Raw genomic sequence first — 41,497 nt, 5'->3', positions numbered from 1 at the left:
ATGGCGGCCCTCGGCCAGAACGTGATGAACCAGTTCATTCCGCTGGTGCCCCGCGTCTGGCGCAGGCGCATGAGCAGCCCGCTCTTTTCCGCCCGCGGCCCGGCGCTGGGCATGGTGAGCATTTATGAGAGCCTGCATCTGGACAGAAACGCCCCGGCGCATCTCTTCCTGCCCGTGAGCGGCGACATTTCCGCTCAGGGCGTGCTGGAAGGCCGTGTGCCTGCGGTGCTCTATTTCCCCGGCTGCGGCGGCAGTCTCTTCTATCGCCGCATTGCGCTGGCCTCCATTGCGCTCATGATGTACGCGGGCGTGCCCGTGGTGCTTCCGGGCAGGCACCTTTGCTGCGGCTATCCGCTGCTTGCCGCAGGCGGGGCCGAAAAGTACGAGGAAAACCTCGAACGCAACCGGCAGGTCATCGCCGCCACGCTGCAGGCTGCGGCCGAAGCCGGTTTCGACGTGAACATGCTCATCACGGCCTGCGGCTCCTGCCGCGATTCGCTCATGCGCCACGGCCTCACCGGCCTGAACGGCGACGTGCTGGCCCACAACGACATCGTGCAGCTTCTGGTGGACCGCCTGCCCCACGGCGTGGAAGTGAGCGATGAGCGTATCATCTACCATTCCTCCTGCCATCCGGCCTGGTCCGGGGTGAAGGCCACCAAGGACGGCGGCAAGGTGGCAAGGGCCCTTGAGCGCATCACCGGCGCATCCATACTCATCAATCCCGGCTGCTGCGGCGAATCCGGCACGGGCGCCTACACCTGCCCGGACATCTACAACACCCTGCGCGAGCGCAAGCGCGAACGCCTGCAGAGCGCTCTTGCCGGCTACAAGGCCGACGCGCCCATTCTCGTGGGCTGCCCTTCCTGCAAAATAGGCATCGCCCGCACGCTCATGACCATGGACATGAGCCATCCTGCGCGCGGCAAGGACAAGCCGAGGGAGGACAAGCCCGTCATCGACACGCACCGCCCGGTGCTGCACAATGCCGAATGGCTGGCCGAAACCCTGCTCGGCAAGAACTGGCTTTCCACCTTCAAGGCGCAGGCTTCGCGCACGGAAGGACATCCCGGCGTGCGCGTGGTGTGCATGGAAGAGAAAAAGCGCTGACGCATCCCTTGCGGTAAAAAAGCCCCGGCAGGCCTTTCGCCTTCCGGGGCTTTTTTTGCTGTCTCGGCAGAAGACGGCTGCGCGGAAAACGGCGGAATGCGCGGCGGTACTCTCCGGCCGGAGCAGGGAGGAGCGCTCCTTTCCGGGAAAAACGGCCTGTTATTGTCATTGACCTCTCATGAGGCCTCTTCCAGCATGGAACAAAACTGTGAGGAGGATGGTATGAGAGCATCATGGAAAAGCGCGGTGCTTCTTCTGCTGCTGTTGCTGGGGACCGTTCCCGGCCGGGCGGAAGCGGCAGGCGCGGCGGAGCCTTCGGGCGTGGCTTCCCTGAACGGCTATGTGTGGGAACGTTCGGCCCCTCAGTCCCGGCTGGATTTTCTTCTCGGGGTGGAATGCGCCCTGGCCATGGAATCGGCGCTGGCACAGGCTGCGCAGAACAAGGGGGAGAGCGTCACGCTTTCCCTGTTTGCCGACGGCTGGCAGGCGGCTCTCGGCAGCGTTACAAGGCCGGAGCTGGTGCGCCGCATCGACGCATTCTATGAAAAGAACCCCGATCAGAAAAACCGCCATGTCTTTGATGTGATATGGACGGAAATGGTCGTCCCCGGGCTGAAGGCGCGGCCCTGAAGCGGATGCACGGGCCCTCAGGTGCGCAGAAAATGCGTCCTTTGCAGGATGTACGGAACACAGACGCCCGGAGAGGGCGGAAGAAGGAGTTGGCATGAAGCGATATATGGCTGCGGGGGCGGCGCTTTTTCTCTGCGCCTCCCTGGTTGTTACTTCCACGGCCTGCACGAACATGAACAGAACCCAGCAGGGCGCGCTTTCCGGCGCAGGCGTGGGCGCTCTGGCCGGGGCGGGCATTTCGGCCATAGCCGGGGGGAGCGGCACCATGGGTGCGCTCATCGGCGGCGGCATAGGAGCGCTGGCGGGCGGCATCTACGGGCACGAACGGAGCCGCTAGCGTTTGCCCTTTGTGGCGGTGAAGCCGCGGCAGAGCCCTCTTCTTGCCGGGCGCCCTGTTTTATGCAACATTCTGCCCATGGAATACGAAGTTGATTTTTCCTTCGGCGTCGAGGCGCTGAACGGAGCGCGCAGGTGCGTTCTGCGCCGCTTTTCCCCGGAGGCAAAGGCCGTGCTGCTGCAGAGCAGCGCGTGTGCGCAGGACTGCCTGCTTCTCGGCGACGTGCGCCTGATCGTTCCCGGTTTTTCTCCCGCTCTTTCGGAAGAGGAGCGCGCGGCTCTCGGCCGTGCGGAAGAAACGGGCGATGAGGGCATTGCCGTGTTCTGCCACATGACCGTGCCCGATGAGGATCCCCTCGGCGCGGGCTTTGATCTTGCGCGCCTTGTGCTTGTGGATACGCGTACCGGCAGGGGACTCTGCGTTTCGCGCCCGCCGCGGCCTCTTGTGGCGCTCAGGGACGGCGTGTAGGCGAGCCCCTCGCGGGCAGGTGTCCGAATATTCCGTCATGAACAGAGCGGGTAGGGCTTCCGGTCCTCCCCGCTTTTTTCGTGCGGCCCCCCTGTGCGGGCAAAAGCGCACTTTTTGTGGAAAGTACGCTATCTTAGGGAAATATATGATGATTAAATATTAAAACATGGGTCGGAATCTGGCACGGTCGTTCCGTATGCTCCTTTTGCATGAAAGGAGACGATATGAGAGGAAGAAAGAGCGGGCCGGTGACGCCGAAGTCTGAGAGTGATGCGGAACTCAACTATGCCCGGCAGAAGGTCGCATCATGGCTTATGCGTGCGCTGGACATGCGCGTGGCCATGGATGAGGAGTTTTTCCGCTGTCTGTTCTGGGTTCTGGGGGAAAGGAAATCCGTGCTGCAGGAAGAGCTGCGTGCCCTCGATGCCATGAAGAGCAGCGCGGCCGTGCCTGCCGTCCGTGCGGAATCCATGCTGAAGGATGTGCTGCGTGCTCTTGATGCCATGAAGAACAGCGCGGGCGTGCCTGCCGCCCGTGCGGCTCTGCGGGAAACGCTGGAGAACGGGCAGATGCAGCATCTTTCTTCCGAATGCGAGGAACTCGTCAGAAATCACCGCTGTCTGGAAGAGGTGTTTTCCTCCCGGGTGAGAAGCGCCTGCCGGAATATCCTGGCGGAAGAGGTGGACGGGAGCGTGTATGCACGGGCCTCCGCAGGGCTTGAGCGCGTGTTCGGCATCGGGGAGGAGGCGCGGGCCATCTGTGAGTTCGTCTTCATCCTTCAGCATTTTTCCCCTGTGGAAAACTATTTTGAAGACAGCCTCAGGGTGTTTCACTTCTGCCGGCGCCGGCTCTTTGCCCACATGATGGGCGTTTCCCATGCCCGGCTGCACGTTGTCATGGAGGAACTTGAGCAGTTCGGCATTCTGTATGCTCCCTACAACGGGAGCTTCAGGATCGGCGATTCGGTACTTGTCTTCTGGGAGGCCGGGGAGGCGGAGCAGGACGCCTTCTTTCACCATCCGCTGGAAGGGGAAGGTCTGCCGATTCAGGACTTCTGCATTCCTGAGGCGGATGCCCGCCATGCCCTGAATCTTCTGCGGCGCAGGAGCGGAGAGGCCGTGCATATTCTGCTCTACGGCGCTTCCGGCACGGGCAAGACCAGCTTTGCCCTGGCTCTGGCGCGGGCCTGCGGGGTGAAGGCCTGGGCGGTGACCAGCCGTGAAGATGACGACGACAGCAACCGGCGCGCCTCGCTCACGGCATGTCTGCACCTCTCCGCCGGCCATGAGGGTTCCTTCGTGGTGGTGGATGAAGCCGAAAGGATGCTGGATACCAATCTTATCTTCGGCCGTCAGACCAAGGACAAGGCCTGGCTCAACAGTGTTCTGGAAAGGCCGGGGCAGCGCGTCATCTGGATCAGCAATGAGGTGGAGCACATTGATCCCGCCGTGCGGCGGCGTTTTTCCTTCAGCATTCATTTTGAATGCCTCAGCCGCAAAGACCGTGTGAGGGTCTGGCGGCAGGTCATGAAAAGGCACGGCCTTTCCCGCAGGTGCGATCAGGCGCGCATCACGGAGCTTGCCGCAAGGTACCCGGTGGAAGCGGCGGTGATTCAGGAGGCCGTGTCCCAGGCGCAGAGCCTGTACCGGTATCCGCAGGACTTTCATGCCGCGCTGGAACGCATTCTTCAGGCGCAGCTTAAGCTTCAGGCAGGCGGGAATTTCCGTCCCGCGCCGTTTTTCCCCGAGGAAAAGGAATTCATGCCGGAGTGCGTGTGCATGGAAGGCGATGTCACGGCCTTTCTGGAGCGCTGCCGCCGCGTGGATGCCGCCATGCGCCGGGGGAAGGAACTGCGCGCGGGCTGCGGCACCATGCTCTTCTACGGACCTCCCGGCACGGGCAAGACGGCGCTGGCCCGGTACATGGCGGATCATCTCGGCCGCGAATGCCTGTGCCGCCGCGCAAGCGACCTTATGAACGCCTTTGTGGGGGAGACGGAAAAGAGCATTGCCGGAGCCTTCCGCGAGGCGGAGCATTCCGGGGCGGTGCTCATCATCGACGAGGTGGACAGCTTCCTGTTCTCCCGCACCATGGCCCGTCATTCCTGGGAGGGCGCCATGGTCAACGAGTTCCTCACCTCCCTTGAGCAGTGCCGCTGCTTCTGCATCTGCACCACCAACCGCCGGGACAGGCTGGACGCGGCGGCCATGCGGCGTTTCACGCTCAAGGTGGCCTTCGGCTATGCCGGGAGCGCTCAGGAGCACACGCTGTATGCGGGAATGCTCGCCCCGCTGTGCAGGGAGGCCCTGCCGGAGGAACTCGGCCGGAAGCTTCTGGCCATGAAGCGCCTGACTCCCGGGGATTTCCACGCCGTGCGCACGCGCTACGATCCGCTTTTCACGGAACCGGGGAGTGTTTCCCACAAGGAACTGATAGAGGCCCTTGCCCGGGAAGCGGCGCTCAGGACGGAATCTTCCAGACACTGCGTGGGCTTTCTCCGCTAGGGGCCGTGTGCGCTTCTTCCGCCGCCTTGTCCGCCTTCCGTTTTTTTTCTACCCTCATGCGGAAGGTACGCCTCCGGGCAGGGCATACCGGAACACGGGGGGATGATGCCATGGGCAGAAAATGGAATCAGGACATGACGCCTGCGGAAAGGCTGCTTTCCGTGTACACGCTGCTTCTTTTCAGCGGCAGGGAAGTCAGTCTCTCGGAACTGGCCCGCAGGCTGGACTGTTCCAAGCAGACGGTGCGGAGAGTCATGGATCAGATGGAGGCCGCGCGCTTCGGCACGCTTCTGCGCGAGATGCACGGCCGCGAGGTGGCGTATCGTCTGGACAGGCCCCGGCATCTTCCCGGAGTCAGCCTTTCCCCGGAAGGGCTGCGTCAGCTTGCCCTGTGCCGGGCCTTCATGCTGCACCTTCTGCCGGAAAACATGCGCGACATGGTGGATGTCACGCTGCAGCATGCCGCGGCCTATCTGCCCGAAGGCGCATCATCGTGCGCCATGGAGGAGATGGGGCAGGCTCAGACCAAGGGCGTCATCGACTATTCTCCCTTTCAGGAAATCCTGCAGACGCTCATGGACGCCATACGCCTGAAGCAGGTATGCGAGGTGCGGTACCGTCCCAGCCTGAACGGCGAGGTGAAACGGCATTTTTTCGCTCCCATGAAGATTGTGGCCTATCATGAGGCCCTTTATGCGCGCGGCAGGCTGGTTTCGGAAAAGGGGCGGGCCGAGGCGCTTTTTCCCTCCTCCACCAGTCTTGCCGTGCACCGCATGACCGAAGTCCGCATGACGCGGAGAAGTTCCGCCCATATTCCCGATGCGCCGGACGAAGGGGAAGGCTGTTTCGGCCTGATGGGCGATGAGCCCTTCACCGTGCGCGTGCGCTTTGCTCCTTCGGCCGCCACCTATGCCGCCGAACGCAGCTGGAGCCGCGACCAGAGGCTGACATGGCACAGGGACGGCGGCGTCACCCTGACCATGACGGCCCGGAGCGCGGCGGAAGTCATTGCCTGGGTGATGAGCTTTGCGGAAACGGCGGAAATTCTCTCCCCCGCATGGCTCAGGGAGGAAGTGGCCGCGCGGGTGCGCGCCATGAGCGGGATGTACGAGCGCACTCCGAAGACGGCACGGAAAAAGCGGGAAGAGAAGGCGTAGGCCTCTTCCGGGAAAGCCGGTCTGCCCTCAGGGTACGGAAGCAGAGGACCTTCGGGGCGCTTTCAGCGGGACGCGGCCTTTTCTGCGTCCGCCGCCAGTTTTTCGTCAAGGGTGCGCAGCAGGGCGGCGAAGCACAGCGCATCGTTCTGCCGCTCCACGGGCTGAATGTCGCTCTGCACCTTGCCTTCAATGTTGAGGGGAACGGGATGTCCCTCTTCGTCGAGCTGCGTCATGTACGCAAGATCGTGAAGAAAGAGCTGGGTGGGGCCGTTTGTCCTGTTGCCGATGGACAGATTGCCGCCGTTGATGTCCCGGTGAACGAGCCTCCGTGCCCGGAGATGCTCCATGAGGTTCTCAAGCTGTCCGCGAAGCCACGTCGGGGCGGGTTCCTCGGCGGCCATGACCTCGCTCAGGGGGCGCAGATGGTGCAGAAAGGGCGTGATCAGCACTTCGCAGGGCAGACACTGAATGTAATAGAGCGGCCGGAGAACATACGGGCACTCCTGGGAAAGCAGCAGCCCTTTTTCATATTCGTTCTGCATGGCGCCGCCTTTTCCCGAATCCGTCTGCACGCGGGTCAGCGTGACCTTGATGAACACATCCTCGCCGTCCAGCTTTCCCCGGAGATAGAGATCTCCGCTGCATCCCACGGTGGAGATGCGCTCCAGAGAGGTCAGTGTTTTTCTTGTTCTTTCGGGAATGAGCTGATGAATGAAGGATTCCGTCAGAGTGTCAAGCATAAGACGCTCTCTGCGCACCTGCTGGGCAACATAAAAATAGTTGAATTTTGATGAGTATTTAATCTGGAATGTTTTTCCGAACAGGGTCAGAAAGCATTTACAGCAGTCCAGTGAGTTTTCATTTCTGATATGAAACAGAGTTCTGTTGTTCCTGTCATCTCCAACATAGCTTATGCTGAACATGGTTTACCCTGCATGTCTGTGTATATGGTTATGACGCTGAAGAGAATCAGGATTATTTTTTTTAAATACTGTTTTGTCAATATGTCTTCATGAAAAAGAGTCATGTATTTTTATTTATGTTGTTTGTATGAAATATATTGATACTATCGCAGGAATAGTAATCAACATAAATATGATATTAATTGCAGTATTAATCATGAAAAACGGATAGGTGATGCATGGATCATATATATTGAGAAAAAACGGCTGCACAAGCACTGTTGTGCACGGATGCATGTCATGTATGAGAATTTTTATGCACGGAATACATGTATTATGGGCATGGAACGTGATTTCCGCACAAGGGGAAGGCCATGCGTTTTTTCCGGGAAATCCTGCTTTTTCTCAGGTGCCGAAGTTCTTCTGAACTTCAGAATGTTTTAACATTTTATTAATATTTTTTTATTATTTTTATATCATATTTCAAAGGCGCGCGCATGTCGCAGCACAGGGAAAAAGAGCGTGTGCGCGGCCGGAAACAGCATGGATTTTTTGCGGGTACCGGCTGTTTTTTCAGAAGAAGTTGAGAAAAAGGGCGGAGGTACGGAACAGGTTCCGTTCATCCGCCCTGAAGGGGGGCGCGCAGGGGCGCGGAATGGGGCAGGGCACGGCGTTTCCCCAGAGGCCTGTCTCCCGGAAAAAGGGGGCAGGGGAAAGGGCCTGCCGCGCCCGGCAGGGAGGGGCGCTAATACAGCGGCACATGAAAATGCAGAAGTTCGGGCCTCTTGGCTATCCAGAACACCAGCACGCACATGATGAGTATGGCGTATTCCCCGAAGCTTCCGGTGCTGCATATTTTCAGGGAAAAGCGTTTTTTGCCGAAGGGCAGCAGGGGAACGCCGTGCGAGGTGCACATGTCGAGGAACACATGGGTGAGCGCGCCGAAGCCGAAGCCCCCCACCAGGGCGTCGGGCAGGGGACCGAGCTGTCCGGTGAGCGCCCATGCCCACAGCGCCAGCCACCAGCCGAACCAGTGCGAGGAGCGGCGGTGCACCTGATTGAATTTTCTCTGCTTGAAGCAGGCGCGGCTTGCGGCCCGCTGGTCGAGCATGTCGGGCACCACGGAACCGGCCCATGCGGCGGCAATGCCCGCAAGGGGGAAACCGGCGGAAAAGGCGGCCATGAGCGCCACGCTCTGATGGGTGATCCATTTCATGGGTTTCTTCTCCTGTCCAGATCTTCGGCGGCACGGCGGCGGTGCGCCTCTGCGGCGGTGTCGCAGGGCACCACGGTTTTTCCTATGGGAAAGAGGGCGAGCTGCGCGAGCTTGAGGTGCTGCCAGGCAAAGGGAATGCCCACGATGGAAAGGGCGAGTCCTGCGGCCGTGAGCACATGGCCGAGGGCTATCCACCACCCGGCAAGGAGAAACCAGAGCGTGTTGCCGATGATGCCCGGAGCCCCGGTGCCCATGTCGCCCCTGCCGTAGAGCACCTCGCGGGAGATGGCTTCGTAGCCGAAGGGCATGAAGGCAAAGCCCGCCATGACGAAGCAGGCCCGGCCGAAGGGCAGGCCTATGATGCTTATGCAGGCGAGCACCCCGCCCAGAAGCCAGAGCAGGGCCGTGAGCCATCCGCCGAAGATGACCCAGAGAATGTTTCCGATAACGCTCATGTTTTCCTCATATTTTCTTGCGCGCTCCGTCAGGGGCCGGAGCGGAAGGGGAGTATAGCGGCAGCTTCCTTCTCCCGCAAGCCCCGGCCGTGGGCGGGGAGGGCGGTCGGCGCGTTTTTTTTGCCTCCGGCGCCCGGCGCGGGTGCAGGAGGCGCGTTTTTCCGGGAGGGGCGGCGGTTGCAGAGCGTGCCTCTATGGCGTATGCTTGCACCCCGTCAGGATGCGGGGCGTTTCTGCGGCCCTTTTCGTTTTCCGGAACGTGCGTCCCTTTTTGAAAGGCACGTTTTTCCGGCGGCGCGGCCCTCCGCTCTGCATGTTCAACGTCAACCGCCATGCCTTCTCTGGAGAGATATTTCATGCAGCGTACCAGCATCAGCGAAGCTCTGGCTTCTGCCGGACCGCGCGCCGGCATCACCGTATGCGGCTGGGTGAGAACCCGCCGCGATTCCAAGGGATTTGCCTTTCTTGAACTCAACGACGGTTCCTGCCTGAAGAATCTTCAGTGCATCATCGACGAGGGCACGCAGGCCTGGAGCGCCCTTGAGGGCGTGAACACGGGCGCGGCGGTGAGCGTTCGCGGCGACCTTGTGGAATCTCCCGGCAAGGGGCAGAAGTGGGAGGTGCACGCGCAGGAAATGACGGTGTTCGGCCTGGCCGACCCGGCCGTGTTCCCCCTCCAGAAGAAGCGCCATTCCGACGAATTTCTGCGTACCATCGCGCACCTTCGCGCCCGCACCAACAAGTACGGCGCGGCCTTCCGCATCCGTTCCGAGGCGGCGCTTGCGGTGCACGACTATTTCCGTTCTCTCGGCTACTACTATGTGCACGCCCCCATCCTCACCGGTTCCGACTGCGAGGGCGCGGGCGAGATGTTCCGCGTGACCACGCTTCCGGTGGACGGCGGCCCGAAGCCGGAATCGGGCAACGTGTTTGAAAACGACTTCTTCGGCAAGCAGGCCAGCCTTACCGTGTCGGGCCAGCTTGAGGCCGAGGCCCTGGCCTGCGCGCTGGGCAAGGTGTACAACTTCGGCCCCACCTTCCGCGCCGAACATTCCTACACCCCGCGCCATGCCGCCGAGTTCTGGATGGTGGAACCCGAGGCCGCGTTCAACGACCTGTGGGACAACATGGAACTGGCCGAAGGGCTGATCCGCCATGTGGTGCGCCATACCGTGGAACACTGCGCCGACGACGTGGCCCTGTTCGACAAGTTCGTTTCTCCCGGCCTGCTGGACGGCCTGAAGGACATGATGGAAAAGAAGTACGCCCGCGTGAGCTACCGCGACGCGGTGAAGCTTCTGCAGGAAAGCGGAAAGAAGTTTGAATACCCCGTGTCCTTCGGCACCGATCTGCAGACGGAGCATGAACGCTTCCTTGCCGAGGAGTATTTCCGCGCTCCCGTGACGGTGTACGACTACCCCAAGGACATCAAGGCCTTCTACATGCGCATGAACGACGACGGCGAAACCGTGGCCGCCATGGATCTTCTCGTGCCCCGCATCGGCGAGCTGGTGGGCGGCAGTCAGAGAGAGGAGCGGCTCGACCGCCTTGTGGGCCGCATCCATGAACTGGGCCAGAAGGAAGAGGATTACTGGTGGTACCTCGACCTGCGCCGCTTCGGCAGCGTGCCCCATTCCGGCTTCGGCATGGGCTTTGAACGCATGATCATGCTGCTCACGGGTATTTCCAATATCCGCGACGTGCTTCCCTTCCCCCGCACCACGGGTTCTCTGGAGTTCTGATGCGCGCCATGACCGAACGCCGCAGGGCGAAGATAGAAAGGGTGCTTTCCCATCGTCAGAAGGGCCTGACCCTCGTCATGGACAACGTGTGGGACCCGCACAACGTGTCGGCCATATACCGCAGCTGCGACGCCTTCGGGGTGCCGGAGGTGCATCTGTATTATTCGCGCTGCGCCTTCCCGCAGCTGAGCCGCAAAACCTCGGCTTCGGCCTTCAAGTGGGTGGACACCGTGCGCCATGCCAGCAAGGAAGAGCTCATGGAATGCCTGCGCGGCCAGAACATGCAGATACTTGCCACCAGCTGTTCCCCCGCGTCGAAGCCCCTCACCGAGTACGATTTCACGCGGCCCACGGCCATCATCATGGGCAACGAGCACTCCGGGGTTTCCCCGGAACTGGTGCCCATGGTGGACGGGGAGGTGTACATCCCCATGTACGGCATGGTGCAGAGCTTCAACGTGTCCGTGGCTTCCGCGCTCATGCTGGCCGAAGCCTCGCGCCAGCGTTCCCTTGCGGGCATGTATGAGCGCAGGCTCTGGAGCGACGAGGAATACGGGCAGCGCCTGAACGCATGGCTGGACAAGGCCTGAGCCGTCGGGCCGGAGTGCGGAAAAGGCCGCGTTTTTTCGCGACGGCCGGTGCTCCGGGCCGGAACGGACGACCTTGAGACGCTTCGGGTGCCGTATCTTGTTCAAAAGGCCCCCGTTTCGTGAGAAACGGGGGTTTTTTTGTTCCGGCGCAAGGTTTTTCGCCTCTTTCCCCGCACAAGGCCATTGCCAAGAATGCCTGTGCAGGCTACACTATGTTCGTTTTGTGACGAATGCCTCTGCGGAGTTTTCATGTTGTTCGACGATCTGCGCGCCCTGCTCGGCCGCGCAAGGAATATCGCCATCGTAGGCGCCAAGGACAAGCCCGGTTCTCCTGTGGACCATGTGGGGCGCTACCTTCTCAATGCCGGTTTCAACGTCATGCCCGTACACCCCGTACGCAGGCAGGCATGGGGCATTCCCACGGTGCACAACATCAGGGAACTCCCCGAAAGAGGCTTTCAGCCCGACATCATCTGTCTTTTCCGGGCGGCGCAGTACTGCCCCGAACACGCTCGCGAAACCCTTTCCCTGCCGCGCCTTCCCCTCATCTTCTGGATGCAGGAGGGCATACGCAGCCCCGAGGCGGGCATGCTCATGGCGCAGGCCGGGGTGAAGGTGGTGGAAGACCGCTGCCTTCAGACGGTGCACGCCGCGCTTTTCGACGAATCCTCCCCCGCTTTTTCCTGCCGCATGTGCGGCAAGTGCTGTGAAGGCCGCGGCGGCATTGTGGTCGGCCCCCGCGACCTGCCCCGCCTGTGCGCCCATTTCGGCCTTCCGGCCGAAGAGGTGCTCGCGCGCTATACCGAAAATCTGGGCGGCAAGCCCACGCTCAAATGCGGCGACGACGGCTTCTGCCTCTTTTTCCGGGCGGGCAGGGGCTGCGCCATCCATCCCGCACGGCCTGCGGTATGCCGCGCATGGCCGTTTTTCCGGGGCAATCTGGTGGATGAGGTGAGCTTTGCCATGGCAAGGGAAGACTGCCCCGGCATTCTGCGCGAGGTCTCCCATGCCGATTTCGCCCGCGAGGGCTACCGCTATCTGAAGGACTACAGGCTTCTGGCCGACGATATTCTGCACGAAGGCCGCGCCCTTGTGGTGAAGGAAGAGGAACTGCCCCGGAACGGGGGCTGATATTTCCCTCCCGCACGGTGGGAGGGGCCGCTACGGCGGCAGACTGGGGTAGGCCGCGCCTGGCGCGGCATGAGGTTGTTAACCATGGGAGCGGGCGTCGCTGTGATGCCTGCGCTCCGCGTGTATGCCGGGAGCATCCACGCAGGAAGCCCGCCGGGAAGGAACCCCGGGGGCGTTCACGCGCGAAAGCGCCAGAGGATTCTGATGAATATTCTGATTTTTGGCCCCAACGGCAGCGGCAAGGGTACCCAGGGTGCTCTTCTCATGGAAAAGTACGGCATTCAGCACATCGAATCCGGCGCCGTTTTCCGTCAGCACATTGGAAATGGCACGGAACTGGGCAAAAAGGCCAAAGCCTACATTGATAAGGGCGAGCTTGTTCCCGATGACATCACCATCCCCATGGTGCTGGACATTCTGGAGGCGCAGGGCGACAAGGGCTGGCTGCTGGACGGTTTCCCCCGCAACATGGAGCAGGCCCGCAAGCTGGAAGACGCGCTGGAAAAGGAAGGACTCAAGCTCGACTATGTGGTGGAAATCCTTCTGCCCCGCAACATCGCCCGTGACCGCATCATGGGCCGCCGCCTCTGCGTGAACAACAACAATCATCCCAACAACATCTACATCGACGCCATCAAGCCCAACGGCAATGTCTGCCGCGTGTGCGGCGGCGCGCTGAAGACCCGTCCCGACGATCAGGACGAGGCCGCCATCAACAAGCGCCACGACATCTACTACGACGACAAGAACGGCACCCTGGCCGCGGCCTACTATTTCAAGGATCTGGCCGCCAAGGGCGTGACCCGCTACATCGAGCTGGACGGCCGCGGCACCATCGACGCCATCCGCGAAGATCTGCTCTCCAAGCTGAAGTAAGCGTTTCCTTTCAGGGAAGCCATAAGGCCCCGGTTCCGCCGAAAGCGGTTCCGGGGCCTTTTCGTATGCAGGAGAGAGGGCATTGCGCATGCCGGAGGCGCCGGCGAAGAGACGGGCGGGCGGCCTGCGGCTCCCGTCATTTCCGGTGGAGAGGCTTCCTGGTCAGACCCGGGGCTTTACTTTTCCCGGCCGTCCAGACGGGCTATGGAGCTGCAGTCGTCCCTGTCGTAGGCCGAGGCCTGACGGTAGAGATCATAGGCCAGGCGGGAAAGGGGCAGGGAAAGTTCCGGATGCTTCCGGGCGCTCTGCAGGGCAATGCCCATGTCCTTGCGCAGCAGGGCCAGGGTGAAGGTGGGCGTGTAGTTTTCCTCCACCATCTTGAAGAAGTTCCTGTCGAACTGGGTGGAGCCGCCCGCGCTCTTCTTCACCACTTCCGCAAGTTCTTCCATGTTCAGGCCCATGGCCGAGGCGAAGCGGTAGAATTCGCCCACGGCGGCGAGGTTCACCGCGCCGAGAAGGTTGGTCATGGCCTTGATGAGCTTGCCGTTGCCCACGTTGCCGAGCTGGAACACCTTTTCGGCCATGGCGGCGAACACCGGTTCCGCACGCTGAAAATATTCCGCCTTTCCTGCGCCCATGATGGTCAGGGTGCCGTCGATGGCCTTGGGCAGCGCGCCGGTGATGGGCGCGTCGATGACGCCCACGTTTCTGTCGGCATAGAAGGCTTCCACCTCCTGCACCACTTCCGGCGAGCAGGAGGTCATTTCTATGATGATGCTGCCGGGACGGACGGCGTTCTTCATGGCTTCGTTGAGGTAGATGTCGCGCACGGAATCATCGTCGGGCACGACGCTGATGATGAATTCCGCCTTTTCCATCATGCCTTCCAGCGTGTGGTGAATGACGCCGCCGTGCCGCTCCACTTCCCGGGGGCCTTCCATGATGCCGTTGAAGGGCATGACGTGGAGCGTGTGCCCTGCTTTGAGCAGGTTGAGGGCCATGGGAAGGCCCATGGTGCCGAGGCCGAAGAATGCGATGTCCGCCATAGATGCTTTCTCCCTGAGTCATGCGGAATGTCAGATCATTTCCGCCACCAGCAATATTCGTGCCAGAGAATGGGCTTGATTTTATTACACAAAAAAATCTGCCATGTATCATAAGAAAACATGGGAAAAAGATACATGTTTCTTTTGCATACACAAGCTTTTTGCGGAAGGCACGAAAAAGGCCCCTCCTTGAAGGGGCCTTTTTCGTTCAGATCAGGGCCTTTCGGGCGATCAGCGGGCAGCCTGCGCGCTCAGGGGCGCATGGCGTTCGGATCTGCAGAAATGCAGGAACAGGGCAAGGCAGGCGAGGGAAACGACCATGCCCGCGATGGTGGAGGTTTCCATGGAAAGGCTGAAGCCTATGGGGGCATAGCAGATGTAGGCCGTGCACACCGTGGTCATGAACAGCGCAGGAACGGTGGTGATCCAGTGCAGACGGCCGTGACGGGCGAGCCACACGGAGAAGGCCCACAGGCTCACGCAGGACATGGTCTGGTTGGCCCAGCCGAAATAACGCCAGATGATGGGGAAATCGAGCAGGGTGAGGGCCACGCCTCCGGCAAAGAGCGGAAGAGCGGTGAGCACGCGCCGGTACACGTTTTTCTGGTCGATGTGGAAGCGGTCGGCCAGCATGGAGCGTGCGGCGCGGAAGGCCGTGTCGCCGGTGCTTATGGGCAGAAGCACCACGCCGAGCAGGGCGAAGAGACCGCCCACCGGGCCGAGCAGGGTGGTGGCTATCTGTTCCACCACCAGCGTGGGCGCGCCCTTGGGACCCATGGCCGCGGAAAGGGAGGCCGCGTCGGGGTAGAAGGAAAGGGCCAGCGTCGCCCAGATGAGGCCGAGCACGCCTTCGGTGATCATGGCGCCGTAGAACACGCGGCGGCCCTGCTTTTCACTGGTCATGCAGCGGGCGCGCAGAGGCGACTGCGTGGCATGGAAGCCGCTGATGGCGCCGCAGGCGATGGTGATGAACAGGAGCGGCCACACCGGGAGCTTGCCGGGATGCACGTTGGTGAAGAAGTCGGTGTTCGGCAGTATCTCGTAGCCCTGGGTGAAGAGGGCGATGATCAGGCCGAAGGCCATGAATATGAGCAGCACGCCCACCACCGGATAAAAGCGGCTGACGATGCGGTCAAAGGGAATGATGGTGGCAACGAAATAATAGGCAAAGATGATGACGCTCCAGGCCAGCGTGGGCGCGGAGGGGAACAGGTCGGTAAGGAAATGGGGGAAGATGCCGGCAAGCAGGGCCGCAGGAGCCAGCACGAAGGTGGCACCCACCATCACCATGAAAAGAATGGTGAAGCATTCCATGAAGGCGCGGGCGCCCCGGCCAAGGTTGCGGCCGATGATCTCGGGGTAGCTTATGCCGTCTTCTCTGATGGAAATCATACCGGCGATGTAATCGTGCACCGCTCCGGCGAAAATGGAGCCGAAGACCACCCAAAGCAGGGCTACGGGGCCGTAGAGCGCACCCAGAATGGTGCCGATCACGGGGCCGAGGCCGGCAATGTTGATCATCTGGCTCATATAGAGCTTCCAGAGGGGCATGGGTTCAAAGTCCACACCGTCCCTTCTGGTCATGACGGGAGTTTCGCGGGAGCCGTCTGCTCCGAAGACATGTTCCACAAAAGCGCCGTACAGCGCATAACCGGCCACAAGCAGCGCGCAGCAGCCGAAGAAATAAAGGGTGCCAAACATAACAGATCCGGCCGTAGCCGGCCCTCCATGCCCTCTCCAATAAGGGCGGTTTTCGCGATCGGGCGGGTGAAGATTGCCCCTTCCGGGGCAGCGGGCTCGTATTCTGCGAGGCCGCTTCTACCTGAGAGCGGAACGCCGGTGAAATGCCCTTCCCTCGTTGTTGCTGCCGCGCGGCCTGGAAGATGGCATGTTCTGTATGGCGTGCTTCGCCCTCGTGTCCGTGCGAGTGGAGTTTTCATCTGCTCCGCTCTGGTCCTGATATGTGGAGTTTTCCTCTGCTCCACGTCTGTCCTGCATTCCGGAACCGCAATTCTCCTCGGCGGGACAGGGAATGCACATTGCTCCTGCCCGGGGGGATTTGTCAACACTTTATTTTGATACTTTTTTGTGCCGGAATCAGCATGATGCTGCATGGCCGCCCCTTCCGGGGGCGGAAAGAAGCGTTCTTCGCCCATGAAGGGCGGAAGATGCTGCGGTGTTTTTTTGTGCCGGAAGGCGGAGGCGGAGAGCCTCTGCAGCGCGTTTGCAAAGAACGTGCAGCGTGCCCCGGAAGGCGGGCGGAAAAAAGCTGCGGCCGCGGGCTGCCTTTTTCATCTTATTGAGATGATTTATCTTTTTTTATGCTTTTCCGAAGGGGGGAGAAGGTGAGGCCTCACGCATCTTCTGCCGGGAGATGCAGGCCGGGAGCGCCCCTTTTTCCGCAGCGGGCGGGCAGGATACGGCGGCGGGAGAAAGGGGCGCGGCAGAGCCTTGTGCCGCAGCTTTCTCCGGGCCGGAAGGGCGGAAAAAGCATTGACAGAAGGCCTGAGTAATGAGATTCTTTTCACATGCGCCCTTCTTTCAGGGGGCGATTTTCCGCCCTCGGCGAAGCGCTGAGGAGGCGGACAATTCCGGATTCAAGGAGAACATCATGAAATACGATCTGGTCATCCATGTGAACGCCAATAACGCCGAAATCTTCAAGCTGGCCTTCAGCCAGGCCGCCAACTACAAGAAGGAAGCCATGCTCAAGCGCCACAAGATTTCCGCCCTGGATATCGCGACCAAGGCCGGTTTCACGGCCCTGAGCGAGGTGGAAACCTTCAAGCTCATCATGGTGGTCAACGGCCCTGCCGTGCAGCAGCTCGTCAAGGAAAATACGGAGCTTCTGGGCAAGGCTCAGGAAGCCGTGGCCAACGGCCTGAAGATCCATGTGGGCCAGTGCGCCATGGATTCCTATAAGCTCGACAAGAGCATGATCTGGTCCTGCGTGGAAGTGGTGCCTTCCGCCACGCTGGATCTGGTGCAGCTGCAGAATTCGGGCTTTGCCTACATGAAGGTGTAGTTCTCACGCATTGAACTGAGGGCGGAAGGGCTGCGGCCCCTCCGCCCTTTTTTTGTGCCTTATGCGAAAAAAACGCCTCCTCCGGGGAAGCGGCGTTTTTTCTACGGTGTGAATCAGGCTCAGGCGATGGAGGAGCCGCCGGGAGCGTCGGCGGTGAGCAGGGAGAGCCCGCCCTCGAATTCAGCGGTGAGGATCATGCCCTGGGATTCCACGCCGCGCAGCTTGCGGGGCGGGAGGTTGGCCACAACCACCACATTTCTGCCCACCAGCTCTTCAGGCTTGAAGTGGGCGGCGATGCCGGACACGATCTGCCGGGGCTTTTCTTCGCCGAGGTCCACCTCGAAGCAGAGCAGCTTGTCGGCATTGGGGTGCTGACGGGCGGACAGAATGTGGCCCACGCGCAGATCGAGCTTCTGGAAGTCGGCAAATTCAATGGGGGCCTTGGCTTCGGCCTTGGGCTCTTCCTTCGGGGCTTCCTTGGGCGCAGCCTTCTTTTCCTTCCTGGGCTTGGCCGGAGCTTCTTTCTTTTCCATTTCCAGGCGGGGGAAGAGGTTGGAGGAGGAGGCGATTTCCATGCCGGTGCGCAGGTGCATGCGGTAGCGCAGAACGTCGTTCAACGCGTCTTCGGAAAGGGGCGGCTGCGGGCGTCCGAGCTGGGCCTGCATGGCGGTGGAGGCGCCGGGCATGACGGGCCAGAGCAGGTAGGCCACCTTGTACATGTTCTCCAGCAGCGTGCGGATGACGGTGCCGAGGCGTTCGGTTTCGCCGTTTTTGGCCAGCGTCCAGGGGGCCTGCTCGTCCACATACTTGTTCATGGCGCGGATGGGGGCCCAGAGCGCGTCCAGAGCCTGGGAGAAGCGCAGTTCGCCGAAGAGCTGCACATAGTTTGCCGCGCCGTTGTCCGTGGCTTCGGAAAGCACGTCGTCGGCCTCAAGCTGTTCCCCGAGGGCCGGGATTTTGCCGCCGAAGTATTTGGCGTTCATGGAAAGCACGCGGCTGAACAGGTTGCCGAGGTCGTTGGCGAGGTCGGCGTTGACGCGGGTGATGATGGCTTCCGGGGAATAGGAGGCGTCGGAACCGAAGTTCATCTCACGCAGCAGGAAATAGCGGAAGGCGTCCAGGCCGAAGTGTTCGGCGGCCTTGAGCGGATCCACCACGTTGCCCAGGGACTTGGACATCTTGGTGTCCTTCACCAGCCAGTAGCCGTGCACGTTGAGGTGCCTGTAGAGCGGAAGACCCGCGGCCATGAGCATGGTGGGCCAGAAGATGCCGTGGGGCTTCAGAATATCCTTGGCCACCAGGTGTTCGCCGGGCCAGAAGGTTCTGTAGGCGCCGGATTCGTCGTTTTCGTTTTCCGGCCAGCCGAGGGCCGTGATGTAGTTGGCCAGGGCGTCGAACCACACATAGCTCACATAGTCCTTGTCGAAGGGCAGTTCGATGCCCCAGGTGAGGCGGGACTTGGGGCGGGAGATGCACAGATCTTCCAGCACGCCGCCTTCGAGCATGGCGAGGGCTTCGTTGCGGTAGCGTTCGGGACGGATGAAGTCGGGGTGATCGAGGATGTACTGCCTGAGGGCATCCTGATACTTGGACATCTTGAAGAAGTAGTTCTTCTCGCTGATGTATTCCGGCTTGGTCTGATGCTGGGGGCAGAGGCCGTTTTCCAGTTCCTTTTCCGTATAGAAGCGTTCGCAGCCGTAGCAGTAGTGACCGCCGTATTCGCCGAAGTAGATGTCGCCCTTGTCGTACAGGCGCTGCAGAAGCACCTGCACGGCCTTCTTGTGGTCCGGATCGGTGGTGCGGATGAAGCCGTCGTTCTCAATGCCGAGCTTGGGCCACAGGTTGCGGAAAATGCTGGAAATGTCGTCCACGAAGGCCTGGGGAGACACGCCGGCGGCGGTGGCCGCCTTCACGATTTTGTCGCCGTGTTCGTCGGTGCCGGTCTGCATGCGGGCGTTTTCCCCGAGCATGCGGTGGAAGCGCTTGAGCGTGTCGGCCACAATGGTGGAATACGCATGCCCCAGATGGGGACGCGCGTTGACATAGTAAATGGGCGTGGTGATGTAGTAGCTTTTCACGGGAACTCCTGTTTACCTGGCGTCGGCGTCCTGATCCCGGGCGGCTTCGGGAGCGGGGTGCTCCTTCTGTTCGCGCGCGGGGCGGGGGCGGCCTTTTCTTTCGTGGTTTTCCTGGTGGTGATGCGGGCGTTTGCGGCGGTGCGTCGCTTCTTCGGAATTCATCATGCTGGGTTCGTTGGACACGGCCGGGGCGGGGGCATCCCCCACCTCAAGGTCGGCAAGGTCGTCGTCCAGCGTGTCGGGTGCGGTGGAAAAGACCATCATGCCCGCGGAAGGCTGGCTTTTTTGTTCCTTGCCCGCAGGGGAGGATGGGCCTTCGCTGCGGCTGGGCTTGAGGGCCTGCCACTCGTCGAGGCTCATTTCCGTTTCCTGGCCGCCGTCGGGCAGAACCACCACGGAATTGCGGAACATGTTGCTGCGAAGAACGCGCATGGGGCCTTCCGTGGTCTGATAGCGCTTGCCGAGTCTGGGGCAGCTGCGGTGGAAGGCGTCGTAATTTTCCTGTTCATAGCTCAGGCAGCACAGAAGGCGGCCGCAGATGCCGGAAATTTTCGCCGGATTGAGGAACAGGTTCTGTTCCTTGGCCATTTTGATGGTCACGGGCGCGAATTTGTGCAGGTAGCGGCGGCAGCAGCACACCATGCCGCAGTTGCCGAGAGCGCCGAGCATCTGCGTTTCGTGGCGCACGCCTATCTGCCGCAGTTCGATGCGGGTGCGGTACTGCCGCACCAGATCCTTCACCAGGTCGCGGAAGTCGATGCGCGTGGGCGCGGTGAAGAAGAACACCATCTTGCTGCGGTCGAAGAGAATTTCCACGTCCACAAGCTTCATGTCGAGCCTGCGTTCCGCAATGCAGCGGCGGCAGAACTGATAGGCTTCCCGGGAAAGCAGGGCGTTGTCCTGCGCGGCGAGCCTTTCTTCCTCGCTGGCGCGGCGGGCCGAGGGCATGGGAGTCTGGGCGGCGTCTTCGCCTCCCTCTTCCGTTTCCGTGTTGCCGTTCATGTTCTGCACGGCGGCGTTGGCGGCCTTGAGCGCCTGTTCCATTTCTTCCTGCCAGGGCCTCTGCCAGACCACCTGGCCGCAGTTCAGGCCGCGTTCCGTCATGACCATGGCGCTTTCGCCCACGGTGAGGGGGGTGTCGCCTTCGGCGTCGTACAGGCAGGCGAGCACCTGCCCGTAGCGGCTGAAGCGTATGCCTATCGTTTGTTTCATAAGTATGAGGGAAGTTTTATATGGTTCCATCACGGCCGATGCCGCGTCCGGCCCGCGGCCGTGCGGGGCATGTGCGGAAAGGCGGAAGTCCTGTTCCCGGCCCTGCCGGCGGGGTGATGCCGTATTTCCCGGAAGGGGAGTTCACGTCGTGAAACATGGCAAAAAAGGCGGGTTCTGCCCGCGAAGCATAACCTTCGGACGATATCCCCCCCGGAAAACTCTTGTCAATGCCCAAGGCCGCCCCCGGGCCGCTCCGCACGGGGAAAGGCGGCCGCAGAAGAGAAGGCGCGGGGCGTTCGCCCGGCGCTTTTGCGCGCCGGGCAGATCTTTAGGGCATTACTGCCCGCGCTGCAGCTCGTTCTTCCGGTCCGGCTCCGTCACCGTCACTTCATAGACGATGCGGGAGCTTTCCTTTGCCGGAACATCCAGCATCCAGACGCAGCGGGAGCCTTCATGCTCGTACACGGCCTCGGGGGAACCTGTGACTGTCACGCGGGCGGAGGTGTCGCGCACGATGGGGGCCGAAGCCTCCACGCGCACGGCCACTTCCCTGTCGTGCCCGTTCACTATGGTCATGCTCCGCCGCCACTGCTGCGTCCTGCGGCCCGCGCCGGCGTCGCTTCCCGCCTTGGCGGGCAGATCCTGCACCCTGGCGGCCATAAGGGCGTCCACACCGAAGAAGATTTCCTCCTGCCCCGGGCCGAAGCGGAAGACGCCGCGGGCGTTTTCCACGCCGTCCACGGAGAAGACGGCCTGACCGGAAGGCAGATACGGCATGGTCTTGTCGTCGATGTCGGCGGAGAGCCACACCCTTTCATCCTCCGCCGGGCGGGCGAGGCGCATGAAGGAGGCGGAACATTCATGAGAGGCCACGGACCGCGTCACCGTGCCTTCGGCGGGAAGGTTCATGGCGCCGAGCTTCCATACCGTGCCCGTGGCGGAATGCTGCGTCGCGGCCGCGCTTTCGTCCGCAGGGTCCTTGGCGGCCATGATGTTCATGGAGCGCAGGGCCGCCGGGCGTGCTTCGCCGATGATCCAGTCCGGCAGGGAGGGCGGATTCACGCTCCGGAAATTCTCGCCGGAAGAGAGGGTGACGTCCACGTCCTTCCAGTCCGTGCCGCTTGTCTGATGCAGTTCGGCATCCATGAACACGCGCACCCTGCCTGCGTTCTCATCCGCAAGCACGCGGTAGCGGGGCCGCCAGGCGGCGTCGGGCAGATAGTAGCTCCAGCGCACGGTGACGGGGCCTTCGTCCTTGAGCACAAGCACGCACATCTGCACGGTGTCGTTGTTTTCCCCGAGGGCTTCCATGCGTTTTTCCAGCGCCCGGAGGTCGCGTTCCAGCGCTCTCTGGCGTGCGTCGAGCTCCACTTCCCTGCGGGCCAGGGCATCAAGGCGGCTCTGTGTGTCCTTTGCCAGCTTCTCCAGCGCCTTACTGTCTCCGGAAGCCGGGTTCAGGGGCGGATCGGCCCAGAAAAGGCGCTCGTAGGCGATGCTTTCGCGCTCTGCCGCCACGCCGGAAAGGGCGTTCTGCAGCGTTTCCCTCTCGTTCTGCAGCGCGGCCGCGGCAGGGGAGGGGCTGTGCCGGGTGCTGAGATGCGATTCCAGCACGGAACCTGCGGACAGGGAGAAGGAAAGGCTGCCCGCGTCCGCCCCTGCGGGCAGAACAAGGGTGACGCGGCCCTGTTCGGGGCGGAAGGTCTCTTCTTCCGTGACCATGGCTCCCGAGGGGCTGAGGGTGGCGGCAACGGGCCTTGCCTGCACATGTGCGGGCAGAACAAGGGCAAGGAGCGCCAGAAGGGGAAGGGCGTGCTTCATGCGTCGTTCTCCTTGAGAATGCGGGTGAGAAAATCGCGCCGTTTGTTTTTTTCCTCCACAAGGAAGGCGCCGGTGATGGAGGCGGGATTCTTCATGATTTCCTCGGGCGTGCCGGAAGCGATGATGGTGCCGCCGTTTTCGCCCCCGCCGGGCCCGAGATCCAGAATATGGTCGGCGGACATGATGACGTCGGTGTTGTGTTCGATGACCACCACCGTGGCTCCGCGATCCACCAGACGGTGCAGAACGCCGATGAGCTTGCCCACTTCGTGCATGTGCAGGCCGGTGGTGGGTTCGTCGAGAATGTAGAGGGTGCGCGGCAGGGATTTCTTGCCGAGTTCCCGCGAAATCTTGATGCGCTGCGCTTCGCCGCCGGAAAGGGTGGTGGCCGCCTGGCCGAGGCGTATGTAGCCTAGCCCCACATCCTCCAGCACGCCGAGCCTGCGTTCCAGCGCGGGATAGCTGGAAAAGAATTCCCGCGCCTCGTGCACGGTGAGGTCGAGCACTTCGGAGATGTTCAGGTCCTTGTAGCGCACTTCCAGGGTTTCGCGGTTGAAGCGGCGGCCCTTGCACACGTCGCAGGTGACGAAGATGTCGGGCAGAAAGTGCATTTCCACGCGGATCTGCCCGTCGCCCTTGCAGGTTTCGCACCTGCCGCCGGAAACGTTGAAGCTGAAGCGGCTTGCGGTGTAGCCGCGCTTTCTCGCATCCGGCGTCATGGCAAAGATCTTGCGGATGTCGTCGAACACCTTGGTGTAGGTGGCGGGGTTGGAACGGGGCGTGCGGCCTATGGGCGTCTGGTCGATGGAAACGATGCGTTCTATCTGCTCAAGGCCCTCCACGCCCTTCATGGGGCCGGGCTGTTCCGTGCGCAGGCCGCAGTGACGCGCCACGCGGCGGTAGAGCGTGTCGATGACGAGGGAGCTCTTGCCCGAACCGGAAACGCCGGTGACGCAGGTGAGAACCCCGAGAGGGATGGCGCAGTCGATGTTCTTCAGGTTGTTGGTGGTCACGCCGCGCAGGGTGAGGAACTTTTCGGAGCTGCGGCGCTGTTCCGGCACGGGGATGGAAAGGTCGCCGCGAAGGTAGCGCGCGGTGAGGGAATCGGAGTTTCTGACAAGGTCCTTCACCGTGCCGGCAAACACGAGTTCCCCGCCCTGGGAGCCGGAGCCGGGCCCCATTTCCAGCACGGTGTCCGCCTCGCAGATGGTGGCTTCGTCGTGTTCCACCACAAGCACGGTGTTGCCGCGCTTCTGAAGGCTGCGGAGGGTGCGGATGAGCCGTTCGTTGTCGCGCGGGTGCAGGCCTATGGACGGTTCGTCCAGCACATACGTCACGCCCACAAGGCCGGAACCGAGCTGGGAGGCAAGGCGTATGCGCTGGGCCTCGCCGCCGGAGAGCGTGGCCATGGAGCGGCCGAGGGTGAGGTATTCCAGGCCCACGTTGACCATGAAGCCCAGGCGGAAGGAAAGTTCCTTGATGAGCGGTTCGGCAATGAGGGCGTGGCGTCCCGTGAAGGAGAGGCCCTTCACCCACGAAAGGGCGCGTTCTATGGAAAGATTGCAGAATTCCTCGATGTTGAGGTCGTTCACGCGCACGGAAAGCGCTTCCTTCCTGAGCCTCGTGCCGTGGCAGGTGGGGCATTCCACCTCGTAGCTGTAGCGGCTCAGAATGTCGCTCCAGGCATCGCCGCGCTTCATGCGCTGTTCCAGCAGGTACATGACCCCCGGCCAGTGCGCGGTGGAAAGCGCTTCCCCGCCTTCGTCATGGTTCAGGCTCGTGCCGCCCATGAAGTTGCGGCGCAGGCTCCCCGTGCGGGTGATGCCGCCCGATTCGCCGTTGAACAGGGCCTTTCTCGCCTTGTCGGAAAAATCTCTGAGGGGCGTGTCCATGGTAAAGCCCTGCCTCTCGCCGAGAGCCTCCAGCGCCTTGCCGATTTTGGCCATGAAATAGGGGCTGGAGAAGGGGGCGAGGGCGCCCTTGCGGAGGGAAAGGCTTTCGTCGGGCGCAATGAGGGATTCGTCGAAGGCCACCACCGTGCCTATGCCGAGGCACTGGGGGCACGCGCCCTGGGGGCTGTTGAAGGAAAAAAGCTGCGGCGAGGGAATGGGCGCGCTCACATGGCAGGCGGGGCATACCGATTCGGTGGAATGCACGATGTCGGCCTTGCCCGGCACGCTCACGATGACGCGGCCCTTGCCGTAGCGCAGGGCCAGTTCCACGGAGTCGGCAAGGCGGGTGCGCATGTCGTCCTTGATGACGAGCCTGTCCACCACAAGGTCGATGCTGTGCTTTTTGTTCTTGTCGAGGGCCGGAACCTCATCGAGGTTGTAGATTGCTGCCTCTTCCCCCAGCGTGGCCACGCGCACGCGCACGAAGCCTTCGGCCTTCAGCTTCTTGAAGCGGTCGGCATGGGTGCCTTTCTGCAGTTCCACAAGGGGAGCCATGAGCATGATGCGCTCGCCTTCGGGCATGGCCATGATGTCCGCAATGATTTCATCGGAGGCGCGGGCCTCGATGGGCGCGCCGCAGTGGGGGCAGTACACCTTGCCGAGCCGGGCGAAGAACACGCGCAGAAAGTCGTACACCTCCGTCACCGTGCCCACGGTGGAACGGGGGTTGTGCGCCGTGGTCTGCTGTTCCAGCGATATGGCGGGGGAAAGCCCCTCGATTTTGTCCACCAGGGGCTTGTCCATCTTGGGCAGGAACATGCGCGCGTAGGTGGAGAGCGATTCCACATAGCGGCGCTGCCCCTCGGCGTACACGATGTCGAAGGCCAGGGTGGACTTGCCCGAGCCGGAAGGCCCGCATACCACCACGAGTTCGTCGCGGGGAATGTCCACGTCGACGTTTTTAAGATTATGCTGCCGGGCGCCCTCGATATGGATGCAGGGCCCCGTGATTTTTCTGGGCAGGTTCATGCTGTTCCTTGTTGCTTGGGCGGCAGACGCCGCCGGAAAAAGAATCAGCGCCGTCCGTTCTTCAGCAACGTGACGCGGCGCACCACTTTTTCATAATAAGGATCGTTCTCGTTTATGGCAACGGAGCGGGCGCGGCGGTTCTGCACGCGCATGAGGATGACGTCGAGCTTCTGCATCTGGCGCAGTTTTTCCGCGCCGTCCTCGCAGTGTTCGAGCAGGTCGAGGAGGGTGTTGATTTCCTTGCGGTCGGCAAGTTCCGGCGGAAGATAGCCCGCGTTTCTGAGTACCTTGCAGGCCATGCGGAGTTCTGCGGGCACGGCGGAATCGTCTTCCAGAACAAGCTCCTTGCCCTCTCCGGGAAGATGATCGAAGGCGCCTTCCTTCTGTGCTTCCTGAATGCGCCTTTCCGCCCGGTTTGCCAGAAAATGCAGAAAATTCTCCGCCATGGACACGCTCCCTTGCAATGCCCCTTCTATACGCCGTGCCGGGAGCTTTTTCAATGCGGAAGGCGTCCCCGCCCCGGCGGGGAAAAAGCCGGGGCGGGGACGCGGGGAACAGACGGCAGGAGCGCAGGGGAGCGCCCCTGCCGCGGAGGGAGGAGGGAAATTCAGCGCGCAAGAAAGCGCCGGTAGTCGATGCCGTATTTCTTCATTTTATAATAGAAAATGCGGTAGGTGATGCCGATGTTGCGCGCGGCCTGATGGATGTTTCCGCCGGAAAGGGTGAGGGCCTCTTCCAGCCGTGTCTTTTCCAGAAGGCCCACCTCTTCGTGAAAGCCGAGGTTTCTGCCGCCGGGTGCGGCACGGCCTTCGGAGGCGCGCAGACAGGGGGGAAGGTGGCAGGGGTGCACGGTGTCGCCTTCGCAGAGCAGCACCGCGCGTTCCATGGCGTTCTGCAGTTCGCGCACGTTGCCCGGCCAGCGCCAGGCAACCAGGGCATCCGCCGCCTGGGGAGAGAGGCATTTCGCGCTCCGGCCGTGCCTGCGGGCGAAAAGGTGCAGAAAATGCTCCGCCAGGGGCAGGATGTCGTCCGCTCTTTCGCGCAGGGGCGGCAGAAAGAGGGGAAAGACGTTGATGCGGTAATAGAGGTCTTCGCGGAAAAGGCCCTGTTCCACCAGCTTTTCCAGGGGCTGATGGGTGGCGCAGATAAGGCGCACGTCCACCTTCACGACCTTTTCGCTGCCGAGGCGCACGATTTCGCCTTCCTGCACGGCACGCAGCACCTTGGCCTGCGCCGCAAGGGAAAGATCGCCTATTTCGTCGAGAAAGAGCGTGCCGGAGGAGGCCTGTTCAAACACGCCGCGCCTCTGCTGCTGCGCCCCGGTGAAGGCCCCCTTCTGCCAGCCGAAGAGTTCGCCCTCCACAAGATCGGCGGGCAGGGCCGCGCAGTTGAGCTTGATGAAGGGCCTGTTCGCCCTGCTGCTGCACTGATGGATGGCCGAGGCCATGAGTTCCTTGCCGGAACCGGATTCCCCGCGCAGCAGCACGGTGGTGTTGCCCGGAGCCACCTGCGCCACATGGTGGAGCACATGATTCATGCTCTGGGAAAGCACCACGATGGAGGGCATGCTCTGCAGCGCGGAGGGCAGGGGCCTGTCGTCCTGCCTTGTGTAATGGGCGCTTTCGCGCAGCATGTCTTCCTGCAGGCAGGCCACCTGATGCCCCACCAGCGAGGCCACCACCTCAAGAAAGCGGCAGAGCCGGCGCAGCACCGCCGCATCGGCCCGGGGCGTGTCCGCGCTCAGCGTGCCCACGACGCTTTTTCCGGCCTCTTCCTCTCCCTTCCGGCTTTTCTGCAGGATCACGGGAACGCAGAGAAAGGCCAGATGGCGCATTTCCTCCTCGTTGCGCTCGAAAAGCCGGTTCTGGAAGTCGGGGTGATTCTTCATGCATTCCACAATGATGGGCTTTCCGGTGGCGAACACCTGCCCGGTGATGCCCCGGCCCGGGGCATAGGTGAGGTGGGGCACGCAGGCCTTTCCCTCGGTCATGGAAAGGTGAAGACTGCCGTTTTCCGGGTGCTGCACCATGATATGGGCCCGGGTGAAGGGCATGTCGCGGGAAATGGAGTCAAGCACGCGCAGGAGCGCTTCCCGGAAGGGAAGTCCCGGGCTGAGGCATTGCACCACATGGCAGAGGCCTTCAAGGTAGGGTTCCGGCAGGGAGAGGGTGGACTCGGGCATGGAAGTGGTCCGCAGGGCGGGGATGCCCGCCGGGTGGAAGTTGAGGCGCCCCGCTTTGGCAGGGCGCGGGAAGGGCCGTTACAGTGCTTTTTCCAGCCTTTCGAGGGCCTTTTTCGTGTTTTCGGGAGAATTGAAGGCCGTAAAGCGCGCGTAGCCTTCGCCGCTTGCGCCGAAGCCCGCGCCCGGGGTGCAGACCACGGCGGCCTTTTCCAGCATGAGGTCGAAGAAGTCCCATGAGGGCATGGCGTCCGGCGTCTGAAGCCAGATGTAGGGCGAATGCACGCCGCCGAAGGCCGAAAGGCCCATGCGGCGGAAGGAGGCAAGCATGAGGTCGGCGTTGTTGCGGTACACGGCGAGACCGGCGGCCAGTTCCTTTTCCGCCCCGGGCTGGAACACGGCCTCGGCCGCGCGCTGCACGATGTAGGGGCAGCCGTTGTACTTGGTGCACTGGCGGCGCAGCCACATGTCGTGCAGCGAAAGGGTGCGGCCGTCCTTCGTGCGGGCGGTGAGCTTCTTCGGCACCACGGCATAGCCGCAGCGGAGCCCGGTGAAGCCCGCCGTCTTGGAAAGACTGCGGAATTCCACGGCCACCTCGTCCGCTCCGGGGATTTCGTAGATGCTGCGGGGCAGGGAATCGTCGCGGATGAAGGCCTCGTAGGCCGCATCGAAGAGGATGAGGCTTCCGTGTTCCCGGGCATGGTTCACCCAGGCGGTGAGGGAGGCGCGGTCGAGCACGGTGCCTGTGGGGTTGTTGGGGCTGCACAGGTAGACGACATCCACGGCCGTGTCGGGCAGGTCGGGCTGAAAGGCGTTGGCCCGGGTGCAGGGCAGGTACACGATGCGGCTCCAGCGGCCGTTTTCCCTGACGCCCGCGCGGCCCGCCATGGCGTTGGAATCCTCGTACACGGGGTAGACCGGGTCGGTGATGGCCACGACGGCATCGTCGCCGAACAGTTCCTGAAAATTGCCGATATCGCTCTTGGCTCCGTCGCTGATGAAGATTTCATCCGCGTCGAGCTTCACCCCGCGGGGCAGAAAATCGTGCCTGCGTATGGCCTCGCGCAGAAAGGCGTAGCCCTGTTCCGGGCCGTAGCCCCGGAAGGTGTCGGCGCAGGCCATTTCGTCCACGGCCTTGTGCAGGGCGCGGATGACGGAGGGGATGAGGGGCAGGGACACGTCGCCTATGCCCAGGCTGATGACTTCCGTTTCCGGGTTCCGCGCTCTGAAGGCCGAAACCCTGCGCGCCACTTCACTGAAGAGATAATTGCCGGAAAGGCCCGCGTAGGCGTTGTTGATGCTTGTCATGGAGAAGCTCCGGATGCGTTCTCCGGCCGTGCCGGAGGAAAGAGTTATGCCACCGTGCGCCCTGCGGGGAAGAGCATGGGGTCGTTGTTTCTCATGGTCCATACGCCGCAGGGGCACACGCCCGCGCAGATGCCGCAGCCTGTGCAGCGTTCCGGGTCGGAAACGTAGGCAAAGCCTTCTTCCGTTTCCACGCGGGAAACAGCGCCTTCCGGGCAGGAATGCAGGCACATGCCGCAGTCGCGGCAGCTGCCGCAGCTGATGCAGCGCGCATGGTCGCCTGCCGGGGCGGGCATGTCCGCCTTGTGCACGCGGCTGAAATATTCCAGGCTGAGGCGGGCGGAGGCCATGGGCCGGGCCTTTTCCTTTTCAGGACGGCGGCCTTCCAGAAAGGCGCAGGCCGCCCTTGCCGCCTGTGCGCCGGAACCGATGGCTGCGGCAAGAAGCCCGGGCCGTATCACGTCGCCTGCGGCGAACACGCCGGGCAGAACGCTTCCGTCTTCCCCGGGCACGAGCCAGTGTTCCCTGAAGGTGGGCGCGCCTTCGGGCAGGAAGGAAATGTCCGGTTCCTCGCCTGTGGCCACGATGACCATGTCGCCGGCAATGAGGCGGCCCTGATCGTCGATGATGCCCTTATCCGTGATTTCGCGCGTCACGACGGGCCAGAGTATGGTGCCGCCCAGATTCTCGATATGGGCGATTTCCTTGTCGAAGGCGGCGGGCTTCTGCACGTCGATGCAGGTGACGTGCTCCGCTCCCTCGGCATAGGCCCCGGCCGCCACGTCCATGCCCGCGTTGCCGCAGCCGATGACGATGACGTGCCTGCCCGTGGCGGGGTGTTCGCCGCGGTTCACGGCCTTCAGGTACTCGATGCCGGGCACCACGCGCTCTCTGCCCTTCCACGGGAACATGCGGGCCTTCGTGCCGCCTGCGGCCACGATGACGGCATCGTTTTCCCTGCGCAGGGCGTCGAATCTTTCCCTGTCCACCGGGCAGGAGGTCACGAATTTCACGCCCATGGAGGCAATGCGGGCGATTTCCGCCTGCAGCACGGCATGATCGAGCCTTTCACGGGGAATGACCTGTTCCATCTTGCCGCCGATGACATGGTCGGCCTCGTATACGGTGACGTCGTGCCCCTTGCGGGCAAGCTGCCATGCCGCGGACAGTCCGGCCGCGCCGGAACCGATGACGGCAACCTTCTTCCCGCTGGACTGCGCCTTTTGTTCCACGGTCAGAGCGGCGGATTCCCGGCCGAGGGCGCCTATCTGCATGGGCAGGTCGATGCGTCTGCCGCGGGTGCAGGCGTCCATGCAGGGGTTCGGGCACACATGGCCGCATACGGAACCGGGGAAGGGGGAATAATCGAGCACAAGGCGCAGGGCCTCTTCCGTGCGGCCCTGGCGCAGCAGGTTGAAGCGCCTCTGGGTGGGAATGTGCGCGGGGCAGGCGTATTCGCAGGGCGCGGCCGTGGCGGCGTTGTCCCACGAGGGCACGCGCAGGCGGAATCTGCCGCGCGCCACAAGGCCGTTCACGGAAAAATTGTCGCTGACCACGTCGCTGAATATGCCGCCCTTCACCCACTTTTCCCTGCGGTATTCGCGCATGGACAGAGGATGCCTTATGTGTTCGCCGCTCTGCAGGGGCAGAAGCTTTCTCCATTCGCTCCAGCGGGAGAGGCGCTCCTGTGCGTCTGTTCTGTCCACGGCATGGAGAAAGGCGCTCATGCCGCCGGAAAGGAAGGCGATGTCCTCTTCATCAAGTTCATGCACGGCCACGTCGTTTTCCGCATAGGAGCCGGGATTGCCCCGGAAGTAGACCACGCCGCCCACCATGCCCACGCAGGCGCGTTCGCCGAGAACGGAAGGCATGTCTTCGGCATCGAGGCCGCATACCACCATTCTGCCGCCGCCCATGAATTCGCACGGGAAGGAGCCGGTGTACTTCAGAATCCACAGCTCAGGCTCGGGGTAGAGCGGGTCGTGCTTCATGAGGGAGCCGGAGCGCGTGCCGGCCCTGCCGCCGATGTAGATGACGCCCGAGGCCGCACAGTGCCCGGCCGTGTCGCCCGCATCGCCCTTCACGGTGATGCGCGCGCCGGAATTGAGCCAGCCCACGTCGGCCGGGGCCGGGCCGTCCACCACGATGTCGGTGTTGTCGAGGCCCATGCAGCCCACCCTCTGGCCGGGGTTGGTCACATGAAAGTGCAGGGGACGGCCTTCCCTGTTCCACAGGGGGCCGCCTATGTCGTGCTGACCGGAGGCGTGGATGAGAAATTCCGTTTCCCCCCGGTTCACGGCTTCGGAAATGGCGAGCAGCAGGCTCTGCGTGGACATGCGTTCGTGCCGGATGAGCGTATCTATGGAAAACATGGTATTGCCTTTGAAGGAAGAGGTTCCGTTGCGGAAAGGCCTTTCGGCTTTTCCGGGATCAGCAGGCGTAGGCGATGCCGAGCTTGTCGGCCACGGCGCGGTCGGTGGCCACGAGGGCGTCGGAGCGGCCCACGGGCAGGGAGCTGTTGCCGATGGGGGCCATGAGCTTTCGCATTTCGCTGTCGAAGGCCAGAACGTAGTCCACGATGGCCTGCGCCCCTCTGTCCACGTCGAGCCGCGCCACAAGGCGCGGATCCTGCGAACAGATGCCGTTGGGGCACAGGCCTGTGGAACAGTTGTTGCAGCGGCCGTTCTCGTTGCCCACGCATCCCAGAAGCTGGATGAGGAGCTTGCCGATGAACACGCCGTTGGCGCCGAGGCATATCATCTTGAAGGCGTCGGCCGCGGCATTGCCGGTAAGGCCCACGCCGCCGCCCGCCCACAGGGGAATCTGGCCCTGAAGGCCCTGTCCCACGGCGGCGAGGTAGCAGTCGCGCAGTTTGGAGACCACGGGGTGGCCGGTATGGTCGAGGGAAACCTCGTTGGCCGCGCCGGTGCCGCCCTGTATGCCGTCGATGAAAAAGCCGCCGCAGATGCGGTAGGGATCGCGCAGAAGGTTGTTGTACACGGAAACCGACGTGGCCGAGGCCGCGCACTTGATGGCCACGGGCACGCGGAAGCCGAAGGCCGCGTTGAGGGAAAGGTGCATCTTCTGCACCGATTCCTCGATGGAATACAGGCCCTGATGGTTGGGCGGGGAATGCAGGGTGGACTTCGGCACGCCGCGTATGGCCTGAATGTGCGGGGCCACCTTGGAGGCGGGCAGAAGGCCGCCGTCGCCGGGCTTGGCGCCCTGACCGATCTTGATGAGCACGCCCGCCGGGTCGGTCTTCATGCGGGGCAGGGCCTTGACGATGCGGTCCCAGCCGAAGTGGCCGGAGGCTATCTGTATGATGAAGTAGCGGAGCTTATCCGATTCCAGAAGCTTCACGGGCATGCCGCCTTCGCCCGAACTCATGCGCACGGGCAGGGAACATTCCTCGTTGAGATAGGCCACGGCCATGGCTATGGCCTCCCATGCGCGGGTGGAGAGGGCGCCTATGGACATATCGCTGAAAAGGAGCGGATAGATCCAGTTCACCGGCGGGATGCGGTCGGTTCTGACCAGCCGTCCGTCCCTCACCTCAAGGGGCATGGCGTTGGTGGGCAGCACGCGGCCCAGGGGAGCGCGCATGTCGAAGGTGTGGCGTTCGGAATCAAGGGCGGGGTCGGTCATCTGGCTGATGCGGCCCACCACGATGGCGTCGAGGGTGCGCTGCGTGTTCAGATTGGTGCGCCCGCCGCGCCGTATGGGGCCGTGGGCGCGGCCGATGAGGGGAAAGCGCTGATCCGGGTTGCGTTCGGGATGAATGGCCCCGTTGGGGCATACCCTGGCGCAGAAGCCGCAGCCCACGCACAGGTGGGCAAGGTCGGTCTTCTGGCGGATGACGGGCCGCGCAAGGTGCCTTTTTTCCGGTTCCGGCACGGGCTTTTCGGAAACGGTGACGTCGCAGCGCAGCATGACCGCCTCAATGGCGTTCTGCGCGCACTGGGCCACGCAGCTGCCGCACATGGTGCAGCGGGAAGGATCGTGCCGGATGACCCAGCGCAGGTCTTCGGAACAGATGTCGAGAGCGTTTACTGCCTGCATATGCGTACCCTGAGATCATTGTCGATGATGATGGTTTCCCGTTCGCCGGGGTAGATGTCGAGGGCGGGGTCGCGTTCCGGCATGACGGCGTTCAGGCCGCAGACTTCGGAGGAAACGGCCAGCATGCCGTCGGTTCTGCCCACCACCACGGGGCGGAGCTTCTTGGAATCGCAGCAGCAGATCATGCGGCTGTCGGGAAGCATGCCTATGATGGCGTTGGGCCCGTTGATTTCCAGATGCGCCAGCGTTTCGCGGATGATGCGCAGAACGTCGGCGTCTTCCCTGCCGTCGATTTCCGCAAAGGGCAGGGGGGTGATGACGTGCTTGAAGTATTCCGGCGGCCATCTGAGTTCGTGCAGCACATAGTGCAGGCTGTAGAGCAGGCACTGGGAATCGGATTCAAAGCCGGTGTAGCCCCGGTGCAGGGACTTCTGAAATTCCTTGTTCTTGGTGTAGAAGGTGTTTTCGCCGTTGACGCACACCGTATAGCCCTGAAGGAAGAAGGGGTGGGCGGCGTAGCGCACGATGTCGTAGTTGGTGTTCTGGCGGCACTGGGTCACGATGTTCCGGGCCAGCAGCGGGCAGGTGTCGTCCCAGAGGCGGAAGTAGGCGGCGATGTCGCGCGGGTCGCCTATTTCCTTGAGGGTGAGCACGTCGGGCCAGAAGGAATAGACAAAGCCGCCGTTTCTTTCCTCCAGCATGGCGCGCAGGGCAAGGCGCGTGTCGAGCAGAAGGTCGGCCTTCTCCTCTTCGCTGCTGTAGCGGTAATGGGGCGGGTAGTCGTAGACGCGGAAGAGGTAGCGTTCCATGGGCCGTATGTTCAGCCCGGGCCTTGCGTCGTACTTGGGCGTCCAGCTGAAGAGCAGGGTGAAGTGGTGTTCGGCCATGTAGTCGTCCACGGCGCGCATGCCTTCGCGCGTGCACGCGGCGGAAAGAAGGGGCTTGTCCTTCCATTCACCGAACACCCCGGCCATGTCCTGCATGACCATGGCGTATCCGGAATTGTCGTGTCCTTCCTGCTGGGGAAGCATGAGGGTGAGGGCCGCCTTCGGCCCCACGGGCGTGATGCTTTTTATGGACCCTATTCTGCACATGGTGTTTTCCTTGAAATGGTGTCACGGCTCGTGGAGCGCGTGCGCGCGGTGGAACAGGAGAGGTCCGCGATGCGTATTTGTACCGGGCCTTCCGACGGAAGGGCGGGCCGACGGCCCGCCCTCCGGCAGGGTTCAGGTTCCGGCCGGGCAGGCCCGGCCGGTGATGCTCAGTGCGTCCACATGAGGGCGGCGTAACCGGGCATGGGGTAGTCTGAGGAGGACATCATGGCTTCCAGGCTGTCGGCCAGGAAGCGACATTCGTTCATGGCAGGAAGCACCGCGTCGCGGGCGAAGCGGGCGCAGGCGTCCGCGCCTTCGGTTCCGGCAAGGGTCATGCGCTTTTCATCGAGGCTGCGCAGGGCCAGCAGGAGCTTTCCGGTAAGGGTGGAAAGCTGAGCGAGGAAGCTTTCCTCCGCTTCGGGCACGCTGCCGAGGGCGGACAGGGTGCGGTTCACCATGTCGGCGGCGGCGCTCTGGGCCTTCATGGCCGCGGGAGCAATGAGGGTGCGGCCTATGCGGCTTGCGGTGGCGGCCTCTATGCCTATGGTCTTGGCATAGTTCTCCAGCAGGATTTCCTGACGGGAGAGGCATTCGCGCTCGGAGAGTATGCCCTGCCGGGAGAAGGTGGCGAGCACGTCCGGGTCGCTGTAGTGCTCAAGGGCTTCCACCGTGCCTGCGTAGTTGGGCAGGCCGCGGCGCGCGGCCTCGCGGGGCCATTCCTCGGTGTAGCCGTTGCCGTTGAACACGATGGGCGCGTGTTCGGTGAAAAGGTCGGTGAGCAGGCGCTGCACGGCGTCGTTGAGGGGCGTGCCAGCGGCGGTGTCCGCTTCCAGGCGGTCGGCAATGTCTTCCAGCGCGCAGGCCACGGCCGCGTTGATGGCGATGTTGGCCGGAGCGATGGACTGGGAGGAACCCACGGCCCGGAATTCAAACTTGTTGCCCGTGAAGGCGAAGGGGCTTGTGCGGTTGCGGTCGGAATAGTCGCAGGGCAGGGGCGGCAGAACGTCCACGCCGATGTTCAGGGTGGGCCTTGTCTTGCGGGAGCAGGAGCCGTTGCCCGTGAAGGAATCGACCACTTCCGCGAGCTGATCGCCGAGATACACGGAAATGATGGCCGGCGGGGCCTCGTTGGCGCCGAGGCGGTGATCGTTGCCCGCGCCCGTGGTGCCGAGGCGCAGCACGGCGGCATGCTTGTGCACGGCGCGCAGCACGGCGGCGAGAAAGACCAGGAACTGGGCGTTGTCCTGCGGCGTGTCGCCGGGCCTGAGCAGGTTGTTGCCTTCGGAATCGGCCAGGGACCAGTTGTTGTGCTTGCCCGAACCGTTCACCCCTTCAAAGGGCTTTTCGTGCAGAAGGCACATGAAGCCGTGGCGGGGCGCGATGTGACGCATGAGGTTCATGACCAGCATGTTGTGGTCGGTGGCGATGTTCACCTGTTCATACATGGGCGCAAGCTCGAACTGCGCCGGAGCCACTTCGTTGTGCCTGGTCTGCGCCGGAATGCCCAGACGGAACAGCGTGTGCTCCAGATCTTCCATGAAGGCCATGACCCGGGCGGGAATGGCGCCGAAATAATGGTCCTCCATTTCCTGCCCCTTGGGGGTGGTGGCGCCGTACAGGGTGCGGCCGGTCATGAGAAGGTCGGGCCTTTTTTCCGCAAGGGCCTTGTCCACCAGAAAGTATTCCTGCTCGGGCCCGGCCTGCGCCGTCACATAGCGCGCCGTATCGTTGCCGAAAAGGCGCAGAATGCGCAGCGCCTGCCGCGACACGGCGGAAACGGAACGCAGAAGGGGAACCTTCCTGTCCAGCGCTTCGCCGGTGTAGGAATAGAACATGGTGGGAATATGCAGGGTGCGGCCGATGAGAAAGACCGGGGAGGTGGGATCCCATGCGGTGTAGCCGCGGGCCTCGAATGTGGAGCGCAGGCCGCCGGAAGGGAAGCTCGAAGCGTCCGGTTCGCCGGAAAGCAGCGTCTTTCCCGAGAAGGAGGAAATCATCCTGCCGTCCACGCACTGCAGAAAGGCGTCGTGCTTTTCCGCGGTGAGGCCGGTGAGCGGGTGAAACCAGTGGGTGTAGTGCGTGGCCCCGCGGGATACGGCCCAGTCCTTCATGGCGTTGGCCACGGTGCCGGCAATGGCCGGATCGAGGCGGGTGCCGTTCAGCACCGTCTGTTCCAGGTTGGCGTACACGTCGTGGGGCAGATGCTGACGCATGGTGTCCAGGGTGAAGACGTCGCAGCCGAAATATTCGTCGTCATGCCTTGTCGCTTCAGGATTTGACATGTTTGTTAACTCCTTTGGGAGAAGGTTCCCGCGTTTTCATGCCGGAAGAAAAGCAAGAACCGTGCCAGAAGAAGCGTATGAAGTATAATATATGGAAATAACAGGAATAAAAAATTTCCTATGCTCAGAGGCGGGATAAGAATGTTCTTCTTTTCTACCAAAAGGTAGAAAATAATCTGTATCTACATCATACAAAAATGTAACAAAAAGGAGAAAAAGCGGAAAATAAGGAAGAGATACCGGGGACTTGGCGCACAGGAAGGTAAAATCTACCGGAATGTGGATTTCGGGCTTTCCGGAAGGCAGGCCCGGCCGCACAACGGCAGAAGGCGCTTATTTTTTGGGAAAAGGGCGCCGGGGAGCGCCGTGCCGGGGGCATGACGGGCCGCCCGGGGGCTGCACCTTGCGCCGCAGGGGGCAGAACCTGCGGAAAACACGGGCCTTTTTTGTGCTGCTTCGGGCAATACCGGGAAAGGATGTTCCGGCAGGCGGAAAAAAGGAGCCTTGCGCTTCCGCACGCAGCGCAGAGACCGGAGGGGAGCGCCCGGCACGGGAGAGGCGCGTTTTTTTTCCTGCCCGGGCCGCCGCTTCCGGGAAAAACGGCCTTTTTCTCCCTTCGGGGGCCGTGCGATGGCCTGCGCGCAGAGGTGATTTTCTACATAAAGGTAGAAAATATTCAGAAAGGGGATGCCGGGGGCTTTTTTGCGCCAGCGGCCGGGATGTCGGGCGGTGATATCAGGCGGGAATATCGGGAAAAGGGCCGGGATGTCGGGGAAAAAGGCGGGGGACATGCCGTCAGGCGGACCTTTCCGCCGGGGAGGGTATTCTTTTTAAAGCAAAGAAGCCGCATGGTTGCCCATGCGGCTCTTTGAGTTCATAACGACACGTCGATATGAATGACGTGCATCACTTCACGCCCATGGCCTCCTTGTAGAGCTGTCCGTACACGCGGCTGAAGAAGTGGCCGGTGGAACGGCAGGCAGCGCCGATGACGAGGTCGATGTGCTTGCCCTTGGCGCGTCCGGCGAGGTTCTCGGTCTTGGTCCTGGCGTTTTCCACATGCCAGGCTTCCACGGTGTCGCCGTTCATCTTGTCGATCACGATGCTGAAATAGCCTTCAGGACCCTTGAAGGTGTTGTTTTTGGCATCAAGAACGATGGGTTCCTTGTTTTCCAGCACGATTTCGTGGATGAAGGAGCATTCCGCGCAGATTTCGGGGCGGGTGACGAAGCGCTTGTCGGCCGCCCATTCGCCGCCGTTGGTCACGGTGATGACATCGCTGTGAGCCATGAGGGCGACCTTGCCGTTCACGAAGATGCCGCCTTCATTGCGGGGATTGAGGTTTACAAGTTCCCTGCCGCTTTTGGACTGGGCGTACATGGCCTTGCACACCACGCGGGAGGCGGGGAAGAGCTTGAGGGATTCCTTGTCGCCCTTGAGCGTCCTGGTCACGGTGCCGGAGGCGTCGGTGATCTTCACGGTGGCGGTGTCGGCGGTGATGTCGGTCACTTCCACGGTGGCCTTGCCGACTTTGAGGGTGTCGCCCTTGCCGTACAGGCCCATGATGGGAGCGTTCGGGGAGATGAGCGCCCTGGAGGTGCTCACCGTGACGAATTCCTTGATCTTCGCTTCATTGGGACCGATGGAATCCACATAGATCACGGAACGGGAGTTGGTGGAGATGTTGTTGCCCACGAGGTAGGGGCGGATGTCGGGCTGTTCCATGCAGGAAGTGGTGCCTTCCTTGAGGCCGGAGCCGCTCTTGAGCAGGGAACCGTCGGAAGCGGAGGGCTTCACATTTTTGCCGCCCACCACGATGAAGGGGTTGCCGTAGTAGTTGCCCGTGGTCTTGATGAGCCAGAAGTAGGCCATGTGGCCGCCTTCAATGCCGAAGGGGTCGGGGTCGATGGCCTTGAGTTCCCAGCCTCTGGTCTTTTCTTCATTGCCGAAGATGATGTCGCCGGGCTTCATGGTGACGTTCTTCACCACGTCCTGCTGATATTCGTCCGTGATGAAGTGATACATCTTGCCGGCAATGGTAAAGGTATGGTCGTTGAACGACCACCAGTTGCTGCAGCGGGAAGTGGTGAACAGACCGGCGGCGGGAATGACCACCTTGCCGTCCTTCACATAGCTCTGACGGATGACCACGCCGTCGTCGATGGTCTTGCGCTTGCCGTCAAGCAGCTTGATCTTCACGTTGTTGGTGAAGCCGAGCATTTTGAGCACATAGGCGCCGTCGGTGGCGGGGGATTTCATGGCCGCGCTTTCCGAGGCGACGGCGGTGCCGCTCAGGGCGAGCAGGCAGACCAGCGCCAGGGCGCTTTTGGCGAAACGGAATGAAGGCATACATACTCCTGAAAACGGGAAAACCCGTCTTGCTGAGGCCGGCCAGTTGCCTCTGCCATGGCAGGAAAAGTATCGACACACTCTTGTAGCGGCATGTTATATTTTTATCAAATCCATTCCCAAAAAAGAGCCCGTTTTCCCTTGTGCCGCAAGGCATGGCGGGCACGCCCCGCACCCGCCTTGAAGGGGGGGCTCTTTTCCCCTATGATCCGGCAGGAAGTCTCCGGAGGTGAAGCATGAGTATCTGCTGCCCGAAATGCGGAAGTTTCCGCGTGGTGAAGGACGATCGTTACCGCACCCTCGGCACTGCTGCGGGGGGCGTGGGCGGCGCGGCCGCCGGTCTTTCCAACATAGGCGTGGGAGCGGCTGCGGGTGCGGCCATAGGCTCCGTGGTGCCCGTGCTCGGTTCCGCCATCGGCGCGCTCACCGGCGGCCTTGTGGGCGCGGTGACGGGGGCCGTTTCCGGTGCGGCCCTGGGCCACAAGGCGGGGCATGCCCTGGACAACAGACACGGCAGGCATCTTTACCGCTGCCGCAACTGCGGCAAGCTTTTCGCCGCATGAGCATCTTTTGAAAGAAAACAGTGTTGACAGCGCCTGTCTGCACGGATAAGAAAAAGAGGTCAGACGTCTGATGAGTAAACGATCACCCTTGGCCCGCACGGTGGGAGAAAGGCTTCTGGAGCTTATGCGCGCGCTTCCCGAAGGCGAGCGCAGGCTTCCCTCGGAAGAGGAGCTGTGCGGCAGACTGGATGTGAGCAGGGCAACGCTGCGGGAAGCGCTGAGCCTGCTCGACCGTGCGGGGTTCCTTACCAAAAGGCACGGTGTGGGGAATATCGTCAATCCGAGCGTTCTTCGCACGACCATGCGCTTTGATGCGGAAGTCAATCTGCGCCGCATGCTGGAGAGCGGAGGCGGAAGGACAAAGACGATACGCTTTGCGCCGCGTCCTGAAGAACAGGACCTGCTTTCCGGGGAGGTTTCGCTGCATGTGACGACGCCGCGCCCCCGGCTGGTGCAGCGTTCGGAACACATGCTGAACGACATGCCGGCCGTGCTCACCTTCAACATCTTTTCCTCCGGGGGAAGGCGGCTGAAGGAAGAGCAGGTGCGGGAACTTTCCTATGGGGAGCTTGTCCGCGCGGTGACGGGGGAGGAGCTTTCACATACCATCACGGCTTTTTCCGCATGCCGGTCATGGCGGGAAACGACCGCATTCTTCGGACTGGAGGAGGGCGCTCCGCTGCTTTTCTGGGCGCAGCGCAGTTTCGGCCTGAAGGATGAGCTGCTTTGTGAGAGCCTTGTGTTTTTCAATCCTGCACAGGTGACGCTTCATTCCTTCAACCGCTGGGAATGAGAAAGGGGGAAGCGGAGCGTCCGGGAAGGAGTGAATATGCTGAAACGATGGATGGTTTCCCTGGCTGTCGCGGCAAGTATGTTTCTGCCTGCGTGGTCCGGCGTTGCCGCGGAAACATACCCCAGTGGACCGGTGACGGTATGGCATCCTTTTGAACCGACGCCCTACGATGCCCTGAGCAAGGTGTACAACGAGCAGATGAAGAAGCAGCTGGGGGTGCCGTTTCTTTTTGAATACGGCATGATGGGCAAGGCCGCAAAGGCCGTGCTCGACACCCCGCCCGACGGCGCCAACGTGTTTTTCGCCGCCATGGGGCCCATGGTGCTCAAGCCCAACATGACGGCCCCGGTGTACGAACCCCGGGATTTCCGCTGTGTGGCGCGGGCCACGCTTCTGCCCATACTCTTTGTGGCGCACAAGGACGCGCCCTTCAAGACCTTCCGTGAATTCGAGGCCTACGCCAGGGCCCACCCCGGCAAGGCGAGCATAGGGCTGACCAACGCGCCGAGCTCTCTTCAGGTGGGCATGACGCACTTCATCCGTGACATTGCGAAACTGGACGTGAAGCTTGTGGAACAGCCCGAAGGGCCCATCCGCGGTACCATCGACTGCCTCATCGGCTATACCGACGCGCTCATCAGCCATCCGCCGGACATCATGCGCTACATCAAGAGCGGCCATCTCATTCCTCTGGCCACCTTCAACGCCGAGCGCCTCGCCATGCTGCCCGATGTGCCCACGCTGCATGAACTCGGCTATGATTTCGATCAGACGAGCTGGCGGCTTCTGGTGGTGAACAAGGATACGCCCGACGCCATCGTGAACATCCTTGCCGAAGCCACGAAAAAGGCCATGGAAAGCCCGGAAATGAAGAAATCTGCAGAAGAGAACTATGAGATCCTCGCCTACCTTCCCCCGAAGGAGGCCGACGCCTTTCTTCAGAAGGAATTCGACTACTACAGGGATCTCGCCCTCTCCATGGGTCTGCACTACTCTCAGAAGAAAAAGTAAGGGAAAGGCTTTTTCTTCTGTATGACGCAGCCGCCTCTGCCGGAAAGGCCCTTTTCCGGTGGAGGCGGCTGTTTTTTTTTTGTTCATGAAGTGGCGTTCCGCGCCCTGCCTGCTTCTTTTGCCGGATGCGGGCTTTTGCGGGGCTTTTTACCGCGCTTTCCGGCTGCAGGGAACATAAGGGGCATTAAACGGAAGAGGCGGGGGAAGCATATGCTTCCTCCGCCTCAGTGCCTGCGCCCGGGTGGGAAAGTGAAGCCCCGTCGCGGGCGGGAAGGCCGCCGTGACAGCCTTCCCGGGGAAGAGTCTTAGCAGAAGATGGACACGCCGGTCTGGTACTTGGTGTCTTCCACGAGCACCTTGATTTCGTACTTGCCGGAGAGGCCTTCCTTGCTGATGTTCTGCTTGATCACGCGGTCGTCGTCTTCGAGGTAGGCGCCGGAGCACATGGCCAGGTGATAGGAGGCGGCGGTGTTGATGAAGTAGCCGCGGGTTTCCTTTTCACCTTCGAGCAGCACCATGACCAGGGAGCCGCGGGCGAAGCGGCCGTGGAAGACGAGGCGGTCTTCGTCTTCCTCGATGTTGACCTGATGCCAGGAGTCGATGACTTCCTGAGATTCGGGCACGTCGGGGATGGTGTCGAA

The 41,497-nt window shown here is 62.1% G+C and carries 32 protein-coding genes and 1 pseudogene; 15 read left to right on the top strand and 18 right to left on the bottom strand.

Features of this window, described 5'->3' with window-relative positions:
* From Q0K07_RS07015 to Q0K07_RS06990, 6 genes are all read left to right on the top strand, one after another.
* On the top strand, positions 1-1,110 hold a 1,110-nt coding region (locus Q0K07_RS07015; protein ID WP_294558005.1), incomplete at its 5' end, for a (Fe-S)-binding protein.
* Between the two features lie 222 nt (positions 1,111-1,332).
* Positions 1,333-1,740 (top strand): hypothetical protein, encoded by a 408-nt coding sequence (locus Q0K07_RS07010; protein ID WP_294558004.1) that lies wholly within the window; start codon positions 1,333-1,335, stop codon positions 1,738-1,740.
* Positions 1,741-1,834: 94 nt separating this feature from the next.
* Complete coding sequence (locus Q0K07_RS07005) at positions 1,835-2,077, top strand: YMGG-like glycine zipper-containing protein (protein WP_294558003.1); 243 nt, start codon at positions 1,835-1,837, stop codon at positions 2,075-2,077.
* Positions 2,078-2,155: 78 nt separating this feature from the next.
* Positions 2,156-2,545: a hypothetical protein gene (locus tag Q0K07_RS07000; protein ID WP_294558002.1), complete on the top strand. Its 390-nt coding sequence runs from the start codon at positions 2,156-2,158 to the stop codon at positions 2,543-2,545.
* 224 nt (positions 2,546-2,769) lie between these two features.
* Complete coding sequence (locus Q0K07_RS06995) at positions 2,770-5,049, top strand: AAA family ATPase (protein ID WP_294558001.1); 2,280 nt, start codon at positions 2,770-2,772, stop codon at positions 5,047-5,049.
* Positions 5,050-5,159: 110 nt separating this feature from the next.
* Positions 5,160-6,206 carry a WYL domain-containing protein gene (locus Q0K07_RS06990; protein ID WP_294558000.1) on the top strand — a complete coding sequence of 349 codons (1,047 nt, stop codon included), beginning with the start codon at positions 5,160-5,162 and terminating at the stop codon, positions 6,204-6,206.
* A gap of 62 nt (positions 6,207-6,268) precedes the next feature.
* Here Q0K07_RS06990 and Q0K07_RS06985 read toward each other — a convergent pair whose 3' ends face one another.
* From Q0K07_RS06985 to Q0K07_RS06975, 3 genes are all read right to left on the bottom strand, one after another.
* Positions 6,269-6,946: a hypothetical protein gene (locus Q0K07_RS06985; RefSeq protein WP_294557999.1), complete on the bottom strand. Its 678-nt coding sequence runs from the start codon at positions 6,944-6,946 to the stop codon at positions 6,269-6,271.
* A gap of 907 nt (positions 6,947-7,853) precedes the next feature.
* Entirely contained in the window at positions 7,854-8,324 is a 471-nt protein-coding gene (locus Q0K07_RS06980; RefSeq protein ID WP_294557998.1) for a metal-dependent hydrolase, read from the bottom strand.
* Positions 8,321-8,779 (bottom strand): YccF domain-containing protein, encoded by a 459-nt coding sequence (locus tag Q0K07_RS06975; protein ID WP_294557997.1) that lies wholly within the window; start codon positions 8,777-8,779, stop codon positions 8,321-8,323. The genes Q0K07_RS06980 and Q0K07_RS06975 overlap by 4 nt, the downstream gene beginning before the upstream one ends.
* 356 nt (positions 8,780-9,135) lie before the next feature.
* Here Q0K07_RS06975 and asnS point away from each other — a divergent pair, with 356 nt between their 5' ends.
* From asnS to Q0K07_RS06950, 5 genes and pseudogenes are all read left to right on the top strand, one after another.
* Positions 9,136-10,521 (top strand): asparagine--tRNA ligase, encoded by a 1,386-nt coding sequence (gene asnS / locus Q0K07_RS06970; RefSeq protein WP_294557996.1) that lies wholly within the window; start codon positions 9,136-9,138, stop codon positions 10,519-10,521.
* Positions 10,518-11,111, top strand: coding sequence for a TrmH family RNA methyltransferase (locus Q0K07_RS06965; RefSeq protein WP_294558007.1), 594 nt, complete (start codon positions 10,518-10,520; stop codon positions 11,109-11,111). The genes asnS and Q0K07_RS06965 overlap by 4 nt, the downstream gene beginning before the upstream one ends.
* Before the next feature lie 249 nt (positions 11,112-11,360).
* A pseudogene (locus Q0K07_RS06960) lies at positions 11,361-11,747 on the top strand (CoA-binding protein); the annotation flags it as partial.
* Between the two features lie 54 nt (positions 11,748-11,801).
* Complete coding sequence (locus tag Q0K07_RS06955; protein ID WP_294558006.1) at positions 11,802-12,242, top strand: YkgJ family cysteine cluster protein; 441 nt, start codon at positions 11,802-11,804, stop codon at positions 12,240-12,242.
* A 204-nt stretch (positions 12,243-12,446) separates the two neighbouring features.
* The gene (locus Q0K07_RS06950) at positions 12,447-13,118 is read left to right on the top strand and encodes an adenylate kinase (RefSeq protein WP_294557994.1); all 672 of its coding nucleotides are present in this window, start codon (positions 12,447-12,449) and stop codon (positions 13,116-13,118) included.
* Between the two features lie 176 nt (positions 13,119-13,294).
* Here the strand turns inward: Q0K07_RS06950 and Q0K07_RS06945 are convergent, their stop codons facing one another.
* Together Q0K07_RS06945 and Q0K07_RS06940 are read right to left on the bottom strand one after the other, a co-directional pair.
* Positions 13,295-14,164, bottom strand: a complete 870-nt coding sequence (locus Q0K07_RS06945) for an NAD(P)-dependent oxidoreductase (protein WP_294557993.1) — start codon at positions 14,162-14,164, stop codon at positions 13,295-13,297.
* A gap of 231 nt (positions 14,165-14,395) precedes the next feature.
* Positions 14,396-15,865 (bottom strand): carbon starvation protein A, encoded by a 1,470-nt coding sequence (locus tag Q0K07_RS06940; protein WP_294557991.1) that lies wholly within the window; start codon positions 15,863-15,865, stop codon positions 14,396-14,398.
* A 910-nt stretch (positions 15,866-16,775) separates the two neighbouring features.
* Between Q0K07_RS06940 and Q0K07_RS06935 the strand changes: the two genes are divergently transcribed.
* A complete protein-coding gene (locus Q0K07_RS06935; RefSeq protein ID WP_294557989.1) occupies positions 16,776-17,189 on the top strand; it encodes a DsrE family protein in 414 nt (137 codons plus the stop codon).
* A gap of 119 nt (positions 17,190-17,308) precedes the next feature.
* Here the strand turns inward: Q0K07_RS06935 and metG are convergent, their stop codons facing one another.
* The 12 genes from metG to Q0K07_RS06875 all read right to left on the bottom strand — a co-directional run bounded on the left by metG (position 17,309) and on the right by Q0K07_RS06875 (position 38,489).
* Complete coding sequence (metG, locus tag Q0K07_RS06930) at positions 17,309-19,267, bottom strand: methionine--tRNA ligase (protein WP_294557988.1); 1,959 nt, start codon at positions 19,265-19,267, stop codon at positions 17,309-17,311.
* Between the two features lie 12 nt (positions 19,268-19,279).
* On the bottom strand, positions 19,280-20,479 hold the full coding sequence (locus tag Q0K07_RS06925; protein WP_294557987.1) for a regulatory iron-sulfur-containing complex subunit RicT: 1,200 nt from the start codon (positions 20,477-20,479) through the stop codon (positions 19,280-19,282).
* Positions 20,480-20,815: 336 nt separating this feature from the next.
* Entirely contained in the window at positions 20,816-22,297 is a 1,482-nt protein-coding gene (locus Q0K07_RS06920; RefSeq protein ID WP_294557986.1) for a DUF4139 domain-containing protein, read from the bottom strand.
* Positions 22,294-25,218 carry an excinuclease ABC subunit UvrA gene (uvrA, locus tag Q0K07_RS06915; RefSeq protein ID WP_294557985.1) on the bottom strand — a complete coding sequence of 975 codons (2,925 nt, stop codon included), beginning with the start codon at positions 25,216-25,218 and terminating at the stop codon, positions 22,294-22,296. The genes Q0K07_RS06920 and uvrA overlap by 4 nt, the downstream gene beginning before the upstream one ends.
* A 44-nt stretch (positions 25,219-25,262) precedes the next feature.
* Positions 25,263-25,664 (bottom strand): DnaJ family domain-containing protein, encoded by a 402-nt coding sequence (locus tag Q0K07_RS06910; protein WP_294557984.1) that lies wholly within the window; start codon positions 25,662-25,664, stop codon positions 25,263-25,265.
* Positions 25,665-25,825: 161 nt separating this feature from the next.
* Positions 25,826-27,400, bottom strand: coding sequence for a sigma 54-interacting transcriptional regulator (locus tag Q0K07_RS06905; RefSeq protein WP_294557983.1), 1,575 nt, complete (start codon positions 27,398-27,400; stop codon positions 25,826-25,828).
* Positions 27,401-27,478: 78 nt separating this feature from the next.
* Entirely contained in the window at positions 27,479-28,705 is a 1,227-nt protein-coding gene (locus Q0K07_RS06900) for an LL-diaminopimelate aminotransferase (RefSeq protein WP_294557982.1), read from the bottom strand.
* Positions 28,706-28,749: 44 nt separating this feature from the next.
* Entirely contained in the window at positions 28,750-31,074 is a 2,325-nt protein-coding gene (locus Q0K07_RS06895) for an FAD-dependent oxidoreductase (RefSeq protein ID WP_294557981.1), read from the bottom strand.
* 58 nt (positions 31,075-31,132) lie between these two features.
* Complete coding sequence (locus tag Q0K07_RS06890) at positions 31,133-32,764, bottom strand: glutamate synthase-related protein (RefSeq protein ID WP_294557980.1); 1,632 nt, start codon at positions 32,762-32,764, stop codon at positions 31,133-31,135.
* Positions 32,752-33,858: a glutamate synthase gene (locus tag Q0K07_RS06885; protein WP_294557978.1), complete on the bottom strand. Its 1,107-nt coding sequence runs from the start codon at positions 33,856-33,858 to the stop codon at positions 32,752-32,754. Before Q0K07_RS06885 ends, Q0K07_RS06890 begins: the two co-directional genes overlap by 13 nt.
* A 167-nt stretch (positions 33,859-34,025) precedes the next feature.
* On the bottom strand, positions 34,026-36,140 hold the full coding sequence (locus Q0K07_RS06880) for a glutamine synthetase III (RefSeq protein WP_294557977.1): 2,115 nt from the start codon (positions 36,138-36,140) through the stop codon (positions 34,026-34,028).
* Between the two features lie 906 nt (positions 36,141-37,046).
* Complete coding sequence (locus tag Q0K07_RS06875) at positions 37,047-38,489, bottom strand: hypothetical protein (RefSeq protein ID WP_294557976.1); 1,443 nt, start codon at positions 38,487-38,489, stop codon at positions 37,047-37,049.
* A gap of 236 nt (positions 38,490-38,725) precedes the next feature.
* On the opposite strand from Q0K07_RS06875, the gene Q0K07_RS06870 reads away from it, so the two are divergent.
* From Q0K07_RS06870 to Q0K07_RS06860, 3 genes are all read left to right on the top strand, one after another.
* Positions 38,726-39,052: a hypothetical protein gene (locus Q0K07_RS06870; protein WP_294557975.1), complete on the top strand. Its 327-nt coding sequence runs from the start codon at positions 38,726-38,728 to the stop codon at positions 39,050-39,052.
* A gap of 70 nt (positions 39,053-39,122) precedes the next feature.
* Entirely contained in the window at positions 39,123-39,845 is a 723-nt protein-coding gene (locus Q0K07_RS06865) for a GntR family transcriptional regulator (protein WP_294557974.1), read from the top strand.
* Positions 39,846-39,881: 36 nt separating this feature from the next.
* Complete coding sequence (locus Q0K07_RS06860; RefSeq protein WP_294557972.1) at positions 39,882-40,856, top strand: tripartite tricarboxylate transporter substrate binding protein; 975 nt, start codon at positions 39,882-39,884, stop codon at positions 40,854-40,856.
* A gap of 305 nt (positions 40,857-41,161) precedes the next feature.
* Here Q0K07_RS06860 and Q0K07_RS06855 read toward each other — a convergent pair.
* Positions 41,162-41,497: hypothetical protein (locus tag Q0K07_RS06855; RefSeq protein WP_294557970.1), on the bottom strand; the 336-nt coding region annotated here is incomplete at its 5' end.

The sequence above is a fragment of the uncultured Mailhella sp. genome (assembly GCF_944324615.1).
In the GTDB taxonomy this organism is placed as follows: domain Bacteria; phylum Desulfobacterota; class Desulfovibrionia; order Desulfovibrionales; family Desulfovibrionaceae; genus Mailhella.
Note: the sequence above shows the minus strand (reverse complement) of the source record. Positions and strands in the feature narration are given on the sequence as shown.

Coding starts and splice junctions, on each gene's coding strand:
- Q0K07_RS06955 (WP_294558006.1), top strand. CDS start 11,802: ATGTGCGGCAAGTGCTGTGAAGGCCGCGGCGGCATTGTGGTCGGCCCC.
- Q0K07_RS06910 (WP_294557984.1), bottom strand. CDS start 25,664: ATGGCGGAGAATTTTCTGCATTTTCTGGCAAACCGGGCGGAAAGGCGC.
- Q0K07_RS06980 (WP_294557998.1), bottom strand. CDS start 8,324: ATGAAATGGATCACCCATCAGAGCGTGGCGCTCATGGCCGCCTTTTCC.
- uvrA (WP_294557985.1), bottom strand. CDS start 25,218: ATGAACCTGCCCAGAAAAATCACGGGGCCCTGCATCCATATCGAGGGC.
- Q0K07_RS06865 (WP_294557974.1), top strand. CDS start 39,123: ATGAGTAAACGATCACCCTTGGCCCGCACGGTGGGAGAAAGGCTTCTG.
- Q0K07_RS06890 (WP_294557980.1), bottom strand. CDS start 32,764: ATGCAGGCAGTAAACGCTCTCGACATCTGTTCCGAAGACCTGCGCTGG.
- Q0K07_RS06975 (WP_294557997.1), bottom strand. CDS start 8,779: ATGAGCGTTATCGGAAACATTCTCTGGGTCATCTTCGGCGGATGGCTC.
- Q0K07_RS06950 (WP_294557994.1), top strand. CDS start 12,447: ATGAATATTCTGATTTTTGGCCCCAACGGCAGCGGCAAGGGTACCCAG.
- Q0K07_RS06900 (WP_294557982.1), bottom strand. CDS start 28,705: ATGACAAGCATCAACAACGCCTACGCGGGCCTTTCCGGCAATTATCTC.
- Q0K07_RS06945 (WP_294557993.1), bottom strand. CDS start 14,164: ATGGCGGACATCGCATTCTTCGGCCTCGGCACCATGGGCCTTCCCATG.
- Q0K07_RS06905 (WP_294557983.1), bottom strand. CDS start 27,400: ATGCCCGAGTCCACCCTCTCCCTGCCGGAACCCTACCTTGAAGGCCTC.
- Q0K07_RS07010 (WP_294558004.1), top strand. CDS start 1,333: ATGAGAGCATCATGGAAAAGCGCGGTGCTTCTTCTGCTGCTGTTGCTG.
- Q0K07_RS06985 (WP_294557999.1), bottom strand. CDS start 6,946: ATGCTTGACACTCTGACGGAATCCTTCATTCATCAGCTCATTCCCGAA.
- Q0K07_RS06860 (WP_294557972.1), top strand. CDS start 39,882: ATGCTGAAACGATGGATGGTTTCCCTGGCTGTCGCGGCAAGTATGTTT.
- Q0K07_RS06920 (WP_294557986.1), bottom strand. CDS start 22,297: ATGAAGCACGCCCTTCCCCTTCTGGCGCTCCTTGCCCTTGTTCTGCCC.
- Q0K07_RS07005 (WP_294558003.1), top strand. CDS start 1,835: ATGAAGCGATATATGGCTGCGGGGGCGGCGCTTTTTCTCTGCGCCTCC.
- Q0K07_RS07000 (WP_294558002.1), top strand. CDS start 2,156: ATGGAATACGAAGTTGATTTTTCCTTCGGCGTCGAGGCGCTGAACGGA.
- Q0K07_RS06935 (WP_294557989.1), top strand. CDS start 16,776: ATGAAATACGATCTGGTCATCCATGTGAACGCCAATAACGCCGAAATC.
- Q0K07_RS06895 (WP_294557981.1), bottom strand. CDS start 31,074: ATGTTTTCCATAGATACGCTCATCCGGCACGAACGCATGTCCACGCAG.
- Q0K07_RS06885 (WP_294557978.1), bottom strand. CDS start 33,858: ATGTGCAGAATAGGGTCCATAAAAAGCATCACGCCCGTGGGGCCGAAG.
- Q0K07_RS06925 (WP_294557987.1), bottom strand. CDS start 20,479: ATGAAACAAACGATAGGCATACGCTTCAGCCGCTACGGGCAGGTGCTC.
- Q0K07_RS06940 (WP_294557991.1), bottom strand. CDS start 15,865: ATGTTTGGCACCCTTTATTTCTTCGGCTGCTGCGCGCTGCTTGTGGCC.
- Q0K07_RS06870 (WP_294557975.1), top strand. CDS start 38,726: ATGAGTATCTGCTGCCCGAAATGCGGAAGTTTCCGCGTGGTGAAGGAC.
- Q0K07_RS06990 (WP_294558000.1), top strand. CDS start 5,160: ATGGGCAGAAAATGGAATCAGGACATGACGCCTGCGGAAAGGCTGCTT.
- Q0K07_RS06880 (WP_294557977.1), bottom strand. CDS start 36,140: ATGTCAAATCCTGAAGCGACAAGGCATGACGACGAATATTTCGGCTGC.
- Q0K07_RS06995 (WP_294558001.1), top strand. CDS start 2,770: ATGAGAGGAAGAAAGAGCGGGCCGGTGACGCCGAAGTCTGAGAGTGAT.
- asnS (WP_294557996.1), top strand. CDS start 9,136: ATGCAGCGTACCAGCATCAGCGAAGCTCTGGCTTCTGCCGGACCGCGC.
- Q0K07_RS06875 (WP_294557976.1), bottom strand. CDS start 38,489: ATGCCTTCATTCCGTTTCGCCAAAAGCGCCCTGGCGCTGGTCTGCCTG.